The 57,671-nt window shown below is 38.8% G+C and carries 49 protein-coding genes, 1 tRNA gene and 1 pseudogene (1 of these 51 running past the window's edge); 22 read left to right on the top strand and 29 right to left on the bottom strand.

Going from position 1 to position 57,671, the window contains the following annotated elements; all coding sequences use genetic code 11:
- Positions 1–1,063, bottom strand: the start of a protein-coding gene (locus C4E06_RS06675; protein ID WP_107667354.1) for a caspase family protein. The gene continues 2,621 nt to the left of window position 1, outside the view; only the first 1,063 of its 3,684 coding nucleotides appear in the window; its start codon is at positions 1,061–1,063; its stop codon lies beyond the left edge, outside the window.
- Positions 1,064–1,272: 209 nt separating this feature from the next.
- On the opposite strand from C4E06_RS06675, the gene C4E06_RS06670 reads away from it, so the two are divergent.
- Positions 1,273–1,611, top strand: a complete 339-nt coding sequence (locus C4E06_RS06670; RefSeq protein WP_107667353.1) for a CU044_2847 family protein — start codon at positions 1,273–1,275, stop codon at positions 1,609–1,611.
- Here C4E06_RS06670 and glsA read toward each other — a convergent pair.
- On the bottom strand, positions 1,605–3,596 hold the full coding sequence (gene glsA / locus C4E06_RS06665; RefSeq protein WP_107667352.1) for a glutaminase A: 1,992 nt from the start codon (positions 3,594–3,596) through the stop codon (positions 1,605–1,607). The genes C4E06_RS06670 and glsA overlap by 7 nt on opposite strands.
- 158 nt (positions 3,597–3,754) lie before the next feature.
- Here glsA and C4E06_RS06660 point away from each other — a divergent pair, with 158 nt between their 5' ends.
- Complete coding sequence (locus tag C4E06_RS06660) at positions 3,755–5,017, top strand: trans-aconitate 2-methyltransferase (protein ID WP_107667351.1); 1,263 nt, start codon at positions 3,755–3,757, stop codon at positions 5,015–5,017.
- 193 nt (positions 5,018–5,210) lie between these two features.
- Here the strand turns inward: C4E06_RS06660 and C4E06_RS06655 are convergent, their stop codons facing one another.
- The 8 genes from C4E06_RS06655 to C4E06_RS06620 form a co-directional block, all read right to left on the bottom strand.
- Positions 5,211–6,815: a 2-isopropylmalate synthase gene (locus C4E06_RS06655; protein ID WP_107667350.1), complete on the bottom strand. Its 1,605-nt coding sequence runs from the start codon at positions 6,813–6,815 to the stop codon at positions 5,211–5,213.
- A 128-nt stretch (positions 6,816–6,943) separates the two neighbouring features.
- Positions 6,944–7,195 (bottom strand): hypothetical protein, encoded by a 252-nt coding sequence (locus C4E06_RS06650; RefSeq protein WP_107667349.1) that lies wholly within the window; start codon positions 7,193–7,195, stop codon positions 6,944–6,946.
- Between the two features lie 43 nt (positions 7,196–7,238).
- Positions 7,239–8,009: a hypothetical protein gene (locus tag C4E06_RS06645; protein WP_107667348.1), complete on the bottom strand. Its 771-nt coding sequence runs from the start codon at positions 8,007–8,009 to the stop codon at positions 7,239–7,241.
- A gap of 79 nt (positions 8,010–8,088) precedes the next feature.
- Entirely contained in the window at positions 8,089–8,439 is a 351-nt protein-coding gene (locus C4E06_RS06640) for a Mo-dependent nitrogenase C-terminal domain-containing protein (protein ID WP_107667347.1), read from the bottom strand.
- Positions 8,440–9,043: 604 nt separating this feature from the next.
- Positions 9,044–9,241 (bottom strand): hypothetical protein, encoded by a 198-nt coding sequence (locus tag C4E06_RS06635; RefSeq protein ID WP_107667346.1) that lies wholly within the window; start codon positions 9,239–9,241, stop codon positions 9,044–9,046.
- Between the two features lie 100 nt (positions 9,242–9,341).
- Positions 9,342–9,905, bottom strand: a complete 564-nt coding sequence (gene def / locus C4E06_RS06630; RefSeq protein ID WP_107667345.1) for a peptide deformylase — start codon at positions 9,903–9,905, stop codon at positions 9,342–9,344.
- Positions 9,906–9,981: 76 nt separating this feature from the next.
- Complete coding sequence (locus C4E06_RS06625) at positions 9,982–12,063, bottom strand: penicillin acylase family protein (RefSeq protein WP_107667344.1); 2,082 nt, start codon at positions 12,061–12,063, stop codon at positions 9,982–9,984.
- A 37-nt stretch (positions 12,064–12,100) separates the two neighbouring features.
- Complete coding sequence (locus C4E06_RS06620) at positions 12,101–12,889, bottom strand: ABC-2 family transporter protein (RefSeq protein ID WP_107667343.1); 789 nt, start codon at positions 12,887–12,889, stop codon at positions 12,101–12,103.
- A 358-nt stretch (positions 12,890–13,247) separates the two neighbouring features.
- Here C4E06_RS06620 and C4E06_RS06615 point away from each other — a divergent pair, with 358 nt between their 5' ends.
- The 5 genes from C4E06_RS06615 to C4E06_RS06595 all read left to right on the top strand — a co-directional run bounded on the left by C4E06_RS06615 (position 13,248) and on the right by C4E06_RS06595 (position 18,558).
- A complete protein-coding gene (locus C4E06_RS06615) occupies positions 13,248–13,787 on the top strand; it encodes a hypothetical protein (RefSeq protein ID WP_107667342.1) in 540 nt (179 codons plus the stop codon).
- 266 nt (positions 13,788–14,053) lie between these two features.
- Entirely contained in the window at positions 14,054–15,283 is a 1,230-nt protein-coding gene (locus C4E06_RS06610; protein WP_107667341.1) for a bifunctional oligoribonuclease/PAP phosphatase NrnA, read from the top strand.
- Positions 15,284–15,423: 140 nt separating this feature from the next.
- Positions 15,424–16,434, top strand: coding sequence for a hypothetical protein (locus C4E06_RS06605; protein ID WP_107667340.1), 1,011 nt, complete (start codon positions 15,424–15,426; stop codon positions 16,432–16,434).
- A 74-nt stretch (positions 16,435–16,508) separates the two neighbouring features.
- Entirely contained in the window at positions 16,509–17,204 is a 696-nt protein-coding gene (locus tag C4E06_RS06600; protein WP_107667339.1) for a PspA/IM30 family protein, read from the top strand.
- Position 17,205: 1 nt separating this feature from the next.
- Entirely contained in the window at positions 17,206–18,558 is a 1,353-nt protein-coding gene (locus tag C4E06_RS06595; protein ID WP_107667366.1) for a glycerol acyltransferase, read from the top strand.
- Here C4E06_RS06595 and C4E06_RS27675 read toward each other — a convergent pair.
- From C4E06_RS27675 to C4E06_RS06580, 3 genes are all read right to left on the bottom strand, one after another.
- A complete protein-coding gene (locus C4E06_RS27675) occupies positions 18,555–19,142 on the bottom strand; it encodes a PEP-CTERM sorting domain-containing protein (RefSeq protein ID WP_198648375.1) in 588 nt (195 codons plus the stop codon). The two genes, C4E06_RS06595 and C4E06_RS27675, sit on opposite strands and share 4 nt — an antisense overlap.
- Before the next feature lie 226 nt (positions 19,143–19,368).
- Positions 19,369–20,466 (bottom strand): glycosyl transferase, encoded by a 1,098-nt coding sequence (locus tag C4E06_RS06585; RefSeq protein WP_107667338.1) that lies wholly within the window; start codon positions 20,464–20,466, stop codon positions 19,369–19,371.
- A 197-nt stretch (positions 20,467–20,663) separates the two neighbouring features.
- Positions 20,664–20,981 carry a hypothetical protein gene (locus C4E06_RS06580; RefSeq protein ID WP_107667337.1) on the bottom strand — a complete coding sequence of 106 codons (318 nt, stop codon included), beginning with the start codon at positions 20,979–20,981 and terminating at the stop codon, positions 20,664–20,666.
- Between the two features lie 574 nt (positions 20,982–21,555).
- On the opposite strand from C4E06_RS06580, the gene C4E06_RS06575 reads away from it, so the two are divergent.
- Entirely contained in the window at positions 21,556–21,798 is a 243-nt protein-coding gene (locus C4E06_RS06575; protein ID WP_107667336.1) for a hypothetical protein, read from the top strand.
- Between the two features lie 549 nt (positions 21,799–22,347).
- Positions 22,348–23,547, top strand: coding sequence for a sodium-dependent bicarbonate transport family permease (locus C4E06_RS06570; RefSeq protein WP_107667335.1), 1,200 nt, complete (start codon positions 22,348–22,350; stop codon positions 23,545–23,547).
- A gap of 177 nt (positions 23,548–23,724) precedes the next feature.
- Here C4E06_RS06570 and C4E06_RS06565 read toward each other — a convergent pair whose 3' ends face one another.
- Positions 23,725–25,653: a serine/threonine phosphatase gene (locus C4E06_RS06565; RefSeq protein WP_107667334.1), complete on the bottom strand. Its 1,929-nt coding sequence runs from the start codon at positions 25,651–25,653 to the stop codon at positions 23,725–23,727.
- Positions 25,654–25,946: 293 nt separating this feature from the next.
- Between C4E06_RS06565 and C4E06_RS06560 the strand changes: the two genes are divergently transcribed.
- Positions 25,947–28,901, top strand: coding sequence for a calcium-translocating P-type ATPase, PMCA-type (locus tag C4E06_RS06560; RefSeq protein ID WP_107667333.1), 2,955 nt, complete (start codon positions 25,947–25,949; stop codon positions 28,899–28,901).
- A 55-nt stretch (positions 28,902–28,956) separates the two neighbouring features.
- Here C4E06_RS06560 and C4E06_RS06555 read toward each other — a convergent pair whose 3' ends face one another.
- From C4E06_RS06555 to C4E06_RS06535, 5 genes and pseudogenes are all read right to left on the bottom strand, one after another.
- A complete protein-coding gene (locus C4E06_RS06555; RefSeq protein WP_107667332.1) occupies positions 28,957–29,250 on the bottom strand; it encodes a Nif11-like leader peptide family natural product precursor in 294 nt (97 codons plus the stop codon).
- Between the two features lie 259 nt (positions 29,251–29,509).
- Positions 29,510–29,755: an RNA-binding protein gene (locus C4E06_RS06550; RefSeq protein ID WP_107667331.1), complete on the bottom strand. Its 246-nt coding sequence runs from the start codon at positions 29,753–29,755 to the stop codon at positions 29,510–29,512.
- A gap of 604 nt (positions 29,756–30,359) precedes the next feature.
- Positions 30,360–30,656 carry a circadian clock KaiB family protein gene (locus C4E06_RS06545; protein WP_107667330.1) on the bottom strand — a complete coding sequence of 99 codons (297 nt, stop codon included), beginning with the start codon at positions 30,654–30,656 and terminating at the stop codon, positions 30,360–30,362.
- A gap of 829 nt (positions 30,657–31,485) precedes the next feature.
- The gene (locus C4E06_RS06540; protein WP_107667329.1) at positions 31,486–34,053 is read right to left on the bottom strand and encodes a M1 family metallopeptidase; all 2,568 of its coding nucleotides are present in this window, start codon (positions 34,051–34,053) and stop codon (positions 31,486–31,488) included.
- Positions 34,054–34,193: 140 nt separating this feature from the next.
- Positions 34,194–34,333 (bottom strand): annotated as a pseudogene (locus C4E06_RS06535) (BrnT family toxin); the annotation flags it as partial.
- A gap of 108 nt (positions 34,334–34,441) precedes the next feature.
- On the opposite strand from C4E06_RS06535, the gene C4E06_RS06530 reads away from it, so the two are divergent.
- Positions 34,442–35,422 carry a S9 family peptidase gene (locus C4E06_RS06530; RefSeq protein ID WP_107667328.1) on the top strand — a complete coding sequence of 327 codons (981 nt, stop codon included), beginning with the start codon at positions 34,442–34,444 and terminating at the stop codon, positions 35,420–35,422.
- Between the two features lie 277 nt (positions 35,423–35,699).
- The gene (locus C4E06_RS06525; protein WP_107667327.1) at positions 35,700–36,377 is read left to right on the top strand and encodes a class I SAM-dependent methyltransferase; all 678 of its coding nucleotides are present in this window, start codon (positions 35,700–35,702) and stop codon (positions 36,375–36,377) included.
- A gap of 189 nt (positions 36,378–36,566) precedes the next feature.
- On the opposite strand, the gene C4E06_RS06520 is transcribed toward C4E06_RS06525, so the two are convergent.
- From C4E06_RS06520 to C4E06_RS06510, 3 genes are all read right to left on the bottom strand, one after another.
- Positions 36,567–37,169 (bottom strand): NYN domain-containing protein, encoded by a 603-nt coding sequence (locus C4E06_RS06520; protein WP_087593781.1) that lies wholly within the window; start codon positions 37,167–37,169, stop codon positions 36,567–36,569.
- 132 nt (positions 37,170–37,301) lie between these two features.
- On the bottom strand, positions 37,302–38,909 hold the full coding sequence (metG, locus tag C4E06_RS06515) for a methionine--tRNA ligase (RefSeq protein ID WP_107667326.1): 1,608 nt from the start codon (positions 38,907–38,909) through the stop codon (positions 37,302–37,304).
- A gap of 410 nt (positions 38,910–39,319) precedes the next feature.
- Positions 39,320–40,057 carry a PEP-CTERM sorting domain-containing protein gene (locus C4E06_RS06510; RefSeq protein WP_107667325.1) on the bottom strand — a complete coding sequence of 246 codons (738 nt, stop codon included), beginning with the start codon at positions 40,055–40,057 and terminating at the stop codon, positions 39,320–39,322.
- Positions 40,058–40,333: 276 nt separating this feature from the next.
- Between C4E06_RS06510 and C4E06_RS06505 the strand changes: the two genes are divergently transcribed.
- From C4E06_RS06505 to C4E06_RS06485, 5 genes are all read left to right on the top strand, one after another.
- Positions 40,334–41,152: a sulfotransferase domain-containing protein gene (locus C4E06_RS06505; protein WP_107667324.1), complete on the top strand. Its 819-nt coding sequence runs from the start codon at positions 40,334–40,336 to the stop codon at positions 41,150–41,152.
- Between the two features lie 242 nt (positions 41,153–41,394).
- The gene (locus C4E06_RS06500; RefSeq protein ID WP_107667323.1) at positions 41,395–43,059 is read left to right on the top strand and encodes an alkaline phosphatase family protein; all 1,665 of its coding nucleotides are present in this window, start codon (positions 41,395–41,397) and stop codon (positions 43,057–43,059) included.
- Between the two features lie 11 nt (positions 43,060–43,070).
- Positions 43,071–44,036 (top strand): glycosyltransferase family 4 protein, encoded by a 966-nt coding sequence (locus C4E06_RS06495; RefSeq protein WP_107667322.1) that lies wholly within the window; start codon positions 43,071–43,073, stop codon positions 44,034–44,036.
- Between the two features lie 40 nt (positions 44,037–44,076).
- Positions 44,077–44,850, top strand: a complete 774-nt coding sequence (locus C4E06_RS06490) for a hypothetical protein (protein WP_107667321.1) — start codon at positions 44,077–44,079, stop codon at positions 44,848–44,850.
- 85 nt (positions 44,851–44,935) lie between these two features.
- Positions 44,936–45,021 (top strand) — tRNA-Ser (locus C4E06_RS06485).
- A gap of 103 nt (positions 45,022–45,124) precedes the next feature.
- On the opposite strand, the gene secA is transcribed toward C4E06_RS06485, so the two are convergent.
- The 5 genes from secA to C4E06_RS06460 all read right to left on the bottom strand — a co-directional run bounded on the left by secA (position 45,125) and on the right by C4E06_RS06460 (position 53,658).
- Complete coding sequence (gene secA / locus C4E06_RS06480) at positions 45,125–47,926, bottom strand: preprotein translocase subunit SecA (RefSeq protein ID WP_107667320.1); 2,802 nt, start codon at positions 47,924–47,926, stop codon at positions 45,125–45,127.
- 262 nt (positions 47,927–48,188) lie between these two features.
- On the bottom strand, positions 48,189–49,571 hold the full coding sequence (locus C4E06_RS06475; protein WP_107667319.1) for an RNA-guided endonuclease TnpB family protein: 1,383 nt from the start codon (positions 49,569–49,571) through the stop codon (positions 48,189–48,191).
- 693 nt (positions 49,572–50,264) lie between these two features.
- Complete coding sequence (locus tag C4E06_RS06470) at positions 50,265–51,275, bottom strand: fatty acid desaturase (RefSeq protein WP_107667318.1); 1,011 nt, start codon at positions 51,273–51,275, stop codon at positions 50,265–50,267.
- Positions 51,276–51,280: 5 nt separating this feature from the next.
- Entirely contained in the window at positions 51,281–53,320 is a 2,040-nt protein-coding gene (locus C4E06_RS06465; RefSeq protein ID WP_107667317.1) for a mechanosensitive ion channel family protein, read from the bottom strand.
- A gap of 11 nt (positions 53,321–53,331) precedes the next feature.
- Positions 53,332–53,658, bottom strand: coding sequence for a helix-turn-helix transcriptional regulator (locus C4E06_RS06460; RefSeq protein WP_107667316.1), 327 nt, complete (start codon positions 53,656–53,658; stop codon positions 53,332–53,334).
- Between the two features lie 68 nt (positions 53,659–53,726).
- On the opposite strand from C4E06_RS06460, the gene C4E06_RS06455 reads away from it, so the two are divergent.
- From C4E06_RS06455 to C4E06_RS06440, 4 genes are all read left to right on the top strand, one after another.
- The gene (locus C4E06_RS06455) at positions 53,727–53,891 is read left to right on the top strand and encodes a DUF2256 domain-containing protein (protein ID WP_107667315.1); all 165 of its coding nucleotides are present in this window, start codon (positions 53,727–53,729) and stop codon (positions 53,889–53,891) included.
- Positions 53,888–54,826: an isoaspartyl peptidase/L-asparaginase gene (locus C4E06_RS06450; RefSeq protein ID WP_107667314.1), complete on the top strand. Its 939-nt coding sequence runs from the start codon at positions 53,888–53,890 to the stop codon at positions 54,824–54,826. The genes C4E06_RS06455 and C4E06_RS06450 overlap by 4 nt, the downstream gene beginning before the upstream one ends.
- A gap of 4 nt (positions 54,827–54,830) precedes the next feature.
- Positions 54,831–55,271 (top strand): DUF29 domain-containing protein, encoded by a 441-nt coding sequence (locus C4E06_RS06445; protein ID WP_107667313.1) that lies wholly within the window; start codon positions 54,831–54,833, stop codon positions 55,269–55,271.
- Between the two features lie 125 nt (positions 55,272–55,396).
- Positions 55,397–55,669: a YiaA/YiaB family inner membrane protein gene (locus C4E06_RS06440; RefSeq protein WP_107667312.1), complete on the top strand. Its 273-nt coding sequence runs from the start codon at positions 55,397–55,399 to the stop codon at positions 55,667–55,669.
- A 92-nt stretch (positions 55,670–55,761) separates the two neighbouring features.
- On the opposite strand, the gene C4E06_RS06435 is transcribed toward C4E06_RS06440, so the two are convergent.
- Together C4E06_RS06435 and C4E06_RS06430 are read right to left on the bottom strand one after the other, a co-directional pair.
- On the bottom strand, positions 55,762–56,616 hold the full coding sequence (locus C4E06_RS06435) for a methyltransferase domain-containing protein (RefSeq protein WP_107667311.1): 855 nt from the start codon (positions 56,614–56,616) through the stop codon (positions 55,762–55,764).
- A 166-nt stretch (positions 56,617–56,782) separates the two neighbouring features.
- Entirely contained in the window at positions 56,783–56,980 is a 198-nt protein-coding gene (locus tag C4E06_RS06430; protein ID WP_107667310.1) for a hypothetical protein, read from the bottom strand.
- A gap of 294 nt (positions 56,981–57,274) precedes the next feature.
- On the opposite strand from C4E06_RS06430, the gene C4E06_RS06425 reads away from it, so the two are divergent.
- On the top strand, positions 57,275–57,671 hold a 397-nt coding region (locus tag C4E06_RS06425), incomplete at its 3' end, for a GTPase (protein WP_157951121.1).

Raw genomic sequence — 57,671 nt, 5'->3', positions numbered from 1 at the left:
AGGGTTCAATTCCAGGCTTAATTGTTGGTAAAGTACACCATTCTTCTTTTTCTGCTTCTAACCAAGCCATAACTCCCGCATACACCACGGAAGATTTACCACTCCCTGAAGCCCCAATAATGGGAATAACGCCAAAATTCTCTAATTTTTGTTTAATATCTTCCGTTAATCGCTGTCTCCCGAAGAAAAATTCTTTTTCTTTAGCAGTGAACACATTTAAACCCTGATAGGGACAAACAATATTCCCCTGATTATCTCGTATCGGTTCAATTTCTGGGATTTCTTGGTTATTAGATAGAGTATACTTAACCAAGGTAATTGATCCACCAATTCCCATCCGCAGAGGGGTTTGTAACTTCCCCGCAATTTTTGTATTGACAAAATCAAACAAGCGATCGCAACTTATTTTCCCTTGTTCGTTCTTATTATTATCAGATAATCCCTCAATAATGGCTCCTGAAAAAACACTATGTTCTTCTTTTCTAATACTTTTAGCTGTTTCAAAAGAACGAGAAGCCGTGATTAAATAATAATTCTGTTTATATTCAAATGTATTCAAACTCTTTTGCATTAAATGGGTTTCAATATAGTTACCACTATGACAACAATCTAATAATAAAACTAATTCACTCAAATTTGCTTGTTCAATTAAATAGTTTAAATCTTCTAACGGAAAACTATTTTTTTCTTCAATTCTTTTATTATCTTTGATTACTACCTGACAATTTGAAGTAGCTAAATATCCCTTTTCTCTTCCTAAGCGATCGCAAATTGTAAACCCATGACCGGTAAAATAAATCAAAGCTGGTTGATTATTGGCTTTTTTAGTTAAAAACAGTTTTAATTCATTATATAAATCCTCATCTGTTACTTTTCCTGCTTTCATCTCGTACTCTGCTGTCTCAGCATTTCCTTTTCTCGGAAATCTAGTTATGTCATAATCTCCATATTGATGTAATAATTGAGCGATCGCCTCTGCATCTTGAGTTGTTTTTGGAAGAGGTTTATTTTTATAAGCATAACTATATTCAGGAATAGCAATAATTAGAGCATATTTTGTCATTATAAGTCTGATAAATACGACAGCTTCTATTTTAGAAGGAATAATAAGAGTTTCAGTACATTAATTTTATAAAATTTAATCATTATACGCTTCAAATTATTTTACAATTAACAAAGTGTTCTTAGATACTGATACTATTTGTACAGTAAATAGTAATGTGAGCATCTTGCTCACTCGATAGCACGTAAAACAATATAGAACCTAAAAAAATGACAACAAAACTCTATTTTGAAACCGATCAAGGATTAGATAATATTGATATTAATCCTAACTCTATTATCATTTCCCCTGAAGAAGATGACGGAATTGATGAGATGGGAGGATTACCCATTAATGTTAGTCAACAACTCGATCAAGCACAACAAATGATCCGAGAATGTGCAGAATATACCCTAAATTCATTTAAGAATTTTGCTGCTGCTGAAGTGGATGAAATCACCTTAAAATTTGGGATAAAATTAGCAGGAGAAGCGGGCATACCTCATATTACAAAAGGAACAGCAGAAAGTAATATTGAGATACAAATCAAATGTAAATTTCCTCAATAATTCTTTTCAATTGGAGAAGAAATTGGCTCAAAAATATGTAAACGAAAATGATGAGATAATTCCTCACAAACTTTAATCCCTCTGATACTATTCCCCCGTTGATCTAAAGGTGGAGAAAAGACAGCAATTCCCATCACCCCAGGAACCACTGCTAAAATACCACCCCCCACACCACTTTTGGCTGGAAACCCCACTTTATACGCCCATTCTCCTGCAAAATCATACATTCCACAAGTGAACATAACACTCAATAAATCTTGAATATAATCAGGATTAATCCCTTGTTTTCCCGTCATGGGGTTAGTGCCATTATTCGCTAATGTGGCAGCCATAATTGCCAAATCACGACAACTAATAATCACAGAACATTGTTGTAAATAGAGTTGCAATGTTTCTTTTATGTCACCAGAAATCATGCCAAAATTACGCAATAAATAAGAAATTGCCCAGTTGCGATCGCCTTTAGTTTGCTCAGAAACCACCGCCCCCGTATCCACATAAACAGGATGGCCGATATACTTTTGATACATTTTTAAAATACGATTTAGCTTATGTGCCTGACTTTTTCCTTTAATTAAATTGGTAATAGCGATCGCCCCCGTATTAACCATTGCATTATAGGGACGTTTAGAATTTTCTTCAACTTTAATAATCGAATTATAAGCATCCCCCGTCGGTTCAACGTCAACCATTTTCAAAACATAATCCCTACCATGATCTTCTAAAGCTAAACCATAAGCAAATACCTTAGAAATAGACTGAATTAAAAAAGATTGATCTACATCTCCCACCCCATAAAATTGACCATCAGTTGTCACTATACAAATAGAAAACCAGTTAGGATCAATTTCAGTAATATCGGGTTCACTTACATAACTATTGCCTTCACTTAGAGGTAAATACTTGTCATATAAATACTTTAAAAAATTGGTAATTGAAGGAGACTTCGCTAAAAAAAGAAATGGTTTATTTTTCTCTTTTTCCTTTGATTGATTGGTTTTAATTTCGTTAAAAATATGGAGTTTAAAATGATGGGAAAGATCCTTAAAAATTTTCACCCCTCGTACACTTTTTCTATGTTCTCCCAAAGGGGGAGAAAAAACAGCAATTCCCATCTGATGGGGAACAATGCCCACAATCGCCCCGGATAAGCCACTTTTAGCCGGTAAACCCACTTGATAAGCCCATTGACCCGAAAATTGATACAATCCACTGGTATACATCACACTCATTAAGCGTTTGGCATTATCAGACTGTAACACCCTTTCTCCCGTAATCGGGTTTAAACCAGCATTGGCCAACGTAGCAGCCATTAACGCTAAATCTTGACAATTAACTAACACCGAACATTGCTGAAAATAGAGGTCTAACACCTCTTCAATGTTGTCTTCAATTAAATTAAAATGAAGCATCATATAAGCGATCGCTCGATTCAAATTATCTCTCGTTTTTCGTGACCAAAAGATAGACTGATCCACTTCAACATCCCGTGCAAAATAGCGTCGAAACATCTCAAATAATCGCTGTTGACGTTCTTCTAAAGTGTCACCTTTAATTAAACTGGTAGTGGTAATGGCACCAGCATTAACCATGGGATTATATTTTTTTTGTTGAATTTCCGAAGGATCAATAATGTCATTAAACGGTTCTCCCGTGGGTTCAACGCCAATTTTTTCGAGAACAGATTCCCATCCCCAGTCTTCTAAAACCATGCCATAAACTAAGGGTTTAGCAATGGATTGGATGGTAAATAACTGGGAAGCATCCCCAACACTATAGATTTTTCCCTGGGTCGTCACAATAGCAATTCCCAGTAAATCAGGATTAACCTGGGCTAATTCCCGAATATAGTCCGCGTTCTCTCCTTCTGTCACTAAAAGATAGCGTTGATACAACTCTTCAAGAAAGGTTGAACAAGCTTCACCAAACAAGGGATTGTCAGGAGATAAATCGGACCAAGGGGTTGAGTCATTAGGCAATGTCATACTTATTCAAATTTCTGCGATAGGGTTACTGGGTACAAGTTTTTTGAATCTTAATGTACAAAGTCACAACAAAGGAGTAACCTACTAAAGGAACAAGAATCTTAAGGAAAGATATCACGCTTTAGAGCGATTATTATTGTTTATTGGGATAACGATTTATGAAACCAGCTAAATTGGATGGATTCAAAACCTATACACAAGCTGTAAAAGAGGGGAAATATGATCTCTATGTTGGCAATTTATTCGGTAAGTATGACAATGTTCGTACCTACTGGGAAGATCAATTAACCCGAATTGTTCTCCGTCCTTATCTCTGGGAAATCGTGGAAAATTGTCGTTCTCAAGATCAAGGAGTGAGAATTGTTGACCTTGGTTGTGGTGCTGGTCAAGGTTACGATATCCTGACAAAAATTGATCGCCGTGACCTTGATTTAGGGCTGCAACATAAACGAGTTTTACCCCCCGAAGAGTTGTCTCTGTTTTTGGGGTTAGACATTAGCCAAGCAATGGTAGAAAAGGGACAGACTTTATTTGAGACTCATCCCTATGTTCAATTTCAACAGGCCGATTTAAGTCAAGGACTCGGAAACATCAAACAGACAGAATCACCTTTTGATTTATATTTTTCCTCCTATGGTTCATTATCCCATTTAGCCCGAAAAGATTTAGTGAAATTATTGGGCGATATCTGTCATCATGGCCGAGATGGTAGTTATATTGTCATGGATCTCATTGGACGCTACTCCATCGAATGGCCTGATTTTTGGTACGCTCAATCAGAAGAGGAGAAGGTACGCCAGTACAATATGGGTTATCTCTATTCCGATGAGGTTCGTCAAACGGCTGACATTGAGTCTTTTCCCATTCGTTTTTGGACGGGAGAAGAGGTTAGAGAATTAGCCCAAGAAATTACCGATCAGGTTGGGGTTCAACTGGAAGTGGCAAGATTGGTTGATCGGTCTCTATTAGTTGGCCGTCACACCGATACGAAATCCTTTAACCCCAAATTACAACCCATTCGTCGCTCCATTAATTCTCTTCATGAAGATTATTTACGAACCAATTTAGATGAATTAATGTTAGATGCGAGTATTTTTCCTGATCATCCCTTTATTACTCCCCTACTCCACGAATTAATTAACTCTTGGAATATTTTAATTGAGTTTACCCAACATCGTTTGTCCCATAATTTTTCCTTACCTGACTTGAAAGGATGGGATGAGTTTCCTAAACCCTTACAATTTGCTTTAATGACCATCGATCGCGTGATTGCTGATGTGGGTTGGATGTGGTACGGAGATCCTCGCGCCAATATTATTGAACCCCAGTTAGGCTACGCCTTAAGAACCTTAGAATACGAAATGCAACGAGGTTGGGGCTGTGGCCATGGCTTAATTGCTGTGTTGAAAGTTAAAAAGTAAACTTAAACCCCCCACACCCCCCACACCCCCCACACCCCCCTTTAAAAGGGGGGCAGGGGGGGTAGGGGGTGTGGGGGGTGTGGGGGGTAGGGGGCAGGGGGGGGTTAGGGGCGCGATCAGAATAGGCAACAAGCAACAGTTTCTCAGAAAATCTTCACGTTTCCTGTTTCCCTGTTCTCTCCCCCGAAGGGAATTAACCGTGAGGGGTTAACACTCCTTTTTCTTTGGCTTCCTCTTGAATGGCTCCATACAAACGGTTTAACGCACTTATATAAGCACGGGCCGAAGCGGTTATAATGTCGGTGTTAGCTGCATAACCGGAATAGATACGCCCTTCATGACGTAACCGTATAGTGACTTCTCCCATGGCATCGATACCCGCCGTGACAGACTTCACAGAAAACTCGATCAACTCATTGGGAACATTAACCACTCGGTTGATGGCTTTATACACCGCATCCACTGGACCGGTACCGATGGCTGCATCGGTTAATTCTTTGCCTTCGGGGGTTCTTAGGGTAACGGTGGCCGTCGGAGCAGCATGATCACCACAGGATACTTGTACCAACTCTAAACGGAATAATTCGGGGGCTTGTTGAATTTCATCATTGACGATCGCTTCTAAATCCCAGTCAGTGATCTCTTTTTTCTTGTCTGCCACTTCTTTAAACCGTAAAAAAGCGTTATTCAACTCGGTTTCGGACAATTCAAAGCCCAATTCTCTTAAGCGAGTCCGAAAAGCATTCCGGCCTGACAGTTTACCCAGTACAATTTGATTATTGGTTAACCCGATCGATTCTGCATCCATGATTTCGTAGGTTAACTTATTTTTTAGTACCCCATCTTGATGGATGCCAGATTCATGGGCAAACGCATTGGCTCCCACGATCGCTTTATTGGGTTGGACAATCATCCCAGTGAGGTTAGAAACCAGGCGAGAGGTTTTATAAATTTCTTTGGTGTTGATGTTCGTTAAGGGTTCCGTTGAATCAACGGAACGGCCTAAGAAGGGGTTAAAATATTGACGACGTACATGGAGAGCCATTACCAACTCTTCTAAGGCTGCGTTGCCGGCTCTTTCCCCAATTCCGTTAATGGTGCATTCTAGCTGTCTGGCTCCATTTTTCACTGCTTCTAGGAAGTTGGCCACGGCTAATCCTAAGTCATCGTGTCCATGAACGGAAATAATAGCTTGATCGATGTTCGGCACATTGTCTTTAATGCCTTTAATTAAGGCTCCGAACTCACTGGGGGTGGTATAACCAACAGTATCGGGAATATTAATGGTGGTTGCGCCGGATGCAATGGCCGCTTCTAACACTTGATACATAAATTCAGGATCACTGCGCCCTGCATCTTCGGGGGAAAATTCCACATCATTGGTGAAGGTTTTCGCATAAGCCACCATTTCCGGTACGATAGCTAAGACTTCTTCTCGTGTCTTTTTTAATTTATGTTTGAGGTGGATATCTGATGTAGCGATAAAGGTATGAATTCGGGATTTAAAAGCGGGTTTTAGGGCTTCTCCAGCCGTTTTGATGTCATTTTTACTCGCTCTTGCTAAGCCACAGATAGTGGGACCGTTTTCTGTACCGACGGTTTGGGCAATTTTTTGGACGGCTTGAAAATCCCCTTGACTGGCGTAGGGAAATCCTGCTTCGATGATATCGACTCCAAGTCGTGCTAAAGCCCGAGCAATGGTCAGCTTTTCTTCAACCGTTAAACTAGCACCTGGGGACTGTTCTCCGTCTCTGAGGGTAGTATCAAAAATGATAATGCGATCGGGTTGATTGCTCATAGGAACGACTTAAGAGGATTTCATCAAGAACACAATTTCTACTGCTTAATTATAGCTCAAATTCTTATACGATTAACTTAAAAATATCTAATAATATTAATGTTTCCCCCGTTAAGGGGGACTTATCATCAAACCCGTTCGACACTGCCAAAAAAGACCGGTTCAACCCGAATCGCCATAATACTTGAGGGACGAACCACCATATATTCTCCCTGAATGTTTTTGATAGGAACATTGATAAATTGTTCAGAATCAAAGTTAGGGACAATCTCGCCACTATACCATTTTTGAAAGTCTTGAATTTGAGCAAAACGCACTTCTTCACGGTGGCCACTAGAAAGGAATAGGTGTACGGCGTATTCGTCGGCTTTTCTGGGCATAATTAAGGCTCCTAGATACTTTCTTATTTCCTATTATCCGTGACTAAGGGGCTAATTTAAACCGTTGTAATAAAGCTTCTATTACCTGGGGTAAGGTTTGTGATAACTCCTCAGAGGTCTTAAACTCTAGTTGTTGATGGGACGGCAAATCAAAGGGCCATTGGCCTGACACATCTGATCGTTGTTGATGGAGTAATAAGATTTGTCCCCCTCCTTTACTTTGTAAGGCGTATCCGAGTTCAGTGCAAATATAAGGACTGGGAATTAAACGAGATATCTCCTCTTGTTTGATTTGAGTAATCGGAGTCCCATCCACCACGAATAATAAGCTTTTTCGCAGTTTCCGCAGTTGACTGTCACTGAGTCGTAAAGGCGTGTCTGGGGGACGAGAGGCAATCTCTAATTTGAGGGGATAACGCGATCGCTGATTATACTGCTTAATCGTATCGTCTAAAACAGTTTGAATCCTCTGACTAGAGTGGGGATATTCTGTCTGTCCACTGAAAAAGATGATCGGTTCTAAGGTGGCGGCAATGTCTTGCTTACTCAGATACAATTCTTGGGAGACAAGATCAAGGTTGGCAATGGTATAACCGCCACTCCCTTCTATATAAAATTCTACGGCTTCCCCTTCTAAATAACGTTGAAACCATTCAGATTGCTGTATGATTTCTTTATCGTCCAAAAAGTCGGCTCTCAGGGCAGATTTTAGTAAACTATTCCGATTTAACCGTAAGTCTGGGGGACGCTGAATGACATCCCGTAACGGTTCATATTGCCCTAAATACCACGCCTTCAGGGGAATAATTGCCATAGTTTTTTCGCTCCCAAGAATGTGTAACTATAGGCATAGTACACTATTTAAAAATTTTTGGGTACATTAGTATTAGTTTTTAACAGTATTGACTAATATCTTCTCCCCATTCTTCGGCCAGATAACAAAGGGCGCGGAAGCGTAAAGCCATTAAGTCGTCATACAGAGGATTTAGTTTACATAGAGGGGGAATACTGAGTAATACGTAACCAAAAAACTCAATTTTCCGTTCAAAGGGACATTGAGCGGGGATCAGACGGCAGAGACGGTGGGCAAAGGTGCGATCGCTAATTTCTTGATGCTCGAGGCGATTTCGTAAGGATTGTAACATTCTTGATACTGGAGATTTGACCCATTTAGAAATAGAAACAGGCTCAAAAGATCCACAGCCTAAGACAAAATTCTTTATGGTATAATCTGTTACATTCATGATGTATTCCTTATTACTTTAATAAGGCAATAGTTTTTGTAAAGAAATAGGATTTGTCAATGATTCCGTAATAAGTTCGAGGTGTTAGGGAAAAACGCCAGGAATATGATAGACAAAATTGTTAAGCTCAGGTTAATCTTCTCTGATTGATTTTTTCCTATGTTGATGAGAATTTAGATGTATAACTCATAACAGTTATTCAGATGGATTAACCTAACATTGCTATCATAACTGACCCAACAAGGGGTTATTTGGAAAAAAAGTTGAAGAATCATTACATCCCCTTGCTTTGATCATCCCCATTCTGTGTGGCCAAGAGATCAGCAAGATTGCGTAATTTTGAAAAATGCCATGCTTAAGTATCCGCAGTTATTCTGAGAAGGTCATTGTCTGAGCGGATACCTTAGTTATTATGCTGTTAGTCATCTAAATGAACCGTTAACACTGCAGGGGAGCAGGGAGACGAGCGACCCCGCGCCGTCTTACGGCGCAAGGGAACGCGCGAGGAAGGGAGCATCGGAGAAAGGGTTTTAGTCTATAAATAGCCGTTTTAAAGCCAACAGCTGATCAAAACAAGGATTTTTTGTTCTGACCAATAAGTGTCTTATTTCATATTGGCTCTAGTATCCCTGACGGCTACCACAAAAAACAAGACCGTTAGGGGAATACTTAAAGCTAAAATGACCCCTGTTTTTAAGTTGCCTAAATCGGGAGTTCCTGATGACAATTCAAAGACAGAACCAACACCAGCAATGGCTGTAATACATGATCCTAATAAAAATACACCGCTTTTGGGGGTCACAATGTTTACTCCTGATCCTCAATGAATGAGCTTGATAATTTTGAACCCTAACTGTTTTCTGGTTCTACCAACCAATAACGAAACAAGGGTCAATGGGCTATTATTTGACGGGTTTAACGGCTCCTCTAGAAAAGCCTTTTTCTTGTAATTTTTCCGTTAAGGCTAAGTCATTGTCTACCCGATCAACAAACATCACTCCATTCAAGTGATCCATTTCGTGTTGAATGACTCGTGCTAATAAATCAGTGGCTTGAATTTTGCGAGGTTTTCCTTGTTCATCTTTAAAAGACACCTCGATGGTTTTCGGCCGGGTTACATCTAAGTAGACCCCAGGAATACTGAGACATCCTTCTTCTACTACGCATAATTCCTGAGAAACACGAGTGATTTTCGGGTTGATTAAAACTAAAGGAGGATTCTCAGGGTTATCGGGTTCACAGTCAATCACGATTAATTGTTTATGAACGGCCACTTGTGGCGCGGCTAAACCAATACCATGGGAACTGTACATGGTTTGGAGCATTTCCTTGGCCAATTTGCGAATACTGTCATCGACTTTGGTGATGCGTTTAGCCGGTTGACGGAGGACGCGATCGCCGAGAACATGAATATCTAAAGGGGGATTTTCTAACTTTTCTTTTTCGACTGTAATTACACTCGTCATAGGAATTTCAAGACGATAAATAACGATAACTTGACTGGTTAGTTACATCTTAACAAAAATCTGGCCAGCACTTTCGTCACCATGTTTCTTTTAATTCTAAATGTTGCTCAACCATTGAGCGATCGCGCCAGATAGGGCGCATTTTTCCTTGTTGGTATAGGGATAATTGATCTCCTCGGTGGGGTGAATGGGGTTGTGTGGCGTTACCATAGACGGTTAACCCTTGGGCCTCAATGGGATCAGAGAATTCTACGGCCATCATGAAACTGTCCCCGAAAACCACTTGAAAGGTCTTATCTTGGGCGGCTTGTATCTCTAAGACTTGAAAACTTCCCAATTTACCGGGCGCGCCTCTGGCTGCCACATCTTGCTCTCCGACGCGCATTCTCACCACGTCTCCCCAAGGAACGTCAAGGGACCCATACAGTAGTTGAACTTGGGCTGCAATGCCTTCTAAAACGGCTACGGCGGTGTTAATATCGGCTAACCCGGTGGGGGTATCTAAAGGGGTTTCGGGGTTCCAGGGTTTGGAGAAGAGTCCTTTTGATTCTAGGGTTGTTGCCCATAACATAAACAGTACCGCACCGCGACTATCGGGGTTCGTTTGACGGTCCCATTTTTCTAAGACTTCTGCTGCTTCTATCCCGATGGGGTTTGCTAATGCTTTGGTGGTAGAAATCAGGATATCTAATAGGCGATCGCTGATCAATAATTTTGAGGAAAATTTATTGTTAATGATGTCTTCTAAACTGAGTTGATCGGACTGGGTTAATAACTCAATGGAACGCTGCGATCGCAAAACATTGGGAGCTTGTCCTAAATATTTCGGGGCAAAATAGGGGGGAAAATCTTCGGGGTTTAAGAGAGGAGGGTTAGTGCTAGTCCAAGGGGGATCATTAGTATTTTGTAACCAGCCATTTTCGGGATTAATAACACGGGGTAATTGTTCGTATTCGTGATAATTTTCCCATAGGGTTTCTGAAGTATTTCCTGAGATAATACCTCCCCAATTTTCCCAGTTTCCTTGGGAACGAATGGGAATTAACCCATTAAAAACATACATAATATTATCTTGTTTGTCGGCATAAATGACATTGAATAAAGGGAGTTGTAATTGTTGTAAACTTGTTTCAAATTGGTTTAAATTTTGGGCTTTCCCCATATTCCATAATTGTTCTAAACTTCCAGGGCGATCTAATCCTGCGACTCTTAAGGCATAACCGATGTTTTTTTGTTGTTCAATTATTACCCCATGAATGGATTGTTTAATGCCGATTTGTAATTCCGTAAAGCTTCCATTGGGTTGCCGAATCTTGATGGTTTCAATCTCTTGTTTTAAGGGTTTTAATTCTCCATTAAATTGATAATTTTCTTCTTGTAATTTTAATTGATAAATATCAGTATTATCGATAGGATTAACGGTTAAAGTCCAGCCTAAATTATCATTAAAGGCAATAGATAGAACCGGCATTCCTACTAAAGTTGCACCATATAAATTGAGATTAGGGGCTGTTAAATGGGCTTCGTACCAAAGATAGAAATCTGACCAGGGTAAATGAGGATTAGCTAATAAAATTGAGTTATTATTTAAGGCTTTTTTCGGTGCGATCGCCCAAGCATTTGAACCGGCTTGTGAGGGGAGATTTTGTAAGGCTTTAATGTCTTGAGGTTTCGTTAAAAAGTGAAAATAAATAACCCGTTGAAAATGGGCTAAAATATCGGTTCCTGTGATGGGTAAAACTTGTTTTAAGTCTGCTTCTATTTCCTCAGGATGTTGTTGAATATAATCATTAATTCCTTGAGCAAAACTATCTAAATAGCTTCGCATTTCTGGGCTTTGTTGTTCATACCATTGTTCGGCTCGTTTGGGAATTCCCATTGTTCTGACATATTGATCAGATTCTAGATAATTAATACCCCAATATTCTGCTGCTTTTCCCCTAGCTTGTCCGTATAATTTTAATAATAAGTTACCATGACTTTTCGTTTGTGACCAGCCAAATGCTTTAAATAGACTCATATTATTGGAGGCATAAATATGAGGAACTCCCCAGGTATCCCAAAGTATTTCTGTTGAATTTTGGCTCATAGTAGAAAAATTAAAACTAAACAATATTACCAATAAAGTTATTAAAAAAATAGTAATAATTTTTTTCATCTTATTATATATTTATAACTTTTGCCTTTTGACTTGATTATGCTCCCATTCCTGAATACTGTTTTAAACCTTTTTTCCATAGCCAACGGTTGAGAATAAAAAATAGTATAATCCAGGATAACATAATGATAAAACTTAGGGTAACATTCAGGGGACGATTAATAAATAAAGAGGCTGGAAAATAGACAGTGTAAGGAAAAGGCGTTAATAAAACAATATCTCGAATAACGGGGGGGAATACATCTAAAGGGGCTGTTATTCCTGATAAAAAGATATCAAATAAAAACCAAAATTGCTGAATTGAACTAGCCCTTTCTATCCAAAAACAAAACATAGCTAAAGTATATTGAATAATAAACCTTAATGTGAAGGATAAGATCACTGCTATTAATCCTAATATAATATTGCTTATCTTGGGTATCCAAACCGCTTGAGGATATAACCAAAAGAATAATAAGGTAATCAAAATAGCAATGGGAAACCGTGTTATTTTCTCAGCAATATGTCTGGCGACATGATACCAAGCTGGATCAACCGGATATAATAATTTAAAGGATAATTTTCCTTCAATGACTTCTTTTTCAAAATCCCAAATAACCCAAACATTAGTAAATTGACGTACTTGAAAAACGCAGAAAAAATAACGAGCAAATTCTACGGAACTTAAAGAAAAATCTCCCCCTTGAGCCGCTTTTATCCACACTCCCATTAAAATAATAGGAAGGGAACCTGAAAGCACCCAAAAAAAGATTTCTGCTCGATACTCTAACATATGAGCATAATAAACAGAAAGAAAAGAGGCGACTTTTTTAATTAACCAGCGCATAAGTTATCTTAATAGAATGTGCAAAATTGGGTTTTTAATTGTATTATAAGTAAAAATCAGTAGTCATCAAGAGGTTTCAATATATTACAGGATTATATGATCGGTACGCCTTCGTACTGATAATGTTTGCTAAAAATGCTAATTTAGATGTAACTTTAAATAACAGCCGTTACAAATTGTAAAACTTTTTTATAATCTATTTAAGATTTTTGTCTTCTGGGGAGTTGTTTTCTATAGAAATATCTGGAATAGCTAATGTTATTTTTTGATAGTTCATATTCTGCTAGATTTTGATTCCCAGGAAATAGCGTATTGGAATTATGATAAATCACAATGGGGCAATACTGAAAAATCCTTGATGATTTTTCGTACATTAGTTAATGTTTGTTGTGATGGAATGTATCGCAATTATCGTGTTAAATCGAATCTAGTCGATGGTGTCAGATTAAGAGGTAAATCTCAAGAAAATTTCCTCGAAATTCAGAATAAATGGATGGATAACTTAAGCTATATTACTTATTTAACTACTTCTCCGATCAGCATTAATCACTCACAAGGGGATCAATTTAAAAATAGATTTTTAGATTGGCCATTAAGTAGTTTTTTTGTGACTAATAGTTCAAATAAATCAGAAATTTGTCAAACTGTAATTAAAGAAAAAGTGGAAAAATTATCTTTGCTAGATGGGACTAATTTGCTGATTGTTCTCTACAGTAATATTAAAGAAGATACGAATGCTATTGAACAAGTTAAAAGTTTACATAATTGTTTAAAAGATTATTTATCTTTGAATAAAAATTCCTTAGAATGGTCAAAAAACCATTTAAAACAACATGGCTTCAGTGCAATTGAGATGAATGAAATGTTAGGATTTCAAGAAAATGTCAACGATTCTTAAAATATTAATTTTTTCTAATGTTTTTTTCTTTGGAGACTGGATTAAGCAATTCAGCAAGTTTCTTGAATTGTAATGAGAATTTCGATAGAATGATAATGAGGAAATAAACAAATAAAGTGGTCAGATATACATTTAGATTTTATTAATACTATTTATCTTTTATCAATCTACCGATAGTTATACAAATTAGTCAAGAAAAGGTAAATGCTTACCTCAAGTTATCTTAATTACATAGATAAAATCATTCCCGAACTCAACTTTAACCGATGAAATCATCCTTACTCACACCCAACGGTAACAATAACAAACCCAATCAATTACCATCGACCATTAACCAAGCAGAAGGTAACATAGGAGCAGAACAAGAAACAGGGAGTCAATATCTGTCCTTGGGAAAACTAGCGCAGAAACTGCAACAAACCTTAGAAAATCATCGGGGGGAACGTCATATCGTCGTGATTCAGGATTTTCCTGATCCTGATGCCCTTTCAAGTGCTTGGGCTTATCAATTAATGGCGCAACCCTACGAGATAGAATGCGACATTGTCTATGCAGGAACTCTGTCTCACCAGGAAAACATTGCCCTAGTCAAACTGACAGGGTTACCCGCAACGCGGTGGAGTACCAATAGCCTCAAAGATCGGGATTTATCCATTTACCAAGGATGTGTATTGGTCGATTCTCAGGGTAACACCAGTCAATTAATGCCTTACGTCAAACAGGCTAAAATCCCCATTGTGATCGTCATGGATCATCATAGCAAACAGGGGAATATCCAAGCAGAATTTACCGATTTAAGGCCAAAAATTCGGGCAACTGCCACTATTCTCACCCAATATATCCAAGCCGATTTATTAGACTTCAACAGTAACAATACCACCCATGTTAAATGTGCCACCGCCTTAATGCATGGCCTTCGTTCGGATACCAATGGTTTACGACAGGCCCAAGAACAAGACTTACTGGCGGCAGCCTATTTATCTCGCATTTATGATCCTCAGTTATTAAATGCGGTGTTACAGTCAGCCAGGTCCCATCGTGTCATGGATGTGATTGAGCGATCGCTAAAAAATCGTTTCATTCAAAATAACTTTTCCATTGCCGGCGTGGGTTATTTACGGTATGAAGATCGAGATGCTATTCCCCAAGCAGCGGACTTTCTCGTCACAGAAGAAAATATCCATACGGCCGTCGTTTATGGCATTATTCATGACGAAGATCATGACATCGAAGTGGTAATCGGTTCTTTACGCACCCATAAACTAACCCTTGACCCCGATGAATTTCTCAAAGAAGCCCTAGGAAAAAATCCCCAAGGCCGTTACTATGGCGGTGGCCGGGAAATGGCCGGCGGATTTGAGATTTCCATGGGCTTTTTTGGCGGTAGTAACGATAACAGCGACTATACTAAGCTGAAATGGGAATTAGTCGATACTCAACTCAAGCAAAAACTCCTAAGGTTAGTTAACCCTAAAAATGAAGTGGTTCACGCTTAACGCAGTGATCCGTGACCAGTTATCAGTCACTGTTCAAGGAAGGGATCTCAATTAGCTGAGATTTACTCTAGAATATGTTAACATGAACATATAAATAATTGAAGCAATACTTGAGTCCCTAATAAAATCCTTGTTATACCATGAATCCTAATCATAATCTTAACTCAGTTGAGAATACCCCAGATCAAAGCACCCAAACCCCTAATAACCCTGAAGATCAACCCATTGACGCAGAAATCATCGCAGAAACACAGACTAACCCCTCTTCCATCCATGAAGATGAAAACACCATTAACCTAACCTATTATCCCGTCGAAGAGGATCAAACCCCTCACCCCCTTAATGATGATCCCTTACTTCTATGGTTAAAACAAGGGTTAACCTCTTTAAGTACCCCTTGGGGAATGGGATCATTATCTTTGATTATCGTGACTAACTTAATCCTTGGTGGGGTGCAGTTATGGAAAATTCAGCAAACCCCTCAACCACCTGAGTCCGCTAATCTTCCCGTTGATACCTCTGCCACTAATTTATCCATTCCCAAAAGTCTTAACATTGCCAGAAACCCTTCAAATCGAGTGATGTTAGACGCACTGAGTACCGTCTCTAACCCCTCTCCCCAGTCTCCTCAAACGGTAGCCAAAACCCCTCAAACGCCAAAAGAAACAGTGGTCAATGTCAATCAACCCCCAAGTTTGACCAATGCCATTTTACCCCCATCTCTACAACCCCAAACTCCTAACCCGTATCCAATGGCTACAAGCCCTTTAAAAGTGCCTCAAGCCCCAAGAACAGCCCCTGTACGCCCTTCGACTATTCCCATTGCTGACATTCCTCGTCCTCTACCGTCGGCCCCTCAACCCACAACAGTTCCCACCCTGGCCATTGAACCCCCACCTCCTCCTAACAGTGGCGCAGGGATGTCTGAAGATGAACAAGTTCGTCAAGCCATTAAACAACAGTTAAAAATAGAAGAAAATAATCAAAGTAATATTCCTCTAGGGTTTAATCATAAAACTCGTTTAGAAATGCAAAACGGAATGAATGAACTTCCTGACGAATTATTACCCAAACAAGTGCAACATCTTGAACAACTTCAACAACGAGAAGTGTTAGACTCCCAAGTCTCTCCAAGAATCAAGATTGAATGATCTCAAACATCTCCATAAAGTCCTTGGTACACTGTTAACAGAGGCTACAATAAAAAGAGTTAGGAGAAATAAAAATGGGATGGTTAGAAAGAATGAGTCGGGTGGTGAGGGGTCATCTCAATAGTTTAGTTTACGAAGCAGAAGACCCCGAAAAACTCTTAGAAGATGCCATCGCTCATATGGAACAAGAATTGATTGCTATGCGTCGGGCTTTAGCAGAAGCGATCGCTACTCACAAAAGTGCAGAGCGTCAATTATCTCGTTACGAAAAAGCGGCCGAAACTTGGTACGAACGGGCAGAGTTAGCCCTATCAAAAGGGAGTGAAGCTTTAGCCAGAGAAGCGTTAATGAAACGTCAATCTTATCAACAACAAGCTGATAGTATTCAAAGCCAACTGACCGAACAAAATGAAATTATTCAGAGACTCAAAAATGAGTTAAGAAAAGTTGAGCATAAAGAACGAGAAGCCAAGGCCAAAAAGAATCTTTATTTGGCCCGACTTCGGTCTGCTATGGCCTCTCAAAAACTGAATGAAGTGTTAGGAAACTTTGATCCTTATAGTTCTGAGAATCTTTTTGAAAGAATTGATCAACAAATTTTAGAACTAGAAACCCAATCAGAACTAATGGGCAAAATTCCTGATCCCTTAGAAAGCAAATTTATGGAGTTAGAAAATAGTAAAAAAGTCGAAAAAGAAATGGCAAAATTAAAAGGAAAAAAATCCCAAGCAGAAATTGACGAACTTAGGTCTAAACTTGATCAATTATAAAATGAATCCAACCTCAATTCATGCTCAACCCCCTTTAGAATACATTCCCCCCGATTTTAACCCCTGGATCTGGCGTGGTGTCAAAACTTTATTACCCTTATGGTTACAATGGCAAACGACGATCAAAGAAATTGAAGGCAAAAATATTGAACAATTAGCAGACCTTTATCAACAATTTCAAGCAGGAAACATTCGCTTTTTAATGGCCTTTCGTCATCCCAGTGTCAATGACCCTTATTGTATGGGATATTTAGTCTGGAAACTACTACCAATCATCGCAAAACAAAAGAAAATTACTTTAAAAAATTTACCTCATTCTCATTTTATTTATGATCGCGGTATTCCTTTATGGGCTGGCTCTGGGGTGGGTTGGTTATACTCTCAATTAGGAGGAACTTCCATACAAAGGGGTAAGTTAGATATTCCTGGGTTACGTTCAGCAAGGGAGTTATTTGTTAACGGTCAATTTCCCATGGCAGCCGCCCCAGAAGGAGCCACAAACGGGCATAATGAAATTATTAGTCCCCTAGAACCGGGGATCTCTCAATTGGGGTTTTGGTGTGCAGAGGATGTACAGAAAGCTAACCGCAAAGAAACGGTGTTTATTGTTCCCATTGGCATTCAATATTTCTATCTATCTCCTCCTTGGGAACCCATTGAACAATTATTATCTCAATTAGAAAAAGATGTGGGAATTTCTACCCAAAATCATTCTTTAGACCCTTCAAAATTGTATGAAAGGTTATATGGGTTAGGGGAACATTGTTTAGGGATCATGGAAAATTTTTATCGACAATTTTATCATCAAACCTTACCAGACCTATCAGAACAAAGTTTACAAGAGAGATTAGAAAAATTATTGAATGTTGGCTTAGAAGTGGCCGAAACTTACTTTAATCTCAAACCGAAAGGAAACATGATTGATCGCTGTCGTCGTTTAGAACAAGCCGGATGGGAGTATATTTATCGCGATGATTTTAAAGATATCAATCAATTATCATCAGTGGATAAAGGATTAGGCGATCGCGTTGCTGAAGAAGCCAGTTTAAGAATGTGGCATATGCGCTTAGTGGAGTCTTTTGTGGCCGTAACCGGTTATTACGTCAAAGATAAACCCACAGCCGAACGGTTTGCCGATACGGTTCTGTTATTATGGGATTTCGTGGCAAAAATTAAAGGGGAAAATCCCTTATCTCGTCCTCAACTCGGGCCTCAACAAGCACAAATAACCGTCGGTGATCCCATCTCGGTGTCTGATCGATTTGAGGGTTATAAAAAGAATCGTCGTCAAGGGGTAACCCACTTAACCCAAGACTTACAAGATGCTTTGGATAAGTTGATTATTCACTCTTAAGTAGACTTTTTCTTTTTGTTACTTAATTCTCGTTTAAATAAAGTACCAAATGCAACGGCAACCCCTGCGCCTAAAATGGTTAAAGGTTCAGGTACAGGCTCGACTGGTACAGATTCTTCAACAGTTGATCCTATATTAGAGACTGTATCTTCAACATCTGATTCTGTATTAGAGACTGTTAATGTTTCAGTTTCAGTATTAGGGTAAACATTAAAATAATAAACGTTGAACACAACACTATCTTCAGATTCTGTCGGTTGGGCTGACTCAACAAAAGCCAAATTTTGACCTTGACCTTGACCTTGAAACGAAAAAACTCCTTTAAACTCAGAAGTAAAATTGTCTTCAAAAATATCTGGACTGTAGTTATTTCCTGTTACTAAAGGCTCTGTTGTTGCTATATTACTATTAAACCCATTCAATAAGGTGTACAAACTATTAAGAAAATCTAATAAAGTATCCTGTACAGGGGTTTCATTGTGTTCAGATGTAGCATTGAGTACACCAGCTTGAGCAGGAGAATTTCCACAAGTTACTAAAGCAATTCCCAGAATAAAAATAGATAATATTTTTTTACTTGCCATAATTTGTATAAAACTCCTCAAAATTTCTTTATTACAATCATCCTAAGGAGTCTTATTATCTTTTTTTTATAACTTATGGCATAAGTTTATCTATAACTTTTAGGGTAAATTTAATAGAGCAGGTGTGGTACTTTTGACCGAGAAATCTCTAACATTGCAGAAGTTTGCTTATCACTTTTAGGATAGATTTAATAAAAATTTTATGATACTTTTGGAATATTAATTGCTAATTATTAACTTGGTCTAATATAGCTTTAGCAATGACTGTACATCCATCTTTAGGTATATTTTTCCCTATTCTTGGAGGATTAGGATCTTGTTTTAAAAAGTCCCAATCTCCTTGAAAAAAGCCTTCTGTTTCAACAATTTGATGCTCAGCATAATTTTCAATGCCTTCTAATAACAAAGCTGCTTCAGCAAAATCATTTCTAACTAAAGAAACGATGGGAATATCTAAGCGCATCGCTTCAGCAAAGGTGCTAAATCCCGGTTTAGACATAACCCGACCACATAAAGGCATAAAATCAACAGGACGATACAAAGGCTCGGTAATTTTAATAAGATTGTTTAATGGGGGTGCATTACGATCAAAAGTAATAAATTGCCAATCCGAAAATTGAGCTAAATTATCATAAGGAATTTGTTGTAATCCCAAGCCGCCAAAGGTTAATAAAATAGTTTTTTCTGGAGAAGCGGTTAGGTTAAACTTGTCTTTTAAATCATCAATATTATAACGAGGGTTTCCGCCCGTTAAACCCACATCGGTGATAGCATTAAAGGCATTCATGGGTTCAGCCATCGGCAGACGAAATAAGCGATCGCATTGTTGATAACAATCTTTAATCCAATTAACGATATCTTTCCATTCTTCTCCCCAAGCTTCATATATAAAATCCCAGCCAAAATTGCTCATCATATAACACCGAACTCCGGCAAGTTGGGCAATGGGTGCCATTAACGGGGGAATATCAGCTAAAATCAAATCAACTTGATTGGTCTTAATAAAATTAATTTCTGCTGCCATCAAAGCTTGACGTTTTGTATAGATTTCCTGCATTTTGTTGAGGGTTGCAGCTTTATCCATTTTAAAACTATCTGATTGAATTACCCCTACATCAAAAGCCAACGGACGATAAATAAAATCCCCTGAAATATAAGATTCTAATAACCACCTGGGGGCTGTGGTTACCATAATTAATAGAGTATCAGGGCGCAATTTTAAAAGGGCATCGGCCACCGTAGAAATGCGCACCGCGTGACCATAACCATGGCCCGTGGCAGCTAAATAAATAATCGGTCTATTGTTAGTAGTAACTTGGGTCATTATGAATTATCTTGACTTCTGACTGGTGAGTGCTAACTGTTACCCATTGTCTCAGGAAATCTTTCCGAGAGCCTGGACCTGAAGCATTATCAGCAGGACTGAGACTCTCGGATTGAGTGTTCAAAGGTGGTGAGGTTCTCATGATGAGACCATAAGAGTTTGAGCCTTGTTTTGGACTAAACGAGTCCCACTTTTAGTTAGAACGTGTGCGCGTGGAGTACCTCCATCACGTTACAGATATAGGCGATGCCCGAATAATCGTCGAAAAACTTGGCTGCGACTTCATCGGAAATCTTGACGGCCATATCCCGATTGGGGGTGAGTACCTCAAATTTTACATTCGAGAAGGCATCGCTAACAGTGGGCTCTCCTGACGAGCGCACGCCACGACTGCCTTTACCGCCAGCGGCCACCACCGTATAACCGGTCGCTCCGGCTTGCTCGATGATCTTGGCGATCTTTTTGAGCAGTACCTTTTCGGTGACGATAACGAGTTTGCAGGCTTTTTGGGTCATGTAGGTTACCTCTTAACGCATTTTGTTGTAACAACTCAAGACAAGAATCTATGGTTTTGCCTTGAACCATACCTTTTAGTTTATGCCAAAGATAGGCCAATACACTACCCTCAGTTGAAAAAGATTGACTCAGATTAGCCGAAGTATTTTATAAACAACACTTATCTGTTTGGTACTGTAACCACCATTGATAGATGTTTTCTACTTCCTTGTTTAGTTTTTATGTAACGTCTGCAATATGTCAAAATCAGATTGCAGAGACCACAGGGATGAGGTGCGGTATAGCTGCTCTGGTTCAAGTGATAAGTTTCGGTTATCAAAAGATTCCGTAAGTTTGAAGCAAGAGGTTATCAAAAATGTTGCTTGTTGCCCGAGCATTGCATAAACTTAAAAATATGGTTTTTGCTTGAACGATAGCCTTATATCTATCAATTAAGCAAAAACAGTTCAAAGACATAACCACTATTCTGAAAGCCGCTACACACATCACACAGGTGAGTTGTCGGCGGGTGTTCCGTTGCATACACGCAAGTGACCTGTAAGGGATACAAACAACCAGTATGGAGCGAAAATCATGAATCAGTTTGAATCGAAGCAGTCACAGCCAAAGTTGGAGACGAATGAGGGATGGCTCGTACAGGTATATGGCAGTAATCGTCGTTTGCTTTGTGTTTTAGAACCCTCCCACGGTTGGATCTTTTTGATGGGTTGCGGTGTTGGTTTACTGCTTTCCGTCATTTGGATTAACGCTGCTCGTTACAGTCCCCCCTTAGAACCGACCCCACCAACAGAATCATTGGTATTGCCAGTGGATTAATCATAAAACCCATCCTAGGGGCTAGCTATTTTTCTTAAGACATTTTAAAGATAAAAGGCAACAGGCAAGAGAAACACTTTTGCCCTTTGCCTTATTTACCTTATATATATAGCAGTACAAAAATTCGTGTTTGACATTGTTCATATCTTTGGCAGTCTTGGAAAATGTCTTCGATGGGATGATTACCCAGATAGAGCGATCGCAATTCACATTAATCAGAGGCGGGGATCGCCCAATAAAAAGAAAAACTTATGAGTTGAATTAGAGATTGCGTTTCAAATTCATTTGAGGAAACGTAAAAATTTTCACTTTTAATGATAGACTTAAACACATACAAATTTCGCTCTTAATAGATCGAAGTATATGAAGGGTGATGTAGGACAGATATTAGCTTGCAACCTAGTGAGGAAAGCAACCATCTCTGACCATTCTGTTAATAGGTTCTCCCACAGTACCTATGCTGTAGCAGTAACGTACCCCACCCCTAATTTTAAAAGTTCACTTATCACAATAGTTACTCCTCTTTAGATGAGGAGAAAGGAGGTATTAATGGATTTCTTATCCGATTTCTTGACGAAATTCGTGGCGCAATTGCAGTCTCCCACCCTCGGCTTTCTCATTGGTGGTGCAGTGGCAGCTGCCGTCAGTAGCCGACTGCAAATTCCAGATGCGATCTATAAGTTCATCGTTTTCATGCTACTCATTAAAGTTGGTTTAAAGGGCGGGATTGCGATCCGCGAGTCCAACATAACTGAGATGCTGTTGCCTGCAGTGTTTGCCGTATTAATCGGTATTCTGATCGTCTTTATCGCGCGCTACACCTTGGCCAAGTTGCCAAATATCAAAGTTGTCGATGCCATTGCCACTGGAGGCTTGTTCGGTGCGGTGAGTGGTTCTACCCTTGCTGCGGGCCTGGCGGTACTCGACGCGCAAGGGATGGAATACGAAGCTTGGTCTGCGGCACTCTATCCCTTTATGGACATCCCAGCCCTTGTGACTGCGATCGTCTTGGCCAGCATTTATACCAGTAACAAGAAGAAGCGGGCTGCTGCAGATGAATATCGTAGCAAGCAGGAGTTTTATGGTGAGGAGCAAGTTGCAACAACTGCTTATGCCATGGAGCAGGGTGGTACTGCAGATGCTTATATGATGAATCAAGGCAGTCCCTCAGGAAGTAGCTCAGGGGGACATCCTAGTAACCAACGCATTACTGCCAGTGGCTATCCTAGCGAAGATCGCGAGAATCGGGTGGAAATATGGCCGATTATTAAAGACAGCCTTCAGGGTTCTGCTTTATCAGCATTATTACTCGGCCTTGCTCTAGGTCTGTTAACCCGACCTGAAAGTGTCTATGAAAGCTTCTACGAGCCTCTTTTCCGCGGACTGCTTTCGATCCTAATGATCGTAATGGGTATGGAAGCAACGGCAAGAGTTAACGAGCTACGCAAAGTAGCCCAATGGTACGCCGTGTATGCTTTTATTGCACCTTTACTGCATGGTTTCATTGCCTTCGGTCTCGGCATGATTGCCCACTATGCCACGGGATTCAGTGCAGGTGGTGTTGTCATCCTAGCCGTCATTGCTTCCTCCAGTTCAGACATTTCGGGTCCTCCTACTTTAAGAGGCGGTATCCCCTCAGCCAATCCCTCTGCCTACATCGGTGCATCCACAGCAGTAGGTACCCCGGTTGCAATTGCTTTAGGAATCCCCCTGTTCATTGGACTTGGTCAGGCGCTGATGGGTGGCTGATCCCAGACGGGTTGCATTCGACCAACGCAGCCACTATGTCAAGGTCTGCCTCGTGTCTATTCAACATCCGCGCCGCCTATCGGTCTGGACTAATAAGTATTTTGTCGGCATCAAGGTCCCATGGACAACAAAACACGGCCACCCAAAAGCCGGGGCATGACCCCGGCTTTTTTGGTGTTACCAATCCTTAGGGTCAACTTTGGGGCGAATTTTGACACGAACCAAAACGGCAGTAATATTATCATGACCGTTGTAGCTATTAGCAAAGTCGATTAATTGAGTCATTCCTTTATCCAAAGATTGACTCGAACTGAGTAAGGGTAATAGATAGGTTTCCCAATGGTCTTCTACTAAATCATTGTCACACAAACCATCAGAACAGAGTAGAAATATAGTGTCTTCAACAACGTCTAAAAATCGAATATCCGGTTGTATGTATTTATTATCGTGGGGGCCTAGGGCTTGGGTAAGTTGATAGGCATCGGGTCTAGCATAGGCTAATTTTGGCTCAACTCCACTTTGAATGGCCCTCTGTCCCACTTCGTGATCAATGGTCAATTGTTCGAGTCCCTTTTTGCGACTAATGGAGTAAACTCGACTGTCTCCGACGTGAGCCACTGCCACTTTTGTCTGATCGACTAAAATTAAGACCAACGTGGTTCCCATGCGTCCACTGCCAGAACTAGCGTTACTTTGATTAACAGTGTAGAGATTTTGATTAGCTAATAAAATGCCTTGTAAAATAGTTTCTTGGTCAGGAAAGTCTTTTTGCCAATGTTGGGCGAAGAAGTTTTCTAGGGTTTCGACGGCCATTTCACTGGCCACTTCTCCGGCGGCATGACCTCCCATCCCATCACAAACAATATAGAGTCCTCGACCCTCTACCAAAGTGTCTTGATTATTTTGTCGAATAGTGACGTTGGTTTTCATGCCAAAATAATCTTCATTGTGATGTCGCTGTCGTCCTCGGTCGGTGCATCCTAAAGCCGTTAAGTTAAACAATTCCATCGGTAAGACTGCAGTGGCATCATTGGCAATATCTGTGGTGGTTGGGATTTCTTCTAATTGACCACTCAAAAATTCCCCTTGAAATTCGGGTAATTCTTCCTCAACAAAGTCCCTAGAATTGGGGGAAGATTGGGGGGGGAGTTGCTCATCTTCAGTCATTTGTTGCTCTGCTGCTAAATCTTGCAGTTGTAAGCGTAATTGGGCGACTTGGTTGAGCTTTCCTTCGGCCACTTGTTGAATGAGGGTGGCCAGTTTACTGGTAGCGGGATAACCCCCTTTGTTAAACCAACTTTGCCATAATTGACCTAATTGTTGTAGGGATGGGGGATCATTGGGGCGATCGGGATATAATTTCACTAATCCGAAACTTTGATCTTCATCGAGTCTCAGGTTATCTTCTACCAGGAGACTTTGACAATAGTTGATAACGGTTAAACTTTTCCAAAGCGTAACCATTTGATTAAGCCAATAAATAATCTGGAGGGTGAGTAAGGAGTGATTGATCAGTAGATCCTGAATGGTTGGCCAATGGGTGCGATCGCCTAATAAGATCACTTCTGTTTCGTTATCGATCCAACCGTCATAAACTTCAGGAACAATAGGGGTTAAGTCTTTGAGGAGCAAATAGGGGAAGGCAAGGGAAGGAATATTCATTTGCTTCCATAGCAGGGTGGGATCGTCTTCTTCGCTTTCTTTTAATAGGTCTGAGACTTGATTGACTAATGTTTGTAGGGTGGCTTTTTCTAAGGGTTGACAGTCAAGCACTTGGGCCTGATAAAAGATATGGGTAGCAGTGGTGGCAATGACCTTAAAGGTCTCTTTTTCTGCTAGGGGCCAAATTTGATATCTTTGTCCGAGATCGAGATAATGGTTATCAAAGGTTAAATTATCGTTTGTCTGATCACTGTTGATGGGTTGGCTTAAAATCACCTGCCAAAGTTTCCCAATGAAGGCACCACATTCTGAGCAATTAGCTTGAGAAAACGGGTTATTATGACCACATTGAGGACAGGTTTGATGGGTCAAGGATGTTTGGCACTGTTGACAAACTTGACTATTGTTGGAATTTTCTGAGTGACATTGGGGACAAACAAGCATAAATGATGACACCGGTAGGAAACTGCTAAGACAGGATACTTTATCAAGTTTTTTATAGGCACAAAAGACAAGATTTTTCCCTTTGAGATCGGAGATTTCTTGAGAGAAAACCCAGGATAGATACTAGACTGTTTGATTCAGTCCCAAAATTGCCGTTAACCCTCTCACATTGTGACTATTTCTCTTTTTTTATCATGCCTCTGTTACTCCTTCGAGTCAATTAAACTCAACAATTCTATTACTTTCCTATGTTGGCTCGTTATGATGGAAAAAATACTAGGTAGAGGTCTGGGATGGTTTCCCCTGACACAAGCGATCGCCCTTTGATTTATAGTGGCTTGACTTCTGAACAAGTCCAGTCAAGTCGTCATCATTATGGTAGCAATATTTTAACCCCTCCCCAACCCATTTCTTGGTGGTCTCTTTATTTAGATAAGTTTAGTGACCCTGTGATTCGTGTTTTAATGATTGCTGCTATCATCGCTTTAGCGGTTGGCATAATTGAAGGAGAATATACAGAAGCGTTGGGCATTTTGATGGCTATTTTTTTGGCCACAACCCTTGCTTTTGTTAATGAATATCGGGCAAATAAAGCGTTTGATTTACTGAATCATGTTTATGATCAAACTCCGGTTAAAGTCATTCGTGATCATAAATTTACCCAAATTTCTCGTCAAGATTTAGTGGTCGGTGATCTCGTTTATATGGAACAAGGGGATGAGGTTCCAGCGGATGGAGAACTGTTAGAAGCAGTCAGTCTCTTAGTGGATCAAGCTAAAATTACAGGTGAATCTAAGGCGGTTAAAAAGTTACCTAAATCTACTATTTTATCGGCTCATTCTCAACAACAAACCTATCCTCCTTTTCAGGTTTATCGCAGCACCATTGTGGCTCAAGGTCATGGGGTTTTTCAAGTGACCGCTGTGGGCGATCGCAGTGAAATTGGCCAAGTGGCTCAAGCGGTCATTTCCATTGAAAATAGTTCATTAACTCCTTTAAATATTCAATTAGAAAAATTAAGTAATTTAATTGGAATTATTGGTTTATTAATGGCAGGACTGACTTTTTTAGGACTGTTAGTTCAAGGATTATTGAGTAAAACCCTTGCTCTCACCTCTCCACAAATTTATGTTTTAAGTTTGATTATTATTAGTAGTATTCTTATCTTAATTCCGGTTTGGGTTCCGATTATCAAAGAAGGCTTAGATGCCCTCAATTTATCTTTTAGTTTACCTAAATTTTTGACGAGTTATTCCCTTAATTCCTGGTCATTGAGTTTGGCAAGTGGCTTACTTCTTTTTTTGGGGGGTATTGCCGTTATTTATTTCCGGGGATGGAGCCATGATTTTAACGATATTATCTTGCCGCCATCCGTGGGAATTATTATTTTAAATTATTTTATGGTTGCTGTTACCATTATTGTGGTGGCTGTCCCTGAAGGGTTAGCTATGAGCGTCACTTTATCCCTTGCTTATAGTATGGGAAAAATGGCGGCCATGAATAATTTAGTAAGACGAATGCACGCTTGTGAAACCATTGGGGCTGCTACGGTTATTTGTTCTGATAAAACAGGGACATTAACCCAAAATAAAATGCAAGTTGAAGTAGCTAATTTTCCTTGTATGAATGCTTCAAAAACGACACAAAAACAAGTTTATCAAAATATAATTTATGAAGGAATTTCTGCTAATAGTACCGCCGACTTAGAAAGGACTTCTCAAGATAGTTTTTCTCCCATAGGTAATGTAACAGAAACGGCTTTATTATCATGGTTAGACCGCCAAAGTGTTGATTATCTTCCCTATCGTCATCATTTTCAGGTTATCACTCAATTGCCATTTTCTCCTGAGCAAAAGTATATGATGACAGTGGGTAACTCTAGTGTTATGACAGGCAATATTATCTATTTAAAAGGTGCGCCTGAGATTGTTTTATCTCACTGTTCTCAACAATTAACTTCAGCAGGAATCAAAAATTTAGATAATAAAAATCAATGGTTAGAAACTTTTGAGAAATATCAAGAAAGAGGTCTAAGAGTTTTAGGATTGGCTTATAGTTATTTAGATAATCAGGTAAGAGAAGAAGATATTAACAATGTTAATCATGATTTGATTTGGTTAGGATTTTTTGCGATTACTGATCCATTGCGTCCCGATATTATAGAAGCTATTAACCGTTGTTTTAAGGCAGGAATTGAAATCAAAATTGTCACAGGAGATAGTCAAAAAACAGCCGAGGAAATTGCTAAAAAACTGAACTTATATGCTTCAGAAAATTGTGAGAATCTGACTCATTTTCATCTAACCGGTCAACAGTTTAAGCAACTTGAAGATAAGGAAGCAAAAGAAGTCATCAAAACCTTAAAAGTATTATCAAGAGCCACCCCATTAGATAAACTAAGATTAGTCAAACTATTACAAGAAAACGGTGAAGTTGTCGCAGTTACAGGGGATGGAACTAATGATGCTGCTGCTTTAAAACAGGCCCAGGTGGGTTTATCGATGGGCAGTGGAACAGCGATCGCAAAAGAAGCCAGTGATATCATTTTATTAGATGATTCCTTTAATAGTATTGTCACGGCGGTGATGTGGGGACGATCATTATATGAGAATATTCAACGATTTTTGATGTTTCAATTAACCGTTAATATTGTGGCTTTAGGCATTGCTTTTTTTGGTCTATTTATTGGTATTTCTTTGCCTTTAACGGTGACACAAATGCTTTGGATCAATTTAATTATGGATACCTTTGCAGCCTTAGCTTTAGCCACGGAACCTCCTCACGAAACGGTGATGAATCAACCCCCTCGTCATCCTCAAGAGTTTATTATTTCTCCCAAAATGTTGAAGATTATCATTGGAACAGGGATTATCTTTTTACTGTTTTTAATGGGATTTTTAGTTTATTTAGAGAGAGATGGAGCGGTCAACCCCTATGAACTTTCTATCTTTTTTGCTGTTTTTGTTTTCTTACAATTTTGGAATTTATTTAATACTCGTTGTTTTAGTTTAAAAGAATGGTTTTGGCAAGGATTAGGAGACAACAAGGCTTTTTTAGCTATTACGACTATAATCTTTTTAGGACAAATTGTGATCGTTCAGTGGGGAGGTAAACTATTTAGAACGGTTCCTCTTTCCTTAAAAGATTGGGTCTGGATTGTTTTGGGAACCTCTCTCGTATTATGGATAGGAGAATTGTGGCGTTTTCTCCTAAGAAAAAGAACAGACAACAAGGCCCAGATCGAATAGAAAATAATGACTTTGTTGTCGCCTGTTCTATGATAATTTTTTGGGAAGCAATTCATTATGAATTGGTGTTACTATCACCACTATAGGGTTGTGCGCCGATAGAAGGGGGAACGTTATCATGAGGGGGACTAAACGCTTCGGCGATCGCTTCTGCTAATTTACCAAAAAATCCGGGCTTCTGCTTTAATTCCTCTAACGCTTCGTCGACATTTTCCGATGAAAATTCAAACCCTTTTTCTTTAGCTAATGAGGTTAATTCATCTGGGTTTTTGACGGTCTGTAATTGTTCTTTGAGGTCTTGATTTTTCGCAGCCTCACCTAAAAATTCAATAACTTTCTCTTTAGCCATGATTATCCCTTAAATAATTAACAAATCGTAAGAAACTCATAATAATCTTGAGTTTTCATTTTCATTATATAATATTAAGGAAGTCAGACGTTGTTTCTGAAACTAAGATTTACGCGCTGTCTCAAAAACGATTTCCTTTAAAAGACAGGGTTTTAGCCCCAATTAATTACGATAAAAAAAGCACCTTCTCCTTGAAAAAGTGCTTTTTGCATTGTTTAAAATAACTTCAACTTTTTTTAGAAGCTATGGTGATAACTCATTAGTTACGGGGGCGCGCTTGGTTAACTTTCATAGAACGTCCCATCCATTCTGCACCATCTAAGGTGTCAATGGCTTTGCTTTCTTCTTCTTCTGTATTCATTTCTACAAAAGCAAAACCTCTAGGACGACCCGTTTCACGATCTGTAGGGATATGAATGCGCTTGACAGAACCATAATCAGAAAATACTGTGTTAAGGTCTGCGTCTGTTACCTCATAAGCGAGGTTTCCTACATAAATTGACATAAAATTTGTCTCTGTTTTGAATGAACTTGTGGAGATTGAGATGTCGGAGAGAATGCTGTGGATACTTAACAGGAATACCAGTCAGTTATATTAACCTACTCTTTGAACCGATTTACAATGCTCGTTTATAATCATAGCATACAAAATCTTCACTAACATAATTTTTTTTCCCTTGGAGACCATGCTTGCACCAGGAAGACTAGGAAGAGAAGGAAACCAAGGGAATATGGAAAACATTCTTATGGGGATTTTCGTTGCCTATACCTCCTCCCGAGGATCAGTAGATCACAAAGATCCTAGTTAAGATTGCAGGGGAGGGGGAAGATCGGAGCAAGGGAGAAAGAAAATAGTTTAAAACACAGGTAATAATGAGAATATATCATATTACTAGGTTATAAACATCTTAAAATGTCTTTTTTTGCTCATTAAAGACTTAAAAACATCTCCCCTGCTCTCCACTCCTCGCGCGTTCACGCTTGTCGGGGAACCCGACCGGGGTCGCTCGTCTCCCTTGCAGCCAGAACTTGTCAGTTTTTGCTCTGCTGAGGATACCCTCCTGCCTAGAATATAAGTTCTAGTCGATCAAAGGGTTATTAACAGGTAGCTAATTATAAGCTGCATTTTGTTGCAACATTTTAATCTCTTGTAACACTTGTTTTCGATCAGATAAATTACCTACAAGCCTTCTTTGAGAGGAAGACGCTGACTGTAGGAGTAGTGTGGGAATAGCAACAATTTTTTCGGTTTCAGCTTTCTCGAAGTTATCTAAAATATCAATAATTTCTATGTGGTAATCATCGTTGAGATCATCATGATAAATTTCAGTGAGAGTGGTTATAGCTAGTTGAGAATTAACTGTATTACTAGCAATATATAATTTCAGAGAATAGGTAGATTTCATGGCAAATATTATTCCTTAAATTAGGGTAAGCAGTCGAACGTATCTATGACACTTCTGTTCGCAGAAGTTAGATTCAGTCTTCAGATGGGCGTTTTCAAGAAAAAAGTTTATGATTCTTTAATGGCGAGATATTCTACTTTGAGTTAATCTCGACGGAAAACATAGGGCATTTACTTTTATTGACACCTTGAAATAATTCTTCAAGTAAGTTTTCTCAGAATGCCCCTTAAATAGTGACATTTGATACCAACATCATCAGATTTTTTCTTTATTGTGAGAGTAGTCTTAAATCAAACAATTTACGGCGGTTTTTTGGCTCGTTGCTTCCAACAACCAGCCTTGATGAGTAGTCAATGCAATATTCATCTTTATAAACCTCTATAGTGTTTGTCAGTCCTCAATTTCATTAAGAGTTAAGTAGAATTTGGCATTTTTTGTGAAGCTAATCTCCATACTTTCTCAAAAAATTTAGCCAAATACTAAGATTATTGCCATATAGTCTCTTAATGAGCTTGGGGTCTTTTTTGAATGATCACTGTCTTAAGTAGCAAAGGTTTAAGTCAGAAACTAAACTCGCTTTGTCACAATATTTACATCTTTATTATTTTTTAGTGTAGCAAAAGATACGGTTTAAGAATAAAGGTATAGAATCGAGGGGAAAACTATCTTTATCTTTAGAGGTTTACGAGAAAAAGGATTGTAACCTTTTATTAAATTTAAAAGCTAGGGTTTTACTGATTTAGAGGAAAGGAAGGGTAGAATAATTTCCTTGTTGCCTTCCTTACATTGATGTGAAATTTTGGTAGTCTACATAACTTTGACCCCTTTTTTAACCATTTTTAGCTTCTAAATTAGCGATCCGACTTTGTAATTCTTGATTTTCTTGTTTCAGTTTTTCGAGTTCATCTCTAAGGGATTGAATTCCTTTATCTGAGCCTAATTTTTTCTGGACTTTTTTGATAGCTTCTTCAGCTTTTCTTTTAACTCTTCCATCAGGGGTTCTATCGGCTAATCCTTGTAAAATTGTCACCGCTTTTGGGGTTTCCATTTGTCCTAAGGCTATGGTGACAGCCACCTGAGTTAAAAAGAAAGTTTCTTGAGAAATAGCGTCTAAAATCTCTAGGATTTCCTCTAATTTATTGGGGGTTTGGCCGGTGGAAATACTACCTAATGCACGAATGGCTGCTAACCGTAAAGCTTGAGGAATTCCTAATTTTGTATATTCGACAATGACATCTACTGCATCAGGGTTCGTTTTTAGTTGACTTAACCCACCAATTGCTCCTGATCTTACCACTTCATTCCATCCTGAACGGGTTTCTAAGACATTTTTTAATAAGTCGATGACTTCTGGGGTTTTGTCTTTTAAATTCCCTGATAAAATTGTCCCTAAACTTCTGGCGATCGCCGCTTGACAGTAGTAGCTTTTTTCTTCCGTTTCTAAGCAGGTTTTTAAGGTATCATAACAGTCTTGATTTTTGATTTTACCTAAGCTTTCAATAACCGCCCGTCGGACTTTTGCGTTATCATCTGATAACCCTTTTTGTAAGGCTTCTCCTGCTTGATCTAAGGAAATTTTCCCTAACTGTTTGGCAGCTTCTAATCTCACCCCCCAAAAGGAGTCTTTTGTCAAGGCTTCTTCTAAACTTTTAATAGCTTCTAAGTTGCCTTTTTTCCCGATAGCAATGGCTGCATAAATGCGAGAAACGGGGTCAGGATCATGGCTTAATTGGGCTTTTAATTCGGCAATGGGATAGTCTAATTCTACGGTTTTTAGAAAGTAGTTATTAACGTCAAAACTAATAAAGTCGGGTTTACTTTCTAAGGGAAAATAGAAAGTTTGTTGTTTCTCATGAATCCGTAAGGTGAAGGTTTTCATGGCTGAGTTTTTATAGCCGAAACCGATGGGAATTTTCAAATCGAAACTATCTTTACTATTGCCATTTTCTTCGGTTACTTGGGTTTGAGTAACGGTTAATTTAGCTAAGTTATTATCATTATCCCAACTGTAATTTATCTTGTAGTCGGGATGTCCTCCACGAAAGACATATTGATCGAAGAGGAATAATAAGTTATAACCGGTTGATGTTTCAATTGCCCTTAATAAGTCGATAGTTTCTACGGTTTTGTGGGCATTTTCATTAACAAATCGATGAATGGCTTTATCAAATAATTCCTCTCCTAAAATGCCTCGAATCATGTGATAAACACAAGCCCCTTTTTCGTATAAATGGCGATCATATAATTCAATGGCTTCTCGATAAATATTCGTTACAATGGGACGACGATAACGAGAAGAATCTTCTTCTAAATAACTTCTCGCTTCGTTTAATAAATAGTAAGCAGCGTCATCTTTTCCGTATTCGTGTTCTGTCCATAAAACCTCTGAATAGGAAGCCATTCCTTCTTTAATCCAAGCGTGAGACCAGTGTTTAATTACCACTAAATCACCAAACCATTGATGGGCTAATTCATGGGCAACTAAACTTTCAGTAAAGGGTCGATCATTCAGGGCTTTTTCATCCACTAAACAGCGATCGGTTAACAGGGTAGTTGAGGTATTTTCCATCCCTCCAAAGATGAAGTCATTAACACAAACTTGGGCGTATTTAGGATAAGGATAATCATAGCCAAATTTTGCGGAAAAATAGTCGATCATTTGGGGGGTTTTACCCATGCTTAACTTGGCTTCTTCTTCTTTTCCTTTTTCCACATAATAATTAACAGGTATTTCCTTCCATTCATCTTTGATTTCACTAAATTCTCCCACTGCTAAGGTCATTAAATAAGTAGGATGAACTTGTTTTTGTGACCAATGATAAATGGTTTCCTCGCCAACGGTTTCTTGATTAATTAATTCTCCGTTAGATATGGCCATGAAATTGTTAGGAACTTTAACTTTAATTTCTGAAGTTGCTAACTGTCCCGGATAGTCAAAACAAGGGAACCAAAACCGTGAGTCTTCATCTTCTCCTTGGGTCCAAACTTGGGTAGGTTTCTGGGGATAATGTTCAGTTGGAGCGATAAAATAGAGTCCCCGTTGAGGGTTTTCTACTTCATAATTTATGATAATGGTAATAGGATTTTCTTGGGTAGGTTGTAGAAGGTTAATGGTTAATTTTTCTTGGTCATAATCAAAGGGTTGACTGACTGTGTTGATGAAAACAGAATTGATGTTTAAATCAACTGCATCTAAAATTAATTGATTAATACCGGAACGGACAGGGGTTAACGTAATCGCGCAATTTCCTGTAAAGCTTTGATTAGGAATATCTAGGGTTAAATCGAGGAAAATATGATTAACTTGTCCGTAGCGATCGGGATTATAATGGGGTTTAGCACCGGGTAATTCAAATTTACGGTTATTATTTTCGCTATCAAAGTTTTTCAGATTCATAAGACGGGTAATAATAAAAGGACTTTAGGATGCTATTAACTTAGACCTGTTAGTTATTATATAATAACAGTAGCTTCTTTTTGTTATGATCTTAATAAGCTTAAGAAATAATATTACTCATTCCCTCATTCGGAGTGCTATATCTGAGTATAGTCATCATCCCAAAATTGAATGGAGTTATCATCATAAAATACGGTTTTTGCCTCTTCAAAAGAAACACCATGCTTTTTTTGATTAATTCTGTTTTTTTGTGATCCCACTCAAACAGTAATTTACTGATGATGATCTTCTAACATAAACAAGTCCACCAATATTTGAATCATTATTTTGATAATATAATTAATAAGACAAGTTAGTTCTTTTCATCGCTCTTTATTAGAACATAATTATGGAAAGAAATACATACTTTACTTCAAAAAATACCAAAATAGAAGGAACATTAACTTTACCTGATGGGATTGATAAACCTCCTGTTTGTTTATTGATTGGGGGTTCGTTTCCGCAAACTCGTGATGGAAATTTAGATAATTCAAAAAAAGACTGGTTCCCTGTTGCTTTACCTGAAAGAAATTTATTTAAAGATGAAGCAAAATTGTTTCAAGAATTAGGTTATGCTACCTTTAGATATGATAAAAGAGGTTGCGGAGAAAGTGAAGGAAATTGTGACACAGTTGATTTATTTGACTTAGTGGATGATGCTAGAGAAGCTATCAAATGGTTAAAAACTTTACCTGACGTTGATAATAACCAAATTGGTATTTTAGGACAAAGTGAAGGGGCAGTTATTGCCTTAATGTTAGCTGCTGAAAACTTAGATTTAGCCTTTTATATTTGGCAAGGAGGTGTTTATCGTAACCTAGAAGATATCTTATTTTGGCAACGGGATAATTTTTGGAAATTGGAACAAGATGCCATTGAAAATTTTAAGCATACCTTTCCTTTAATGTATTGGGTTTATCTAAAAACTGATGAATTATGGAATAAGATTAAACAAGGAGAAACTTATTTTAAGTTAGGAGATGAAACCTGGTCAAAAAACTTTTATCTTCCTCTCTGGAAACAACACTACGATCACCCACCTTATGAATTCATTTCTAACATAAACTGTCCTGTTTTATTATTACATGGAGAACTCGATCATAATACTCCATACACAGAAGCATTATTAGCAGCAGAAGCGTTAAAACAAGCAGGAAATACCCAAGTAACAACTTATATTTTTCCAGGGTTAGATCATAGTTTTCGACGCTTAGGAAACCCCGACGAAGATTTTGTAACCGCTATGAAACGCCCCCTCGATAATGAAGTAACTAAAGCGATCAAACAATGGCTAAAGTCAGATTTAGAATTGAGAAGTTATGATTTATAATAGTAAGGTGGGCAAAGTAAAAGTCTATTTTAAACGGTTTGAAAATCTTTCTATTTTTTGTCAACCTTAAAATCAATTACTTAGCTTAATATAGCCCTACGCATTAAGTTTAGGACATTTCCCAATCCTGAAACCTTTTTACAGCTTACCCTTGCCACCCCCTCTAACTCCCACTTTTGTTAGGGGGAGAACCCTTGCCACCCCCTCTAACTCCCCCTTTTGTTAGGGGGAGAACCCTTGGCCATTCCAAGCGTGGGTAGCACTATAATAAATAATTATGAATGAAGAAAAACTAAACCAATTACGTCAAAAAGTTCAAAACTTAGCCCTAGACTATCATAAAAAAGATGACTTTACGGGATGGTTTGAGGTTATCTATACCGACGCATTAGGAAACCCCGAAGAAGTTCCTTGGGCAAAAATGCAGCCTCATCCTTGTTTAGAAAACTGGTTAAAAGGGACAGATATAACGAATAAAAAAGCCTTAGTGATCGGTTGTGGTTTAGGGGATGATAGTGAATTTTTAGCCAAAAAAGGAGCTAATGTAACCGCTTTTGATATTGCACCCTCATCAATTGAATGGTGCAACAAACGCTTTAATAATAGTTCTGTTAATTACTTAGTGGCTGATTTATTACAATTAGATGATAGCTGGAAAAATAGCTTTGATCTTATTTTTGAATCTCGAACGATTCAAGCATTACCTATTAGTATTAGACAAGAAGTGATAGAGGCGATCGCAACCTTATTAAAACCAAAAGGAACCCTCTTAATTGTGACTCGTCTTCGAGAGACAGAAGACAGTCCCGATGGACCTCCTTGGGGGGTTTCCGAAAGGGAATTATCACAATTTTATCAATATGGTTACGAAGAAATAACTCGTATTCCTTACAATGATCCTAATAACCCCTCTATTAAACAAGCATTGATTGAATACCAAAGAAATAGACTATAAAATAGTCTGTATTTGCTCAATTTTTGCAACAATATGATCATTAAGCTTGTTTAAATAGGTTATGTAATTAATAACCCATTAAACTAAGTTTTCAAGGCACAATGTTTCGATAAATAGGGTTGAGGAAGCATCAAGGAAGGGTCAATGCATCCCCTTCTGATTTTTCCTACCCTTTTTCTATGTCCCAACTTAAGGGTTGTTCTGTTCAACCATTCCCACACTAGAGTAACTGTTATAGGATATGTTGGGCTTACGGGTTTTTTGAATATCCTCTTTAATTTGATCGAGATCGATGTAACGATCGGCTACATTAATTAGACTATCGCTGGTCATCGATCGCAAGCTGACCACTTCGATGCGGGCCCCACGATAACTAACGGAGTCGGCCGCATAGGCTAAGTCTCCATCTCCACTCACAATGATAGCCGTATCATAAGAACCCACTAGGGCCATTAAGTCCACAGCAATTTCTACGTCTAAATTAGCTTTTTTGGAGCCATCGGGCAATTGGACTAAGTCTTTGGCAATGACTCGATAACCATTCCGTCTCATCCACAACAAGAACCCCTGTTGTTTTTCGTTGGTGCGATCCACTCCTGTGTAGAAAAACGCTCTGAGAAGGCGAGAGCCTTCGGTTAAACGATAAAGTAGCTTGGTATAATCAATTTCAATGCCTAATTGTAATGCGGCGTAAAATAGATTCGAGCCATCAATAAAAATGGCAACTCTACCGCGATTTTCTAAAACTTGTTCTGGGGAAAAAATTGAATCATCTTCAAAGTCATCATACATGGCTGATAAGCCTCTTTGCTCGTCGAAAAAGGAGGGAGTATGAAAGTTATTTGTGAGTTCGGGTTTGTATTTCATCGTAAATAGTGGTTGTTTTCAATACAAAAATAGAAAAAATGTTAATTTTTTCAGTTGTTAAGGGTTATCTTCTGAGGGAGGATCTAGTTTAGCAAAGATGGGTTGCGGTTTCGCTAACCCTTGATTAACCGCTAGTTTCCCCCATTGACTATGGTGAGCAAAAGGAATAACTTCATTCAAGCGATCGCTTTCATTAAAGTCCACGGAAAACCCCAGTTGTTGGTAGATTTTGCTACTCAAATTAGGAATAATAGGAGCTAGTAAATAAGCAGCGAGCCGCACTGATTCTAACACTCCATACAAAATCTTTTCCACTTCGGCCTGTTTTCCTTCTTTAAACAAACGCCAGGGAGCTTGTTCATCGATGAATTTATTCCCTGCTTGAATTAAGGTTAAAATCTCCTCACATCCCTCATTGAATTTGAGCGTTTCATAGGCTTGAATCACCTTTTCCCCTAAGCTCAAGCCTATGGTTTTTAGGGGATGTTCCTGGGGTAATTCTGTTGCTGTGATCCCAGGTAATGACCCTTGACAATATTTTTGAGTCATTCCTAAGGTTCGATTGAGCAAATTCCCTAAATCATTGGCGAGATCGGCGTTGAGAATATTAACAAAACGAGTTTCGTTAAAATCACCATCTTTTCCACATTCTATCTCTTTTAAGAAATAGTAGCGCACTGCGTCAGCACCGTATTTATCCACTAATTCAAAGGGATCTAAGGTGTTTCCTAGGCTTTTACCCATTTTCTGTCCATCTTTTGTTAAAAAACCATGACCAAAAATTTGCCCTGGCAAAGGTAAGTTGGCCGACATTAACATGGCGGGCCAATAGATGGCGTGGAAGCGCAAAATATCTTTACCGATTAAGTGTAAATTAATTGGCCACCATTTGGATAAGGCATTGTCTAGGGTGGGTTCCTCCTCGGGTTCGAGTAAGGCCGTCACATAGCCCAATAGGGCATCAAACCACACATAAATGGTATGGTTAGGATCATTGGGGATGGGAAAGCCCCACTCTAGGTTGACGCGAGATATGGAAAAGTCTTGTAAGCCTTGATTCACAAAGTTGAGAATCTCGTTGCGACGGCTTACTGGTTCAATAAATTGAGGGTTGCTTTCGTAGAGTGCTTCTAATTGAGTTTGATATTTTGACAATTTAAAGAAATAATTTTCTTCGTCTCGCCATTCTGCTAATTTGTTGGGATGCAGAGGACAACAACCGTTTTCTAATAATTCTCGTTTTTCTTTAAATTCCTCGCATTGCACACAATACCACCCCTGTTGTTGGGCGAGATAGATATCTCCGTTATCCCACACCCGCCCAAAAAATTCTTTAACGATGGCTTGATGCCGAACGGCGGTGGTTCGACTAAAGCGATCGTATTGAATATCGAGTTTTTGCCATAATTGTTGAAAACTGCCGACAATCTGATCACAATGATCTTGAGGTAACAGTCCTTTTTCTTCGGCGGTTCGTTGTATTTTCTGCCCGTGTTCATCAGTGCCGGTAATGAAAAGAACGTTTTCTCCTATTAATCGCTTATAACGGCCAATCACATCGGCAATTATTGTGGTATAGGCACTCCCAATGTGGGGAACCCCGTTTACATAATATAAGGGCGTGGTTAAAGCAAATTTTCTTGACTTTGTTGTTTCTGCTGTCATTTAAACTCAGGGGTTTTCAATGAATATTATCCTTAAAGTCTATTGGGTCTAAGGACGGTATTTGCTAAGGGTTAATTTTAGCTATTTTTATTGTGTATCATGTTTTAATTATTAACTCAATTATATCTCTCATTCCAATAAAAATAATCTTAAGACCTTTATATTAAGACATTTTAAGTAGCAGTAAACTCTAGTTACAATTATCGTTGATAACTTATTATTGTGTTATTCTTTTTAAAAAAAGAGGAGATCACCTCTTTCAGGGAATTCTTACCTTCAGATTAGAAGATGATATAGAAAAAGCAATGCTACTTATTTATTCTATATAGGAAACCCTATCTAAAATTCAAACTTTTAGATAGGGTCTATGGAAAGCCTCTATTATTAAGTTAAGTAACAGATTTACCTAATCAGCCTTCTTTAGCTTTGTTTTTTACCTTAGACTTGAAAAAACCTCCTATTGCTATGGCACTTCCTGCCCCTAGTATGGTTAAAGGTTCAGGCACAGGCTGGGTTGGGCTTAGAGTTAAGACTCGTAAAGGATCAAGAGCCGAGTGAGTCGTAAAGTTTACTCGAATGGTTTGTTGATCTAAAATTGTTACTACATCACCCGGTAGAAAACCTCCTGGTTCTTCAAGACTCCATCCATACTCAGGTCCTAATGAATGCCATGTTTGTGGGTCGTTATTTTGATCAGGGGCGAATAAATCGTTGTCACGATATAAAAGCCTTGAGTCACCGATTAATCCCACAATGATCCCTGAAAACTTAATGGTTGCACTAGCTTCCCATCTTCCCTCATATTCTCTTCTGGTTTTGGCTAAATAAACCATGTGGCTATCAACCACCAGTCCTGGCTCAAGATATGAAAGATTTGTAATATTATCCCACTCATTTAGAGTCTGATAACCAATCGGTCTATCCAAGGTGACTTGTTGCTCTTCGTCAAAACCCACTATAGAGAGTGATGGTGTTACCTCATTGTACCAGGGATTATCATCGGAATCGTACCAAAAATTATCCACCTCCAATATTCCCTGAGATTGACCCCAAAGAATAGAAGCTCTAGCTGACGAGGGAGCCATGGTTAACAGTAGTGTGGCTCCAGCAGCTATCTTTAAAGGGAAAAGTAGTGATTGTTTAAGCATTTTTAAGTATAGAAGTCGTCGTGTTTTTATGAATTCAAGTAATTACAGGGGTGCATAAATATTGATTTTAAGACGGGCTTAACTAAGCATAGCATAAGTTTGTTGTCAATAAGTATGATAACTTTGTTAATAAGGGATTAGCTTTAAACAAAGAAAAAGTATATGGTGACCTTTTTCTATCCTACAAAAACCTCTACAATGATAACCATACCCTTAGATATAGATAATCTCTAGGATTTTTCCTAAACCCTTAATAATTGATCTTGATATTATTTCATGAAAAAGCTGATTAAAGACTTAATTTATCCACTGGTCAAGTCTCCTCCTGACTTTTTAATTATTGGTGCGCAGAAAGCAGGGACAACCTCTCTATATAACTATTTAGTCCAACATCCACAGATTATTGGTAACAAAACCTGGAAAGAGGTTCGTTATTTCGATGTCCCAGAAAATTATAGTCAAGGGTGGAGTTGGTATTTGGGCTGTTTTCCCTCTAAAATCGAAAAAGGGAATCGCTTAACCTTTGACGTATCTCCGAGTTACCTTTACTTTCCTGAGATTCCTCAACGAATTAAGGAAGCTTTAGGGACAATTAAAATGATTGTCATTTTGAGAAATCCAGTTGATCGTGCTTACTCAGCTTGGAAAATGTACCATAGCTTTGCCAATAATCCTGAAGTAGCTGAAAATAATAAGAAAATTGCCGATGAACGCACGTTCACTCAAGCGATTCACCAAGAATTAAACAATGAGTGTGCTCCAGACATCTATCCTTATGATTATATCAACCGAGGCAAATACGTAGAACAATTAAATAACTATTACCAATACTTTGACAAAAATAACCTGCTTATTCTTAGTTTTGAAGAATTAAAAAATAACAAAAGAGCCTTATTAAATAAAATTTGTGAGTTTCTAGAAATCGAGCCGTTTCCTGACGCAATTTTACAGCAATTAGAAAAGAAAAGTTACAATGTGGGCAAGGGAGTAGAGATAACGGCTGAGCATCGCGAGGTATTAGAGAAACTCAAGAACTACTTTATCCCTTTCAATGAGAAATTGTATGAGCTTCTGAATAATTCTTATCATTGGTAATCAAGACTGTTATCCTCAAAGGTTAACGTGGCGAGCAGATCAAGATAATAGGTTGATGGAGAATTTTCTTGGACGACCAACCAATTATTTACAACTATTAAGACAATAATGTCTCTTATTAGGCTAAAAATGGTTAAAAAAGAGACTGATAGACCCATTCCTCTTGAAAAAAAACGACTGAGTTGATACAGTTAATTTGAATATTTTTAATATCTCATAGATAGAAAGATCAAGTAAGTTAAATGAAAAAAACTAGGAACCCAGTCATTGCCATTGGGATGGATGCGGCAGAACCTTCTCTGCTAGAAGATTGGATGTCTCAAGGATACTTAAAAAACTTATCTCGTCTTCGTGAACAAGGAATTTATGGAAGACTACAGAACTTTGATGATTCTAATGTAGAAACAGCCTGGACTACATTTGCCACCGGTTGTTCTCCTCAAAAAACCGGTTTCTGGGCCCATATGGGGTTTAAAGAAGGGACTTATGAAACAGAAACCCGAGCAGCTTACGACTTTAAGGAATATCCTGCTTTTTATGCCTTAGGAGAAGATTATCGGGTAGCGGCCTTTGATGTTCCCCAAGTTCGGCTAACGCCTCAAATCAATGGGATTCAGGTAGGGGGTTGGGGGGCTCATTCTCCCCAAGTTCCCACCGCTTCCTTACCCGAATCCCTCCTCGAAGAATTAGAAAAAAAGCATGGTGGAAGTCCCGCTTTGCATAACGACTATTCCGTATGCCTCAATCTTGAACAGACACTAAGAATAGAAGATAGACTAAAAACTGGCATTCTTCGTCGGGTTGCCACCTGTCGAGATTTGCTGGAACGGGAAAATTGGGATTTATTTTTAACGGTTTTTAACGACCCTCATTCAGCTGGTCATATTTTCTGGCATTTAAGTCAACCGGATCATCCTTTGTATGAGACATTCAAATCTCGCATTTCCCACGATCCCTTACTGGCTATTTATCAAGCCATGGATGATGCCATCGGTAAAATTTTAGAAAAAGCCCCTGAAAACGCCTATATTGTCATTTTTTCCGCCCATGGAATGGGATCTGCCACCATTGACTTACCTAGCTTTGTTTATCTTCCTGAGTTCATGTATCGGTTTAACTTTCCCGGTCAATGGAGACTGGCCCACGGAGATATATCTAAACCTTTACCGCCTCCTGTGACGAAAATGAAATGGAACTACTGGGAGCGACATTTGTGGGGGGATAAGTACGAATCCAACCCCATTCGTCGTTTTTTACGAAAAGAAACCCCAACACGGATTTTCCAGATTCTTGAACCCTATCTTGACCGAACCGAGGAACCCGATATAATTTCACACTCTCAATTGAGACGCCAGGGAGAAAAAGTTGTACCTTGGAATCCGGCACAATGGTATAAACCCCTATGGCCTTCGATGAAAGCATTTGCTATTCCTAGTTTTGCTGAAGGTTACATTCGTATTAATCTCGAAGGACGAGAACCCCAGGGAAAGGTTACTGCTTCTGAGTACCATGACTTGTGTGATGAAATTTGTGAAAAGCTTTATGCCCTGAAAGAGCCTCGCCAAGGGATTCCTATGGTCAAAAAAATTGTCCGTACCCGAAAAGATCCCAATGATCGTAATCCTAAACTCCCGGATGCTGACTTAATTATCGTCTGGCAAGATGATTATCCCACCGATGTCATTGATAGTCCTGACTATGGACGCTTTGGACCTTTACCGCACTATCGCTCGGGAAGTCATAGGGAAAAAGGTTTGATTTTGGCCGCTGGACCGAACATTGAAGCCAATACAACCATTTCCTCTGGACACGTTTTGGATTTAGCCCCTACTCTATTATCGTTAATGGATGCGCCTATTCCTGAATATCTTGAAGGTAAGCCGTTACAACTTCTCAAAACCGATTAAATGTTAATTCCATGAATAAATTAAATGTAGGCTTTTTTTCGGCTAAAAATTATCTCGATAGAATGGTGTTTTCGGGAACACTCTATAAGATGCACGAATCCCTCCATTCCGTTCCCATTAACCTGATTAATTTAGGGAATCCTCAAGTTCCCAAAGTGTTAGGAATATCAGGGAAAATATGGCGAAAACTCAAGGGTAGTTTTTTAAGTCAACCCCCGGCTAAAAACGCGATCGCTCCTCAATTTAGACAACTCATTCAAGAACAACTGCAACATAATTCTCTGGATCTGATTTTAGCTCCAGTGGCCTGCCAAGAAATGCAATATTTAGAAACAGATATTCCCATTATTTATTTATCTGATGTCACCCACAAATTATTGGTTGAGACTTATCAATTGGACTATACTCAGCAGAAAGAAGAATGTGAAGCCTCTCGCTGTTGTCTGCTATTTATTGGTAGAAATTGGGAGCGTAAAGGGGGGAAGTTGGCTTTTGAGACTTTAACATCTTTACTTGAGATGGGAGTCGATGCTGAACTATTAGTAATAGGTTGTTCTCCTCCACCAGACTATAAACATCAAAGGTTGAGGGTGATTCCCTATTTAGATAAAAATATTCCTGAACAAAGAGAAAAATTTAATCATTTACTGTTAAAGTCTCATTTTCTCATTTTTCCCACTCGTGCTGATTGTTCCCCCATTGTTATTTGTGAAGCCAATGCCTATGGAATCCCTGTGATGACGACAGATGTAGGCGGTATCCCCACCATCATTAAAGAAGGCAAAAATGGATTTATGTTATCCTTATCCGCATCAGGACAGGATTATGCTGAGTTAATTAAAGCTAATTTTTCCGATACCAATCAGTATCAAAACCTAGTCAAGTCTTCTCGTGGAGAATATGACACCCGTTTAAACTGGCAAACATGGGCAGAGCGTCTGTATGACATTATGCTAGAACTGACCAATGTTAATTAATTTTTAATTAACATGATTTTTCTCTTGAAAGATAAGTATTGTGAAAAACTTTATCTCTAAGCTACAATTCCTTGTTTTAATTCTCAGCTTGTTTGTAGGACTTATTGGTTTTCCCAAGATGAGTCAAGCTAAAATTATTTGGGGAGATGCCTTAGTTCAACAGGTAAATTGCGAGAGTGTCAATTTTCGTGCAACTTGTGGACAAATTGAATTCTATTCTCCAGATTTTTATCCGCCAATTCCTCCTTACAGCGACAATGATAGTGGTTTTGAAGTACCAGAATTTAACAATGTCATTTACGCATTTGACGAGAAACAGGGTGTTTACCTTGAGGAAGATGTGAGAATTGCAAAACCAAATGAGAGTTATGTCGAAAATGAATTTTTTGCTAATTTCAATCCAGACAAAACTCAAGTTAATGATCGTAATCTAGCTTATGATTGGGATGCTTCTCGCGACAGTATGCCTGTCCTATCTTCAGGGACATTAGTAAACAGTCACTTCCTTGCCTTTCTTGGATTGCCTGGTGATGGGAAACGGGAATTTGCTAGTGCCGTTGTCCAATTTGAGAATCCAATTATCGGATTTATTGACACTAGAGATAGTGATTTAACTAATGATATTTTTTCGTTTACCCAATATGAGATTTCTGGGGCGAGAACGCTTGAAGGACTGCAATGGACATCAGGAGGAATTGATACGCGAGACTACATCAAAGTACCGAAGGATAATCCCTATATTCTTGAAATTAGACTAACAACATTTGATGCTTTTGAAGGTGTCAGGGTGTTGACTCAAGCATCACCAAGCTAGTTTTTACCTAAACCTTTAACTATATTTCTTGATCACGATGAACAGACTAACGCTACAACCATGTTAGAATGGGGAGTGAATTTAAGGAGAGGTGGCAGAGTGGTCGAACGCGCCCGACTTGAAATCGGGTTTGGTTAATAGCCAACGTGGGTTCGAATCCCACCCTCTCCGTTTTTATAAGTCAGAATTCAGAAGTTTGAAGTCAGAAGTAAGGTGGGCAATGCCCACCTTACAGTTATGAGATAATTTTTTTACACTCCTTGAAAAGTGTTCTTTAAACAGCTTGAGGTTGTCCTTGAGGTTGGAACTGGAAGAGTGAATAAACGACATTCCGACGGATATCGATCATCATCTCTAAGAACATTTCATACCCTTCTTGTTTGTATTCAATGAGAGGGTCTTTTTGTCCATATCCTCGTAACCCGATGGACTCCCGTAAAGCATCCATTGACTGTAAATGCTCACGCCACAGGGTGTCTATCTGTTGCAGTATAAAGAAGCGTTCTGCTTCTCTCATCAAACCCGGACGAACCTTATCTACTTGGTCTTCTTTAATATCGTAGGCTTTACGAACCTCTTCGTGAAGGAAGATTTTCATCTCTGCTACGGTCATATCTTCCATATCTTTGGCGGTGATATCTTCGAGGAGATAAACAAACTCTTTAACCTTACTCACCAAGTTTTCTACGTCCCATTCTTCGGGGGGCAACTCAGGGTTAACATAAGCGTCTACAATTTCGTCCATGGTCTTCTCTGCGTATTGTAGCACTTGTTCTTTGAGGTCTAACCCTTCAAGTACCCGACGACGTTCGGCATAAATGGCCCGTCTTTGGTTATTCATGACCTCATCATATTCAAACACCTGTTTACGGGTGTCATAGTAGAAGGTTTCCACTTTTTTCTGAGCCCCTTCTAGAGAACGGGTCAACATTTTGGACTCAATAGGCATATCTTCTTCAACCCGGAAGGCATTCATTAACCCGGCTACGCGATCGCCTCCAAAAATCCTTAATAAGTTATCTTCTAAGCTCAGGAAAAATTTAGTAGACCCTGGGTCTCCTTGTCGTCCGGCCCGTCCCCGTAACTGGTTATCAATCCGACGGGACTCGTGACGTTCTGTGGCAATGACATGAAGTCCTCCCAACTCGATCACCTCGTCGTGTTCTGCATCGGTAAATGCGTCATACTCTTTACGAATCAGCTTATACACTTCCCGTAATTTTTCAATCACGGGGTCATCGGTGGGGGCATTTTCAGAGGCAATGGCGATCTTTTCTTCGGCTTCTAATTCTGAGAGACTTTGCTGTCCATATTGGTCTACCGCAAATTTTACGGCCGCTTTGATCATGGTTTGGGTTTCTGAGGAGAGTTCTGTGGGGAAAATATCGGCCGAGGGTTGCCATTTTTTCTTGGTACTATCCTGACCAAACCCTTGAGGACGACGATTATTGCCTCCCATTCCCCCGGTCATAAGGTTATCATCTTCTGGCATGACAATTTGAGGCATGAGGAATTGACGAATTTTGAGGCGGGCCATGTAATCAGAGTTACCCCCTAATATAATATCTGTTCCGCGTCCTGCCATGTTGGTGGCGATGGTAACGGCCCCTTTGCGTCCGGCTTGGGCAACAATTTCTGATTCTCTTTCGACGTTTTCGGGTCGGGCGTTGAGAATATTATGAGGGATCTTACTTTGTTGTAGCAATGCTGAGATCACTTCTGATTTTTCTACACTGGTGGTTCCGACGAGAATGGGACGGCCCTGTTGGTGTAGGTCTTCAACTTCTGCTGCGACGGCTTTCCATTTGGCGGGTTCGGTCTTATAAACCACGTCGGGAAAGTCATAACGTTGAGAGGGACGGTTAGTGGGAACGATAGTGACTTGTAGGTTATAAACCTTTTCTAGTTCCGTTTCTTCGGTTTTAGCCGTTCCTGTCATTCCTGAGAGTTTGTTATATAACAGGAAAAAGTTTTGATAGGTAATGGTGGCCAGGGTTTGGGTTTCCCGTTGAATGGGAACCCCTTCTTTAGCTTCGATCGCTTGGTGAAGGCCATCACTCCACCGTCTCCCGGCCAACACCCGACCGGTAAATTCATCGACGATCACCACTTCTTTATTTTTAACGATGTAATTAACATCTTTGGTGAATAATTCTTTAGCTTTGATGGCGTTAAAAATATAATGGGCCCAGGGATTTTCTTGATCGTATAAGTCAGTCACCCCTAGGAGTTGTTCTGCTTTTTCAAACCCTTGATCGGTCATTAATACGTTGCGGGCTTTTTCGTCCACTTCGTAATCTTTGGGGTCTTCTTCTGATTCTTGTATTTCTAATTGTTTGGCAATTTCAGCTGCTTTGACGTACTTTTCTGTGGGTCTTTCTACTTGACCCGAAATAATTAACGGGGTCCGGGCTTCATCGATTAAAATGGAGTCCACTTCGTCAATAATGCAATAATTAGGAGGACGTTGTACCACTTCAGCCATAGCGGTGGCCATATTATCCCGTAAATAGTCGAATCCTAGTTCACTGTTGGTAGTATAAGTAACGTCACAAGCATAGTTTTTCTTGCGTTCTTCTGGGTTCATTCCGGACTGAATGAGTCCCACGGTTAACCCTAGGAAACGATGAACCTGTCCCATCCATTCTGCGTCCCGACGGGCTAAATAGTCGTTGACGGTGACAATATGAACCCCTTTTCCTGTAAGTCCGTTGAGATAAGCAGGAAGAGTCGCTACGAGGGTTTTTCCTTCCCCTGTCTTCATCTCGGCAATTTGTCCTTGATGAAGTACCATTCCCCCCATTAACTGTACGTCAAAGTGACGCATTCCTAGGACGCGCTTGGCTGCTTCTCGCACCACAGCAAAGGCTTCTGGTAGAATTTCTTCTAAAATGTCCTCTAATTCTTCATCGTTGTCAGCTTTATCGAGTATTTCCCGAAATTCAACGGTTTTTTTCTTGAGTTGTTCATCGGATAGGTGTTGAATATCCTCTTCAAGCAAGTTGATTTCCGCAACGATGGGCTGTAATTTTTTGATTTTGCGGGTATTAGGATCGCCAAATAGAGCTTTAAGCATAAGGTATCGTTTTATTCTTTATTCTAGTTTATATGGTAGGTTGTATTATCTTATTGTCCCATTGTCCTCAATTTTGTCTTGAGTGTTATTTTGCCTTTGCTCAAATATTTTTTAAACTTATCTTATTTGTATAAACTATTATTTATTTTAATATTCTTTCGCTTAACATAAGTTTATGAAAAAAGGCATTTTGCCGATTTTCCTAAAATTTGCCTGAAAATGAAGACTTTTGACTTCTCTAGGGTTTAAAAACACCTAGATTCTAAGCAGTTAAGCTTTCAATGGGCTGAAGCCACATTTCCGCTTGCTTACGATATGATTTAGTCAGATTCTCTAGATCGTACCGTTTAGGAACAGTCAAGCATTCCTTACCCACCCTGGCTAGGTCTAAACCTAGCTGTGTGGCTACCTTTCTCAAACAATTAGCGGCTGCGTGAGTGTCACTATTTACCAACCAGCCTTTAGCTGTTTGATACAATCCACGTTTTATTCTCTTTCCTGAAAACTTATACCCTTGGGGTTTTTCACCATAATTCGGGACTAAATCGTTATCAAGGAAACTTGCCTTTGAACTATACGCTTCATCAATTTCAGTAAAGATAATTCCTACTGATTCGGCTAATTGTTGAATAGGGTTTTTAAGTCTTGCTGTCGGAATTTGTGCAAAGTTTTGATTATTAGTTTTACCAATATTTATTGAGTTTTTTTGTCCGTCATTCCAACCAAAGACAATATTACCAATTTGATGTTTTAAGCAGTAGTTAATTATAAATCTAGCTGCCTTATTAACAGCATCCCTCATCTGACAATTACGCTTATGAGTAGCCTGTTCTAATTGATCATCCCAGTAATCTTGATGTTGACCTTGTTTATGTTTGGCAATAAAACGATTATATCTCTGGTTAATTGACTTAATTTTTCTCCCATTAACAATGAAAGATTTACCTTTTGTTGTTGTGCAACTAAGCCAATTAGTGACACCATGATCTATACCTAAACCTTGAGAATAATCAAGATTAGATCCTTTAACTGACTGAGTTTTATAGATATATTCTGCCCATAATTTATTAGTTTGAGGAATAATTCTTATCTCGGCTATATCTAAGAATTGAAAATTTACACCACTAGGAATAATAATTGATGGGGTTTCTAATTCTTTCCTTTGAGAATTAGCAATAGGTAAATAACAAATTCCTTCTAATGGTTCGTAACGGATATTTTGAGAAGTAAAACTAACCTGATATAACCCTTTTTTACGATAATTTGGAATCTTCGGTTTATCTTTTAATTCCCCGTTAAACCACATTGGCAAAAGCTTGTTATATCCTTTTATGGCTTCTACTACTGACTTAATAGTCTGTTGTCCTTGTTGACCTCCTATTGCCTGGTAATGGACGTTATCTTTAAAATCTTTACATAATTGAGCATAACTAACTTTAATCCGTCTTAAACGAGGACTTCTTCTGTAATTATCATTTTTATCAAACCAAGTTTTGTAATTACAGTTTTCAAAGTAATCTTGACGAATTGAAAATAAAACAGAGTTATATAGTTTATTTGATTGCTCACAACACCATAAAAGGTAAGCGTGAGCCTCATCATCTATATTGCCTGTTAACAAGATTTTTTGAGTTTGGTAATTCATGGTAAGATTATAGCGTTTTGCAATGGCATTGCCAATATGTTTAAAAAACTTTACAATTAGATTAAGTGATAAAAGATTAGCTAAACTAAGACTTTATGCACAACAAAAAGACAAGACTATGACGCAAGTTTTAGAAGAATGTATTGATAAGCTTAAATTAGATACGGGGGGTTAAAACCCCAGTTCGCTCCACTGCCACGCCTTAAAAGGACGTGGCTATTTCTCGCTCACAGTGTTCTTGGTATTTTTGTAAATTTTCAGATATACTATTTTTGAAATACAATACTCTTTTTGTAAGTAAAAATAACAGTAAACCTGGGTAAAGTACCTATTTTGCGTACTTGTAACCCTGTTAAGCATTAAAGTAAGAGCAAAAAGGCCGCCACCCGTGAATATAGTTCTCGTGTTCTAATCAATAATTTTTGTAAACTAACCTTGACAAACTCTGGGTATTCGACACAGATTTTTGCTCAAAAATGGGCTAATTTTGATATTGTAGGGGTCAAGGGCCGTTGACCCTTTAGAAAAATAAAAAATAAACCATTGTTGATAGTGTTTTGGATAACAGACTATATATTTAGGATGGTGGGTTACTGTGCGGATAAAAATATCATAAGTTTTTATCAAAATTCAGTTCGTACCTAACCCACCCTAGGATCTACAAAATCTAAAATTTCTACCTTTGGAAAATTGTTAATTATCCATTATTAAGCTGTAAACCTTGGTATTTTTAATGGTACTTTGCCAATAGCCTGTTTCCATTTCTAAAGGTATTTGACCATGTTTTTGTAGGACGATTTGAACAGCCTGATAAGCTTGAGGAAGTTGATCAAAAGGGATTTTAGGGAAAGCATGGTGGATGGAGTGATAGGGAAGACCTCCCATCAACCAATTAACCCAAAGACTGCCATTAACGTTTCGGGTTGAATAGAGTTGAGTTAGTAATGGTGATTGGTGGGGACACCAACAGTCGTAATGTTCCAGATGAGCGCGAGTTTGCATCATTACCCCAACAACCCACTCCACAATTAACCAAAATAGAATATATTTTCCCCAAATTCCATAACATCCCACTAAAATGAATAAACTACCATGAAGTAACAATATTCCTAGTAAATCTAAAGTCATTTGCCGATGCAGTTGGGGACGCTCTTGACGATAGTGCCAACCTTTAGCGAAAGCATTCCCAATTAAACCAAAAGATCCTGCTATAAGGATATTCCAAGCCCATTGATGACGCACATACCAACGGACTATAGGTGAACATTGTTGGTATTCTATCTCGGACCATTGGACTCGTTCAGGATCTCGTAAATCTTTGCCGTTGCGACTATGATGTAACCAATGAAGTTCACTATATACTCCGACAGGCCACCAAATGGGCCAAGAAATCAAACGGGCTAACCATAAATCAACATTTCGCCAACCGGTCAATGTTTGATGAACAGCATCATGGGTACACACAAGCCAAAACCCATAGGTAATGGCAGCAAAAACCGTCCACAGGATAAAAGCCCATTGCTGATGAGAATACCAGGCCATGATGGTACTTGCTAAACAGACCATTCCTATGGTGGCGAATCGGGTGATACTTATCTGACGATTGAATGTATAGAAAGGTGCGATCGCTTGATGTAGGTCTTTTTGTAGAATACGCAATTGAGTTGATGTTATGGAAGTATTGGCTGTTGAAGATTTATTCATCTTTTTCAAAGTGCTTGATATCTTACTTCTTGATGAGGGACTCCAATGGAGATTCCTGCTGTTTCAAAGGCTTCTTTTACCCTTAATCGATACTCTCTTCCCACAGCCCATTGTTGCATGGCTTGGGTTTTAATCCAGACTTGAATTAAGATCCCATGATGGGAAACATTATCAACCCCTAAAATAGCTGCCGGTTCAACAATTTTATCTTGCCAAGTGGGATCATTTTCCATTTCTTCACTGACTTGACTGATAACATTTAAAGCTTTTCTGACATCGGCATCGTAAGCAATTTCTATTTTAAATTCCACTCGTGACCAATCTTTAGTTAAATTTTCAACAATGGAAATTTTGCTGTTAGGAAGGGTAACTAAACGACCTTCGGACCCTCTAATTTGTGTGATATAAATATTCATATTTTCTACTAAACCGCTTACGGTTCCCACTTGAATAATATCACCAATGGCATAGCGATCAGTCCATAAAATTAAGACACCATTCAACATATCTTCTACTACGTTTCTCGATAGAAATGCGAAGACAAATGCTACACCCCCTACACTGGCTAATACGGTTAAGTTAATGCCTAAAAACGTCACTGTTAGAGCAATACCGAGGACAATAAATAGAAAGGTTGTTCCACTTTTGAGGGCGTTAGAATAGGTACTCACCCTTAAAGTATAACGATTGGAATTAGGATTAATTAATTGTTGATTTTTTGCCCATCGATTGAGGTAATAGTCAGTTAATAAGTTACTCAACTTATTAGCAATACCCACAGACATCCAAATGATAGGAATCGTGAGAGCTTGCCCTAAAAAGAAATAACTGTAACGACGAGTTTCTGGAAAAACTAATACAATTAACGCTCCTGTTAATAACACTAAAAATACTTGTATCCAAAATAACAATCCTAACAGTAATTGAGCAATATTTTGCTGTCGTTTAATATTGGCTTGTTTTTTGAGAGATAAGTGAGACAGGTTTTGACTAATATTTTGAACCGTATTATCGACAACATTTTTCGCTTTAAAAATCACTTTTTCAGGATTATTGATCGCTTTTTTAAAGAGTAAGAATAGATTGCGTTTCTTGTTGGTTTCTCTAGAGTCAGTTTCGGGTTGACTGGGGGGATCATTTTCTCCATTATCTAAATTATCAGAGACAGAAACATCCTCGGTGGTTAATCCTTCTGCATTCACCGCTAAAGATTTTTCTAAGGCCTGTAATTGACGACTAAGACGACGATTCCAAATGTTGATGATGTATCTAATGATCCAAATTATGGCCATCGGAATAGCAATAAGAAGAACGATTAAAACTGCCATCAAAAATCGAGCAAAAGTATAAGATTGATCAATTTCATAGGCCCAGAGTGCTTGATTAAGACTTTCAACAATTAACAAACGCCATTCTTTTGCAATGTCTTCAATAGATTTTCCGTAATGAAGACTATCAGCCCTATTAATAGTAACAATAGTTTGTCCCGACAATCCTAAGTCAAGTTGTTCGGGTACATAAATAACAGTTTGATTATTTCTGATTCCCACTTCAATCTTTGGGGTGACAGGATGTTTACCTAAATTACTTCTATCAAAAAATAAATCTTTCCAGTTACCAAGATTACTAATTGTAGATTGAACTTGATCCTGTTGTTCTGTTGATTCTAACTGACGAACCCGAGCATAAATCGAATCATAAATTCTCTGAACTTCTTTGGCCCTATCCTCTACTCTAAAGGCAGCATTATTAGGATTTTCGATAGCGGTGGGATCAACAGCAACTTGAAACAGTTTATCGACACCCCCTAATAAATGAACCGTACTACACCACAATCGTCCACAGGGTTCTGCTTTATTGGCGTCCCACCAAGGTGTCTGGGTTTTTATGGCTGCATCCCCCGATGAAGAAACAGGAGGAAACTGCCCTAACACCAGAGGAGTTGAGATGATTGTTAACAGAAAAGTGGTCAATCCTAAAATGATAATCTGACGAATCTTTTGTTTAAGTAAAGGAAAGTAAGGGAAACAAGTGTTGATCTTCATTAGTCATCTAATTATGATGGGTCACAAGGGGATGCAGGTAAAATATCCTGAAATTGTTGGTATTGAGATAAATAATTTTCCAGCAGAGCAAATTGAGATAAATTTAAACGATAATAGATCCAACGACCTTCTTGACGCGATCGCACTAACTGAGCTTCTTTGAGATTTTTTAGATGAAATGAGAGTTTAGATTGACTAATATCAAGTTGTTCACAGAGATCACAAACACATAATTCTTGACGTTTTAATAACTCCAAAACTTGTAAACGAATGGGATCAGATAAAGCCCGAAATCCCAGTAAGATAGTTGATAACTGGGTGGAAGTGCTGGTTACCATCAATCAATTAATCATAATTTTCTTAATCCTATAATAAAACAATAAGATACTCCCTGATAACTTAATCAATGGCTCGTCAACCCTCAAAGTCCGATTTACCCAGTAAAATATGTCCGGTTTGTGGCCTTTCCTTCACATGGCGAAAAAAATGGGCCAAATGTTGGGATGATGTAAAATATTGCTCTGAACGATGTCGCAGAAGACGCTCTCAAATACAGGATCAAAATTTATGACCACAACCCAACCTAAACTAATCATTCATGGAGGTGCGAGTTCCCTATACGATAAAGGGGGTTTAGAAAAAGTCCGTCCTACCCTCCATAAAATTGTCACTGAAGTGTATCAATTGTTAAAAGATGGGAAACCATCTATAGATGCAGTGGTTAGGGGGTGTCAGTTACTCGAAAATGAGCCAGGCTTTAACGCAGGAACTGGATCGGTGTTACAATCTGATGGACAAATTCGCATGAGTGCATCGTTAATGGAAGGGTTGAGTCAAACTTTTAGCGGTGTGATCAATATCTCTCGTGTGAAAAATCCTATCGACTTAGCCCGATATTTGCAGGACGAAAGCGATCGCATTCTCTCAGATATGGGTTCGGCCGAGTTAGCTAGAGAGTTAAATATCCCCGTTTATGACCCCTTAACCGAGTTTCGGGCGAAAGAATGGATTGAAGAGTGGAAAGATGATTTTCAGCGTAAAATGGGGAGTTTAATTGGTAAGCCAGAGTCTTTTGAAGCAGGCCGAGGAACGATCGGGGTTGTGGCTTTAGATACCCAGGGAAAAATTGCGGCCGGAACCTCTACCGGGGGAAAAGGATTAGAAAGAATAGGCCGGGTGAGCGATTCTGCTATGCCGGCCGGGAACTATGCAACGGCAGAGGCCGGGGTGAGTTGTACGGGGATAGGGGAAGATATCGTTAACGAGTGTTTTGCTGCAAGGGTAGTGATTCGTGTTGGAGATGGGTTATCTTTACCTGATGCCATGCAAAAATCCATGGAAGAAAGCAAACAGCGAAACAGAGACTTAGGAGCGATCGCATTGGACCATAATGGTGTCATTAGTTGGGGTAAAACCAGCGAAATTTTACTGGCGGCTTATCATAATGGTTCTGCCATTGGGGATACTTTAGAATGGCAAACAGAGGAATTAATGGGATATTGTTAAAGTTATGACTAACCTGGGTTTTCTGAATACTTACGAAACCGATTATTATCAATGGACAATTGAACAAGCTGATGCTTTACGGAAGTTGATCAATACTAATCAAGGGTTAAAGCATTTAGATAAATTAGACTGGGATAATATTATTGAGGAGATTGAAGCATTGGGACGTAGCGAATACAATGCGGTGGTTAGTTTGTTAATTAGACAAATTGAACATAGGCTAAAAATTGATTACGTTCCCTTAAAAGATTGTTATAGAAAATGGCAGGGGGAGGTGATGGTTTTTAAAGTTAATATGAGCCGTAAATATTCCCCAAGTATGAAGCTTAAACTTACAGAAAACTTTGAAGGAATCTATCAAGATGCTGTTAAAATTGTCAAGGCCGAGTATGATGTTGATTTACCTGAAGAATGTCCTTATCCTTTAGAAGAGTTGCTATTTTAAAGATTATTAGTCAATGTTCAGTTATAAAACTGTCACTTTGCCCAGACTATTTTTAGTTTCTTCAATTATTCTCGTTAGTATCAAGACTTTATCTTTTTCCTCCTTGACACCTAGAGATAATTAATATGAGCAGAAACAATTTAACTCAAGATCATAGTGCGGCTTGGGTCATTCAAACTTGGGCATCTTTTATTTTAGCCATATCAACAACAACTATCGGCATTCTTTATTTACCAGTTGATGGTTGGATTAAGGCTTTTATGGGTATGGGTTTAACGTTTACCGTGGGTTCTACCATTAGTTTAACGAAAACCCAAAGAGATTTACATGAAAGAAACAAATTAGTTTCTCGTGTAGATGAAGCTAAAGTAGAAAAGTTACTTTCCGAACATAATTAATATAATTTTATGAATCTTTATCATCAAAACTGATTGAGGTTAAACGAATGCTTCCCGCTTTTATTCAAAAGCTGAATGCTGAATGCTTACCATTATTTCTGTCCGGAAATCAAGCCAAAACGAATTAAACCTCGTTCATAACCTCGACTCATTAAACCTAATGATAACGCACCTTCTACGGTTTGCCAACCACTATTTAATAACCCTGCAATGGCTTCTAAATTGAAAGCTGAGTCGATAACAATATCCCAAAAAGGTGCAACTTCCATTGACCAATCATCTACTTTAATATGATTAAAACCGCAGTCACGGGCAATGGTTTCGTATTCGGGTAAAGATATCACATAAGGTAAACAATAAACCCGATAAATTTCTGCTAAATGTTGTTTTTCATCTTCGGTTAATTCTCCCGCCCAAGAATTAGTAGGTCGATGACACCAAGTCGCACAAATAAAAGTCCCACCTGGTTTTAAGACTCGATAACATTCTTGAAAAAATTGCTCTTTATCTGGCATATGTTCCCCACTTTCAAGGGACCACACCAAGTCAAAATTATTGTCTGGAAAGGGCATATTTAAAGCATCAGCCACTTGAAACTGTACGGTTTCTTCTAATTTGAACTGAGTTGCTCTTTCTGTGGCTCTATTGGCCTGTACAGGGGATAGGGTAATTCCTGTTGCTTTTGCCTGAAATTTTTCGGCTAAATAGAGGGTACTTCCCCCAATACCGCAACCCACATCAACTAAGTTAGTCACATCTTTTATATTGGCCCAATTTAAAAGTTCTTCGATTAAATCAATTTGTGCCTGACGACGATTAAGTTTACAATTCCCCCCTCTACCATAGTAACCGTGGTGCATATGTTCACCCCATATTTGTTCCCATAGATTACTTGAGGTGTCATAAAATTGAGCAATTTTTTCTGATAGGTTAGATGATTGACTCATAAATCAAGGGTAAGTTTACATTTTGTTACTTCCTAAAGTGTACAGTTATCAGTGAACAGTGATCAATCTGAAAAAATAATAAGGGGCTCTTCCTCTGAAGAACACCCTTTTACGGTTTGTCGTACAGTTTATTTAATTTGTTACGATCAAAAAGCATTAACTATCATTAACTCATCGCAGCGTTTGAGCGATCGTAGGAATTACGAAAACCAGCACAGGGTTTACCTTGAATAGTTGTCCAATAGTCTTTTTCGACATCGACACCAATTTCAGAGGCCGCCCGTCCCAACATCGATTGTTGACGGTTTTTGACCATTTGGTGATGACGCATCATTAAAGCTCTTGCTTGTTGTTGAGTAGACATAATTTTTAGACTCCGATTGTTTATGGTGTTTTGTTATGGTGGTTTGTTTCACCCTCACTATTATTTATAACACATAATTCTGTAACATTTGCTACAAAATGAACTTTTCTCTATAAAACTTAACATTTTATTTGGGATCGTGGAAACACCTATGCCTATAGACATATAAAGGTTAGGAGATGAGAACGAAGGATAATGTCAGGAATCGTTGAACTCATTACCTAAAAAAATCGTTATCATTAAAGATCAAGCAAAATTATTATCTCTACGAACTAATATCTTAGATTAATTATTATGGCATTACCTATTGTTGCGATTATTGGACGGCCCAATGTGGGCAAATCAACTCTGGTTAACCGATTAGCCAAAGATAGACAGGCGATTGTACATGATCAACCCGGAATTACCCGCGATCGCACTTATCGGCCGGCGTTTTGGCGCGATCGCGATTTTCAAGTGGTGGATACAGGGGGGTTAGTATTCGATGATGACACAGAATTTTTACCCTTGATCCGAGAACAGGCCATGGCGGCCTTAACCGAAGCCAGTGCAGCCCTTTTTGTCGTGGATGGACAACTGGGCCCCACAGCCGGCGATCGTGAGATTGCTGACTGGTTAAGACGGCAAAAGGTTCCTGTATTATTAGCGGTAAATAAATGTGAATCCCCCGAACAAGGATTAATGCAAGCGG

Origin of the sequence: Cyanothece sp. BG0011 (assembly GCF_003013815.1) — a bacterium.
GTDB lineage: Bacteria > Cyanobacteriota > Cyanobacteriia > Cyanobacteriales > Microcystaceae > Crocosphaera.
The sequence above is the reverse complement of the archived record's forward strand: the minus strand, read 5'-3'. Positions and strand labels throughout refer to the sequence as shown.

Coding starts and splice junctions, on each gene's coding strand:
- C4E06_RS06670 (WP_107667353.1), top strand. CDS start 1,273: ATGACAACAAAACTCTATTTTGAAACCGATCAAGGATTAGATAATATT.
- glsA (WP_107667352.1), bottom strand. CDS start 3,596: ATGACATTGCCTAATGACTCAACCCCTTGGTCCGATTTATCTCCTGAC.
- C4E06_RS06660 (WP_107667351.1), top strand. CDS start 3,755: ATGAAACCAGCTAAATTGGATGGATTCAAAACCTATACACAAGCTGTA.
- C4E06_RS06655 (WP_107667350.1), bottom strand. CDS start 6,815: ATGAGCAATCAACCCGATCGCATTATCATTTTTGATACTACCCTCAGA.
- C4E06_RS06650 (WP_107667349.1), bottom strand. CDS start 7,195: ATGCCCAGAAAAGCCGACGAATACGCCGTACACCTATTCCTTTCTAGT.
- C4E06_RS06645 (WP_107667348.1), bottom strand. CDS start 8,009: ATGGCAATTATTCCCCTGAAGGCGTGGTATTTAGGGCAATATGAACCG.
- C4E06_RS06640 (WP_107667347.1), bottom strand. CDS start 8,439: ATGAATGTAACAGATTATACCATAAAGAATTTTGTCTTAGGCTGTGGA.
- def (WP_107667345.1), bottom strand. CDS start 9,905: ATGACGAGTGTAATTACAGTCGAAAAAGAAAAGTTAGAAAATCCCCCT.
- C4E06_RS06625 (WP_107667344.1), bottom strand. CDS start 12,063: ATGAAAAAAATTATTACTATTTTTTTAATAACTTTATTGGTAATATTG.
- C4E06_RS06620 (WP_107667343.1), bottom strand. CDS start 12,889: ATGCGCTGGTTAATTAAAAAAGTCGCCTCTTTTCTTTCTGTTTATTAT.
- C4E06_RS06615 (WP_107667342.1), top strand. CDS start 13,248: ATGATTTTTCGTACATTAGTTAATGTTTGTTGTGATGGAATGTATCGC.
- C4E06_RS06610 (WP_107667341.1), top strand. CDS start 14,054: ATGAAATCATCCTTACTCACACCCAACGGTAACAATAACAAACCCAAT.
- C4E06_RS06605 (WP_107667340.1), top strand. CDS start 15,424: ATGAATCCTAATCATAATCTTAACTCAGTTGAGAATACCCCAGATCAA.
- C4E06_RS06600 (WP_107667339.1), top strand. CDS start 16,509: ATGGGATGGTTAGAAAGAATGAGTCGGGTGGTGAGGGGTCATCTCAAT.
- C4E06_RS06595 (WP_107667366.1), top strand. CDS start 17,206: ATGAATCCAACCTCAATTCATGCTCAACCCCCTTTAGAATACATTCCC.
- C4E06_RS27675 (WP_198648375.1), bottom strand. CDS start 19,142: ATGGCAAGTAAAAAAATATTATCTATTTTTATTCTGGGAATTGCTTTA.
- C4E06_RS06585 (WP_107667338.1), bottom strand. CDS start 20,466: ATGACCCAAGTTACTACTAACAATAGACCGATTATTTATTTAGCTGCC.
- C4E06_RS06580 (WP_107667337.1), bottom strand. CDS start 20,981: ATGACCCAAAAAGCCTGCAAACTCGTTATCGTCACCGAAAAGGTACTG.
- C4E06_RS06575 (WP_107667336.1), top strand. CDS start 21,556: ATGAATCAGTTTGAATCGAAGCAGTCACAGCCAAAGTTGGAGACGAAT.
- C4E06_RS06570 (WP_107667335.1), top strand. CDS start 22,348: ATGGATTTCTTATCCGATTTCTTGACGAAATTCGTGGCGCAATTGCAG.
- C4E06_RS06565 (WP_107667334.1), bottom strand. CDS start 25,653: ATGCTTGTTTGTCCCCAATGTCACTCAGAAAATTCCAACAATAGTCAA.
- C4E06_RS06560 (WP_107667333.1), top strand. CDS start 25,947: ATGGTTTCCCCTGACACAAGCGATCGCCCTTTGATTTATAGTGGCTTG.
- C4E06_RS06555 (WP_107667332.1), bottom strand. CDS start 29,250: ATGGCTAAAGAGAAAGTTATTGAATTTTTAGGTGAGGCTGCGAAAAAT.
- C4E06_RS06550 (WP_107667331.1), bottom strand. CDS start 29,755: ATGTCAATTTATGTAGGAAACCTCGCTTATGAGGTAACAGACGCAGAC.
- C4E06_RS06545 (WP_107667330.1), bottom strand. CDS start 30,656: ATGAAATCTACCTATTCTCTGAAATTATATATTGCTAGTAATACAGTT.
- C4E06_RS06540 (WP_107667329.1), bottom strand. CDS start 34,053: ATGAATCTGAAAAACTTTGATAGCGAAAATAATAACCGTAAATTTGAA.
- C4E06_RS06530 (WP_107667328.1), top strand. CDS start 34,442: ATGGAAAGAAATACATACTTTACTTCAAAAAATACCAAAATAGAAGGA.
- C4E06_RS06525 (WP_107667327.1), top strand. CDS start 35,700: ATGAATGAAGAAAAACTAAACCAATTACGTCAAAAAGTTCAAAACTTA.
- C4E06_RS06520 (WP_087593781.1), bottom strand. CDS start 37,169: ATGTATGATGACTTTGAAGATGATTCAATTTTTTCCCCAGAACAAGTT.
- metG (WP_107667326.1), bottom strand. CDS start 38,909: ATGACAGCAGAAACAACAAAGTCAAGAAAATTTGCTTTAACCACGCCC.
- C4E06_RS06510 (WP_107667325.1), bottom strand. CDS start 40,057: ATGCTTAAACAATCACTACTTTTCCCTTTAAAGATAGCTGCTGGAGCC.
- C4E06_RS06505 (WP_107667324.1), top strand. CDS start 40,334: ATGAAAAAGCTGATTAAAGACTTAATTTATCCACTGGTCAAGTCTCCT.
- C4E06_RS06500 (WP_107667323.1), top strand. CDS start 41,395: ATGAAAAAAACTAGGAACCCAGTCATTGCCATTGGGATGGATGCGGCA.
- C4E06_RS06495 (WP_107667322.1), top strand. CDS start 43,071: ATGAATAAATTAAATGTAGGCTTTTTTTCGGCTAAAAATTATCTCGAT.
- secA (WP_107667320.1), bottom strand. CDS start 47,926: ATGCTTAAAGCTCTATTTGGCGATCCTAATACCCGCAAAATCAAAAAA.
- C4E06_RS06475 (WP_107667319.1), bottom strand. CDS start 49,571: ATGAATTACCAAACTCAAAAAATCTTGTTAACAGGCAATATAGATGAT.
- C4E06_RS06470 (WP_107667318.1), bottom strand. CDS start 51,275: ATGAATAAATCTTCAACAGCCAATACTTCCATAACATCAACTCAATTG.
- C4E06_RS06465 (WP_107667317.1), bottom strand. CDS start 53,320: ATGAAGATCAACACTTGTTTCCCTTACTTTCCTTTACTTAAACAAAAG.
- C4E06_RS06460 (WP_107667316.1), bottom strand. CDS start 53,658: ATGGTAACCAGCACTTCCACCCAGTTATCAACTATCTTACTGGGATTT.
- C4E06_RS06455 (WP_107667315.1), top strand. CDS start 53,727: ATGGCTCGTCAACCCTCAAAGTCCGATTTACCCAGTAAAATATGTCCG.
- C4E06_RS06450 (WP_107667314.1), top strand. CDS start 53,888: ATGACCACAACCCAACCTAAACTAATCATTCATGGAGGTGCGAGTTCC.
- C4E06_RS06445 (WP_107667313.1), top strand. CDS start 54,831: ATGACTAACCTGGGTTTTCTGAATACTTACGAAACCGATTATTATCAA.
- C4E06_RS06440 (WP_107667312.1), top strand. CDS start 55,397: ATGAGCAGAAACAATTTAACTCAAGATCATAGTGCGGCTTGGGTCATT.
- C4E06_RS06435 (WP_107667311.1), bottom strand. CDS start 56,616: ATGAGTCAATCATCTAACCTATCAGAAAAAATTGCTCAATTTTATGAC.
- C4E06_RS06430 (WP_107667310.1), bottom strand. CDS start 56,980: ATGTCTACTCAACAACAAGCAAGAGCTTTAATGATGCGTCATCACCAA.